This is a genomic window from Actinacidiphila acididurans, assembly GCF_016918855.1.
GTDB classification, from domain to species: domain Bacteria; phylum Actinomycetota; class Actinomycetes; order Streptomycetales; family Streptomycetaceae; genus Actinacidiphila; species Actinacidiphila acididurans.
The window spans coordinates 1-57671 of record NZ_JADKYB010000007.1; the positions used below are offsets into that span (position 1 = coordinate 1).

Genomic DNA, 57671 nt, shown 5'->3' on the forward strand with positions numbered 1-57671 from the left:
ATTGCCCACGTGTTACTCACCCGTTCGCCACTGATCCACCCCGAAAGGCTTCACCGTTCGACTTGCATGTGTTAAGCACGCCGCCAGCGTTCGTCCTGAGCCAGGATCAAACTCTCCGTGAATGCTTTACCCGAGCAACGCTCGGCACATCACGAGAGCGGCACGGCATCCGGAGGAATAGTCCGGACCCGCGCACAGCATCCTCGCTGTGTATTTCTTCAAAGGAACCACATCCCACGCAATATTGCGGGGGACGGGGTATCAACATATCTGGCGTTGACTTTTGGCACGCTGTTGAGTTCTCAAAGAACGGAAGCTGCCTTCGGTTGCTGTCCCCAGCACCCCTCCGGGCTTTCCCTTCGTCGTGTCTCCAACTCTATCAGACCCTTTTCAGTGCCTGACCCCCAGTCAGCGGGGCTTGTCTTTCCGGCCCTTCGGCCGTTCCGACGAGTGAGACTTTAGCCGACCTCCAGCGTCCGAACCAAATCGACCGCTTTCCGATCCGCCACACCCAATCCCAAAAACAACACACGAAGAGACGACAACACGACCCCGCATACGGAGTCGTTTGAGCCGTTCGAGTGGTGTTCCGGGATGGTCGTCCGGGGACCGACCGAAGTCGGCGCTCACGTCGGACAACCCGGGATACGTTACGTACTCGTCCGCCGCGTGTCAAACATGGCCGGCGCGTGCCGGCCCCTGGCCTGGGGCGGCGGGGTGCCCGGGGCGGGTCAGTCCAGGTCCTCCAGGCGGCCGCCGGCGTCGGGTTGGGAGGACTCGACGCGGCGCAGGAGGCGGATCAGGATCTCGCCGAGGATGGTGCGCTCCAGCGGCGTGAGGTCCTGGAGGAGGTCGTCCTCGAAGGCGGAGGCGAGCCGCATGGTCGCCAGCCACTTCTCGCGGCCCTCGTCGGTGAGTTCGACGATGACCCGGACCCGGTTGGTCTCGTCTCGTTCGCGGGTGACCAGTCCCTCGGCGACCATGCGGTCGATGCGGTGGGTCATGGCGGCCGGGGTGAGGCCGAGCCGCTTGGCCAACTCTCCGGGGCCCAGGCGGTAGGGCTGGCCGACGACGACCAGTGCCTTGAGCACTTCCCACTCGGAGTTGCTTATGCCGAGGTCGACGAGCTGGCGGCCGTAGGCCACGTTCATCCGGCGGTTGAGCCGGCCCAGGGCGGTCACCACCTTCTCGACCTGGGGGTCGACCTCGGGGTACTCGCGCTGGTACGCGGCGATCTGCGCGTCGAGATCCAGCTCCTCGGGGGCTCCCGTGGAGCCCGCGGCTGCGGTCATGGAATGAGTATGACACGAAAGAGCGTTGCTCTAAAGCCCTTCTGCATGTAGCCTTTAGGCATCAAACTTTAGCGTTGAAGTCTTGACCTCGAAGACTACCTGGTCAAGGCCCTGATCAAGGAGGTGAGCGTGACCACCGCGATGGGCGCGGCGCTGCGCCGGATCCAGCTGGGGAACGCGCTGAGCGCGTTCGGCAACGGCTTCACCGTGCCGTTCACGTTTGTCTACGTGGCGCAGGTACGCGGGCTGGGCGCGGGCACCGCGGGCGCGGTGCTGGCGGTCTTCGCCGTGGCCGCGCTCCTCGTGCTGCCCTTCACCGGCCGGATGATCGACCGGCGCGGCCCGGTGCCGGTGACGGTCGCGGGTTCGGTGCTGGCGGCGGCCGGTTCGCTGGGACTGGGTCTGTCGGGCAGTGAGCCGGTGGTCATGGCGGCGGCGGGCGCGCTCGGCGCAGGCATAGCCGTGGTGCAGCCGGCGCTGGCCACCATGATCGTGTGGTGCTCGACCACCGCCACGCGCTCGCGGGCGTTCGCCACCCAGTTCTTCCTCAACAACCTGGGACTGGGCCTGGGCGGGCTGCTCGGCGGACTGATCGTGGACACCTCGCACCCGGCGTCGTTCCTGCGGCTGTTCGCCACCGAGGCCGCGATGTTCCTGGTGCTGGGCGCGGTCGTCGCCACCGTACGGCTGCCGGGGGCACCGCACCTGGAGAAGGCGGTGCGCACCGAGTGCGAGGAGCCCGCGCCGGCCGGGGGCTGGCGGTTGCTGGCCCGGGACCGGGCGATGGTCACGATGTCCGCGCTGGGATTCGTGATGTTCTTCGCCTGCTACGGGCAGTTCGAGTCGGGGCTGTCGGCGTTCGCGGTGCAGGTCACCCGGATCTCGCCGGCCACGCTGGGCGCGGCTCTGGCGGCGAACACGGCGATGATCGTGCTGGCCCAGTTCGCGGTGCTGCGACTGGTGGAGCACCGGCGCAGGACCCGGGTGATCGCACTGGTCGGCGTGGTGTGGACGGTGGCCTGGCTGGTGGCCGCGGTCTCCGGGCTGGTGCACGGCCGGCACGCGGCGGCGGTCGCCGCGATCATCTCGACGTACGCGCTGTTCGGGCTGGGCGAGGCGATGCTGGCGCCCACGGTGTCGCCGCTGGTGGCTGACTTGGCGCCGGCCCGGTTGGTGGGGCAGTACAACTCGGCGTTCGCGCTGGTGAAGCAGCTCGCCCTGGCCCTGGGGCCGGTCGTCGGCGGCGTGCTGGTGGGCGCGGGCGCGTACACCGCGTACATCGCCATGCTGGTGGTGTGCTCGCTGGGCATCTCGGCCATGGCGCTGCGGGTGGCCCGCCACATCACTGCGGCGCAGGACAGTCCGCTGCACGCGCGGGTGGTGGCCCGGTCCACCGCGCGCAGCCGCGCGGCCGACCGTACGCCGGCCTGACCCGTTCCCGGCTCGCTCCCGGCGTGCGCCGGGAGTCCAACCGGTCCAGAGGGTTCAGACGTTGACCGGGTCCGGGAGGGCGAACTCGCACCAGACGGCCTTGCCGCCGCCGGGGGTGCGGCGGGAGCCCCAGCCGGAGGCGATCGTGGCGATGATCGAGATGCCGCGGCCGGCTTCGTCCCCGGGCTCGGCGCGGCGGCGGCGCGGCAGGTGTTCGTCGCCGTCGGTGACCTCGATGATCAGGCGGCGGTCGGTGCGGCGCAGCCGCAGCCGCATCGGCGGGGTGCCGTGCTTGAGGGAGTTGGCGACGAGTTCGCTGGCGGCCAGGACACCGAGGTCCCGCAGTTCGAGGGGGAAGCGCCAGGAGGCGAGCACTCCGGAGGCGAAGGCGCGGGCGCGGGGCGCGGCTTCGACGCCGCCGAGGAGGTCCAGGGAGGCGTTACGGAAGAGTTCGGCGTCGGTGCCGGTGTGGTCGGGGTACTGCAGGACCAGGACCGCCACGTCGTCGTCGTGTTCCGAGGTGACGCCGAGGGCGCGCAGCAAGCGGTCGCAGATCACCTGGGGCGCACCGGTGGCGCCGGCCAGGGCGCCGGTGAGGGCGTCCACGCCTTCGTCGATGTCCTGGTGGCGGCGTTCGACAAGGCCGTCGGTGTAGAGGACCGCGGTGCAGCCCGGGCCGAGCGGGATGCTGCCGGAGGAGTGGATCCAGCCGCCGGTGCCCAGGGGCGGGCCGGTGGGTTCGTCGGCGCGATGGACGGTGCCGTCGGGGTCGCGAATCAGGATGGGGAGGTGACCGGCGCTGGCGTAGGAAAGGCGGCCCTCGCTGGGGTCGTGGACGGCGTAGACGCAGGTGGCGATCTGGGTGGGGTCGATCTCGGAGGCGAGGCCGTCCAGGAGCTGGATCACCTCGTGCGGCGGCAGGTCGAGTCGGGCGTAGGCGCGTACGGCGGTGCGCAACTGGCCCATGACGGCGGCGGCGCGGACACCGCGGCCCATGACGTCGCCGATGACCAGGGCGGTGCGGCCGGCGCCGAGGGTGATCACGTCGTACCAGTCGCCGCCGACCGCGGCGTCGGTGCCGCCGGGCTGGTAGGTGGCGGCGACGCGGAGGTCGTCGGGCTGTTCGAGTTCCTGAGGCAGCAGGCTGCGCTGGAGGGTGACGGCGGTTTCGTGGAGGCGGCGTTCGCTCTCCCGCAGCCGTTGCGCCGACTGGACCTGGTCGGTGACGTCGGCGGCGAAGACCAGGACGCCGCGGCGTTCGGGGTCGGGGTCGTCCTCGTCGACTGGGGTGCAGGTGAAGGTGAAGTAGCCCTGGCGGGTGGGTGAGGTGCCGTCCGACCAGGTGACCTTGCGGGCCTTGACGGTGCGGGGCCGGCCGCTGCGGTGCACCTGGTCCATCAGCGGCAGCAGGCCGAGCTCGGCGAGTTCGGGCAGCGCGTCGCGGGCCGGACGGCCGGTGCCGCGGGGGCCGAAGAGGTCGGTGTAGGCGTCGTTGACGAAGCCGACGCGGTGGGCGGGCCCGTGGGTGACCGCGATGAGGGCCGGCAGCCGGCTGAGGACGCCGGGGACGGCGGGATCGCCGGCGTCGGCCGCCGGGTCCCCGCTCTCGCCGCCCCGGGTGCGGCCGGTGCCGCGGGCCGGGGTGGCGGAGTCGGCGGCGGCCTCACCGGCCTTGCCGCGTGCTGCCGGTACGGCACCGCGTCGCTGTGTTCCGGGGAGCCGGGCGCTCCAACGCGTAAGGTTCAAACGTCCGATTCCTCGTATTTGTCACTCTTTGCCAGTGCTGGTGCACGCGTGGTCACCCGACCAGTGTGGCCGAACCGCGGCCCCGGGGGGAATCGCGCCGGCGCGCCCGGACCGGCGGGGCGCGGGCGCCGGGCCGCGTCAGGGCTTGTCGGGAGCCCGGTCCGCACCGGCGGCGAGTCCGTGGTCCCCGCGCGGATGTTCCAGCGAGCCGAGCGAGACGATCTCGCGGGAGAACAGCCCGGAGAGCACCCATTCGGCCAGTACGCGCGCCTTGCGGTTGACGGTCGGCACCCGGCTGAGGTGATAGGCGCGGTGGATCAGCCAGGCGAAATAGCCCTTGAAGGTGCGGCCGTAGACGTGGGCGACACCCTGGTGCAGGCCGAGGGAGGCCACCGACCCGGCGTGCCGGTGCCGGTATTCGGCCATCGGGCGGCCGCGCAGGTCCGCCAGGAGGTTGTCGGCGAGTACCCGGGCCTGGCGGACGGCGTGCTGGGCATTGGGCGCGCAGAACACGCCGAGTTCGCCGGCGGTCAGGTCCGGCACGGCCGCCGCGTCGCCGGCCGCCCAGGCCGCCTCGGTACCCGCGATCCGCAGCGTCGGCTCGGTGCGCAGCCGCCCGCCGTCGCCCAATGGCAGCCCTGTGGCGGCCAGCAGTGGCGCGGGCCGCATCCCGGCCGTCCACACCACGGTGCGGGTGGGCAGCCGGTCGCCGTCGGACAGGGTGGCGATGCGCTGCTCGCAGGACTCCAGCCGGGTCTGCAGCCGGATGTCGATGTTGCGGCCGCGCAGTTCGCGCACGGCGTAGCGGCCGAGGTCGTCGCCGACCTCGGGCAGGATCCGGTCAGCGGCCTCGACCAGCACCCAGCGCATGTCCTCCGGGCGGATGCCGTCGTAGTAGCGCAGGGCGTAGCGGGCCATGTTCTCCAGTTCGGCGAGGGCTTCCGTGCCCGCGTACCCGCCGCCGACGAAGACGAAGGTCAGCGCGGCCTCGCGGACCTCGGCGTCCCGGGTGGAGGAGGCGATGTCGAGCTGTTCCAGCACGTGGTTGCGCAGCCCGATGGCCTCCTCGACGGTCCGGAAGCCGATGCCGTGCTCGGCCAGTCCCGGCACGGGCAGGGCGCGCGAGACCGAACCGGGCGCCAGCACCAGGTGGTCGTACCGGATCTCCAGGCCGAGGCCGCCCTCCTCGTCGGTGGCCGGGGTGTTGACGGTGGCGACCCGCTTGTCGTGATCGACGGCCTGGACCTCGCCCACCAGGATCCGGCACTTGTGCAGCACCCGCCGCAAGGGCACGACCACGTGCCGGGGGGAGATCGAGCCGGCCGCGGCTTCGGGGAGAAACGGCTGGTAGGTCATGTACGGCTGGGGTTCGACGATCACGATCTCGGCCTCGCCGCGCCGCAGCCGGCGTTGCAGCCGCAGCGCTGCGTACAACCCGACATAACCACCGCCGACGACGAGAATACGCGGGGTGCTTGCGCTGGCCAGGGCTGCCGACTCCGTCATTGCTCCATGACGCAATGGACCTGAGCCGTTTGTCCACAGGGCTGACGCCACCATTCTTGGAAAGCGGCTATCGTCCAGGAGAGTGGTTCGCACATCACCGGGCAAAGGCCGCGCCCCGCCCGGTGGTGGCCGAGCCGCGGCATACGGGGACACGGAGGAGAAGCCGCCCCCTTACTTCTTGACGCAGGCTCAACTATGTTCGTATCTCGTAGAACTGCGTGAGAACCGCGCAGCTGATCTTCACAAGGGTGGGGAGTCTCCGGGGGGAGACATTGAATTTCCGGGGGAAGCCAATGCACATTCAGGACTCTCAGCGCACGACCGGTCCATCCGGAACTGCGGGAACGACCTCCGCGACGACCGCCGCCGCGGGCCTGGAAGGGCGGGGTGAAGGCGCTGTCCGGCCGGCCCCGCTGCGGGTCGACGCACAGCGCAATCTCGAGCACGTACTGCGGGCGGCCCGTGAGGTGTTCGGCGAGCTGGGATACGGCGCGCCGATGGAGGACATCGCCCGCCGCGCCCGGGTCGGCGTCGGCACCGTCTACCGGCGTTTTCCCAGCAAGGACGTGCTGGTCCGGCGGATCGCCGAGGAGGAGACCGCACGGCTGACCGAGCAGGCCCGCACCGCCCTCGGCCAGGAGGACGAGGCCTGGTCGGCGCTGGCCCGCTTCCTGCGCACCTCCGCGGCGTCCGGCGCCGGCCGGCTGCTGCCGCCGCAGGTGCTGCGGGTGCAGGGCTCGCCCGGCGCCGAGTACGACCGGCCGGCCGGCGAGGAGCCGGCCCGCGTGCCGCAGCAGCGCAGCCGTACGGCCCCGGTCGGCGGCCCCGTGGCCGCCGAGCACCTGGCGCGCGACACCAGGGACATCCGGGACGACCAGGAGGGGATACGCATCCTGCTGGACGTCGTCGGTCAGCTCGTGGAGCGTGCCCGCGCGGCCGGCGAGCTGCGCCGCGACGTGTCGGTGGCCGATGTGCTGCTGGTCATCGCCACCGCCGCGCCCGCCCTGCCGGACGCCGAGCAGCAGGCCGCCGCCTCGGCGCGGCTGCTGGACATCCTGCTCGACGGCCTGCGCTCCCGCCCCGAGCTGCCCGCCGCCGGTGCGGAACTCGGAGGTGAACCGGCCGTCGAACAGCGCGGCTGATCAGGGCACTTCGGCGGACCCACGCCCGGTACCACCGGCAACGGGACGGGCACGGGTCCGCCGACGCCCGGTCAGGCGTGCCTGGTGAGCCGGCCACAACGTCCCGCCGCGGGGTCCGGGCGCGGGCGGCCTGGTGTCGTGGGCGAGACCGTACGGCGGTCGGTACGGCGGTGCGGCGCGCCCGCGGTTCGGGCTGGTTCGGGGCGCGCGGTGCGCCGGTTCGGTGCGGAAAGCGTCGCTGGGGAGGTCTCGATCGGGTGAACCTCGAAGGATGTGTGAACGGTGCTGCCACGGATGAGTGGTTCGGTCGGATGTCATGACCGTGCCGCTGCCCGGTGTGCCAGGCTTGCCCCGTGAATGAGCCGAACGGGGACTCCGGCACGCCTTCGCCGGGATCGCCCGAGACGGGTGACGGGCAGCGCTCGCGCAGAGTGCCCGGGCAGCGGGACCCGGTCGGGCGCAACGAGCCCGCCGCCGGCGCCTCGGCACCTGCGGAGCGGCAGTCCGGGCAGTCCTCCGCGCCCGCGGCCGGACCCACGGCCGGGACCGCCCGCGTACCCGCGCCGGCCGACGGGGAAGAGGCGGAGATACGCGCCGCCGGGCGCCCGCTGCCGCACCCCGCGCCCGGTCCGGACGTCCATGAGGCGCTGTCCGACACCGAGTTGGTGGCCCAGGTGCGCGGCGGGCGGGACGGCGCGTACGAGGAGCTGTACCGGCGGCACGCGCAGGCGGTGCGGCGGTACGCCCGTACCTGCTGCCGGGACGCGTACACCGCGGAGGACCTGACCGGCGAGGTGTTCGCCCGTACGCTCCAGGCGATCCGCGGCGGCAGCGGCCCGGAGTCGGCGGTGCGTGCCTATCTGCTCACCACCGTGCGGCGGGTCGCCGCCACCTGGGGCAGCACCGCCAAGCGGGAGCAGTTGGTCGAGGACTTCGCGCTGTTCGCGGTCTCCGCGGCCGGGGCGGGCACCGCCGAGGCCACCGCGGAGCTCGGCGCGGACGTGCGCGCCATGCGCGAGGCCGACCGGTCGCTGGCCGTGCAGGCGTTCCGCACGCTGCCCGAGCGCTGGCAGACCGTGCTCTGGCACACCGCCGTCGAGGAGGAATCGCCCAGCGAGGTCGCCCCGCTGCTGGGCCTGACGCCCAACGCCACCGCGGTGCTGGCCCACCGGGCCCGCGAAGGGCTGCGCCAGGCGTATCTCCAGGCCCACGTCAGTACCACGCTCACGACCGACGGCGATTGCGCGCGATTCGCCGACCGGCTCGGCGCGCACACCCGTGGTGCGCTGCGGACCCGGGCCGACCGCGAACTGAACCAGCACCTGAAGGGCTGCGCCCGCTGCACGGCCGCCTCCGCGGAGCTGGCCGATCTCAACACCGCGCTCAAGGGCCTGCTGCCGGTTGCCTACATCGGATGGTTCGCCGCCGCTGCCGCCGCCAAGGTGGCCGGTGCCGCGGTCGTGGCCGGCGGGGCCGCCGCGGCAGGTGCCGCCGGGGGCGTTGCGGCGGCTTCGGGTTCGGGCGGCAGCGGCGCCGCGGCGGGCGGAGCGGCGGCCGAAGGGCTGGGCGCGCCCATGAAGGTGGGCATCGCCACGGCCGTGGTGGTGGCCGCGGCGGCGACCGCGGTCGCGGTGGCCCTCACCGGCGGCCACGCCAAACCGCGGCCCGAGGCCAAGGCCCAACCGTCGGCGGCCGCGCCGGTCGCCCCACTGCCGCCGTCAGGCGCTCAGGCGCCGTCCCCGGCCAGGCCCTCGCAGCGGCCCGCCGTCGTACCGCCCACGCCCACGCCCACGCCGACCGCCACACCGACGGTCACGCCGACGCCCACCCGGCAGCCGTTCCCCGTGGTGCCCGCGCCGGCCGGCGCGCCGCAGCCGTCGCCGACCGTGCCGCCGCCCGCGTCTTCGCCGAATCCCGGCCCGACCTCGGCTCCGACCCCGACGCCCACACCCACATCCGGCCCCACTTCCAGCCCGACTCCGACGCCGCCCCCCACTCCGACGCCGACGCCGAGCCCGACCGTCGCGCCGCCGCCGCCCCCGAAGGAGTACCCGGTCAACACGCTCGGCGTGTCCGGTGTCGGGGACGGTTCGACGCCGACCATCCGGGCCGCCCATGGCGCGCAGAGCTGGCGATGGGACCGGTGGGGGCTGTCGGTGGGCGGCACCGAGTACGTCCGCGGGGTCACCGTGCACGCGCCGTCCCGGCTGACCATCGACCTGAACCGGCCGTGCCTGAGCTACGACGCCAGGGTCGGGGTGGACGACCTGACCCACCTGCCGCGGCCCGCCCGGGACCGGGCGGGGCTGCGCTTCTCCGTCGAGGGCGACGGCGTCACCCTGTGGACCTCCGGCGTCCTGCACGGCGGGGACCCCGCGGCCCCCGCCCACGTGGCCCTCGCCGGCTACCGGACCCTGACCCTGCGGGTCACCCCGGTCGGCGGCGCGTACGGCCTGACGAACCTGGCGGACTGGGCCGACGCGGTGATCACCTGCGGCTGAGACCGCGGTCATCGCCGAGGAGATGGTCACCACGCCGGCCCAAGAGGGCGGTCGCCGTCGTATCGGGAGCGCCCGCGCGGCGGCGGCCGCGTACCAAGACCGGCCTCGCGCCTCCGGGAAGCGGACCGTGCCGATCCGCGCCCCGGATCAGTGCACCTCGCAGGCTCCGTCCGCGCAGCCGTCCGCGTCCGGCGCGGCGCTCGTGGCGGCGCCCTTGGCCGGGTCCGCCGCGGCGGTCTCCTTGGCTATCTGTTCCAGGACGGCGAGGAAGGTGGAGGTCTCCTGGCCGCCCTGGACCGCCCACTTGCCCTCGAAGACGTAGGTGGGGACGGCGGTGATGCCCAGGCGCTGCGCGTCTTCGAGCTCGGCGAGGACTTCTTCGCGCAGTTCGTCGCCGGCCAGGAAGGCGGTGACCCGGTCGCGGTCGAGGCCCGCCGCGGCTGCGGCCTCGGTGAGCTGGGCCGGGTCGCCCACGTCCTTGCCCGCCGAGAAGTGGTCGGCCATCAGCCGGCCCTTGAGGCGGACCTGCGTCTGCGGCCCGTACTCGTCGAGGGCGAGCCGCAGCAGGCGGTGGGCGAGCAGCGTGTTGTTCTCCAGCGCGGCGTCGAAGTCGAAGACCAGACCCTCCGCGGCGCCGAGCCCGACGATGCGCTCGTCCATGGCCACCGCCTGCGGGCCGAACTTCGCCGCCAGCACCTCGCGGTGCGGCCGGGGCGCGGTGGGCGCCGCCGGATCGAGCTGGAACGGCCGGTAGACCACCTCCACGCCTTCTGCCTGCGGGAATGCGGACAGCGCGCGCTCGAAGCGGGCCTTGCCGACGTAGCACCAGGGGCACACGACGTCGGAGTAGATCTCGACCTTCACTGCGTTCTCTTTCCGTGCTCAGGGGACGTGGGGGCTGTGCATCGTCGGTCCCCCGCCGCCATCGCCAACCCGGCCGGAGCCGCACGCTATTCCCGCCGCGCCGCCCTGGCTGTGCTGCCTGTCGCCTGCTCTGCCTGTCCTGCGGGCCCTGCCTGCCCGGTTCGGCCGTCTGTCCGGCCGGACCTCACCGTCCGGTCCGGCCGGCCTGCTCGGCCAGCTCCTCCAGCAGCGCCACCACCCCGCCGTGTCCAGCCGATCCCCCGCCGCAATGGCCGCCGCGTGCTCGTCGGCGCCGAGCCGGGCCGCCGCCAGGGCGCGTACCGCGTCGTCGGCCTCCTGCTCCGGCACCGTGCGGGGCAGGTGGCCGTGTACGACGTCCCGTACGGTGTCCGCCGCGCGGGCCACGGTCAGGGCCGGGCCCGCGGCACCCGAGTGGGCCAGGACAGAGGCGGCGGCGTCGAACTGGGCGGCGACCACTTGTTCGGTGCAATTGGTGTCCAGGGCCATGCGGGCGGCCCGGGCGAGTCCGGCCAGGGCGGTCGCCGGATCACCCTCGGCTGCGGTGATGCGGGCGTCCAGGGTCAGCAGCAGGACGTAGAACATCGGCGGTGGGGTGCCGTCGGAGGCGTGCCCGGCGGCCAGATCGCACAGGTCCCGGGCCGCGGCGACCCCGCCGTGCCGCAGCTCCAGCTCCGCGCGCAGGTAGCGGAGGTACGTACGGGCGTCGTGCACGCCGTAGCGCTCGGCCTCCGCCTCGGCCCGGTCCAGCAGTTCCGCGGCCTGCTCGTCGTCGCCGGTCCGGTGTGCCAGGTCGGCCAGGCGGCCCAGCAGCAACGCGCCCTCGCCGTACGCGGCCAGCTCGCGGCCCAGCCGGTACGCCGCCTCGAAGTCGGCGCGCGCCTGCGCGTACCTGCCGCGTACCACCGCGATCTCCCCGCCGGCGCCGTGTATCTGGGCGCGGATCCAGCGGTCGCCGATCCGGTCGTCCAGGGCGCGCACTTCTTCCCATTGGGCCTCCGCGTCGGCCAGGCCGCCCGGGGTGTCGACGGTCGCATGGGTACGGAACATCATGGCGGCGGCCACCTCCCAGTCGCCGCCATGGGCGCGGCAATTGGCGACCACCTCGTCCATGCGGCCGCGGATGCCGGCGGTGTCACCGAGCACGTAGAGGGTGAACGGCCAGAGCAGGCCCGGGAAACGGGCGGCCGGCGGACCGCCCGCGCGGTAGGCCGCGGCAAGGGCGGTGGCCGTCGCGCGCGACTCCTCGGAGGACCACTGCTCGTCCGAGGCGTGGTCGCTGTTGACGAAGAAGCGCAGCAGGCTCAGGTCGGTACGGGGCCAGTGGAGGGGGTGGGCGGGGCCGAAGAGGGCGCCCTCGGCGCCCGCCCCGGTTTCCCTTGCCTCCCCGGGCTCTCCGGGCTCTCCGCGCTCTCCGGCGTGCGAGGAATCCGGAGCGCCTGACGACGGCTGCGAGGGATACGGCGGCCGCGCGGGCTCACCGGCGAGCGCGGCCACCCGTTCCAGCCAGCCGTCCGCCTCGTCGCGGTAGTTGCGCAGCCACCAGAACCAGCCCATGCGCAGGGCGATGGCGAGCGCGTCCGGCTCCGCGCCCGCCTCCACGGTGCGGTGCAGGGCGGCGCGGACGTTGTCCAGCTCGGTCTCCAGGACGGCGAGCCAGTGCATCTGGTCCGCGCCGCGCAGCTTCGGGTCGGCTTCGGTGACCAGGGCACGCACCCAGGCGGTGTGCCGGGCCTCGGCGGCGGCCAGGTCGCCGGGGCGCTCGCCGGCGCGTTCCGCGGCGTATTCGTGGATGGTCTCCAGCAGCCGGTAGCGGGTGCCGGCCGGCAGCCCGTGGTCGGCGACCACCAGGGACTTGTCGACCAGTCCGGAAACCGCGTCCATTGCGTCGGGTCCGCACACCGCCTCGGCCGCCGCAAGGGTGCAGCCGCCGGCGAAGACGCTCAGCCGACGCAAGGTGTCGCGTTCGGGTTCGGTCAGCAGGTCCCAGGACCAGTCCACGACCGCGCGCAGGGTCTGCTGACGCGGCAGCAGGGTGCGGCTGCCGCCGGTCAGCAGCCGGAACCGGTCGTCCAGGCGGTCGGCGATCTGGCGCGGCGACAGGGCGCGCAGCCGGGCCGCGGCCAGTTCGATGGCCAGCGGCAGGCCGTCGAGGCGGCGGCAGATCTCCGCCACCGCGGCGGCGTCCAAGTCGTCGGCGGCGCCCGGCCGTACCGCGGCGGCCCGCTCGGCGAACAGCCGGAACGCCGTAGGCGGCGGCAACGGCTCCACCGGACGCATCACCTCGCCCGGCACACCCAGCGGCTCGCGGCTGGTCGCCAGCACCGTCACGCCCGGGCAGCGCGCCAGCACCTCGGCGGCCAGGTGAGCGGCGGCGGCCACCAGGTGCTCGCAGTTGTCCAGCACCAGCAGCAATCGGCGCGGGCCGCAGTGCTCCACGATCCGGGCCAGCGGGTCCTCGCCGTCCGTCTTCGTCTTGGCCGCGCCGTCCCCCAACTGGTCGCGGGCGTACGTGCGCAGGGTGGTGTCGCGGCGGCCCAGGGCGCTGAGCACGGCGTGCGGCACGGCCGCCGGGTCGTCCAGCGGCGCCAGTTCGGCCAGCCACACCCCGTCGGGAAACGCCTCCTGGACGGCCTCCGCCGCTTCGACGGACAGCCGGGTCTTGCCGGAGCCGCCGGGGCCGGTGAGGGTGAGCAGGCGGGCGGGGGCGGGTTGGTCCGCGCCGGGGCGACGGCCCCCCGGATGGGCGGCGTCCGCAGCCGGGGCGGTGGTCAGCGCCGCGGTGAGGGCACGCAGGTCGTCCTCGCGGCCGACGAAGCTGGTCAGACGGGCGCGGAGGTTGCCGGGGCGGGCCGGGGGCGGGGGGCGGTCGGGGGCGCCCGGCTGCGCGGGAGAGGGCGGTACGCGCGTGCGGGCGGCCGTCGGACCGTCGTGCGCCGGCGTACGGTCCGGCGCCTCGATACGCGGACGGCCGTCGTCGGGCGCCCAGTCCTGGTCGTGCACCCGTTGCGGCTGCGGCGTCCGGGGCCGCCCGTTCACGGGCCGGTCCGACGCCCGCTCGCCGGTGGTCAGGTCCTCCGGCGACTGGAGCAGCTGCGCGCGCAGCGCCCGCAGCTCCGGCCCCGGGTCGGCGCCGAGGGTGTCGGCCAGTACGGTCCTGGCCTCGTCGTACGCCGCCAGGGCGTCGGCGGTGCGGCCGGTCGCGCGCAGCGCACGCAGCAGCTGGGCCCGGAACGCCTCGTCCAGCGGGTGGTCGGCGACCGCTTGTTCCAGGACGGGCAGTGCGGTCGCCGCCCGGCCGCGCGCGAGATCGGCCTCGGCGCGCAGCCGCAGGGCGGTACGCCGCAGTGCCTCGGGGCGGGTGGCGGCGGCGCGGTCGGGCAGGTCGGCCAGGGCGGGGCCGCGCCACAGCGCGAGTGCCCGGCCGAGGGTGACGGCGGCGGCCTCGGGGTCCCCGTCGGTCAGGGCCGCCTCGCCCTCGTGCAGCAGTCGCTCGAAGCGGTGCAGGTCAACGGCGTCCGACGCGGCGGTCAGCCGGTAACCGCCCGGCTCGAAGGCGATCGCGTCCCGGCCGAGCGCGCGTCGCAGCCGTCCCACCAGTGCCTGGAGCGCGCCGGGCGCGTCGGCCGGCGGATCTCCCGCCCACACCTCGTCGATCAGCTCTTCGGGTGTGACGGTCCGCCCGGCGTTGACGGCCAGCACCGTCAGCAGTGCCCGCAGCCGGCCACCGCCGAGCGGCACGGGACGCCCGTCGTCGTCCCGTACTTCCGTGACCCCGAGCACCGCGTAACGCACGCACCCATTGTGCTCAATCCGGTGCGCCCGATCCGGTCCCACGGCCGTCCGTGCCGCCGCCGAAGCACGGCAGGGCGGGTTTTTCGGACGGTCGGATGACGGGAGCCGTTCGGCCAGGGAGTCGGCCGGTCACGCGCCCGGCAGCAGCACGATCTTGCCGTGGGTGTGCCGCAGCTCCAGCTCGGCATAGGCGTCGCGGACCCGGTCCATGGGGTACGTGGCCGCGATCGGCAGCTCGAGCCGGCCGTCGGCGACCATCGCGGCCAGCTCGGTCAGCACCTCCGGGGTGGAGGCGGCCATGCTGCCCTCGGTCTTGGCGCCGACCTCCGCGGCCTTGGCCCAGGCGGTGATGGTGTCGATGCGCTCCGGCGCCACCCCCAGGTCCACGGCGAGCTGCACGTACTGCGGGCCGAACAGGTCGATGAACGCGTCGATCCCGTCCGGCGCCGCCGCGGCCAGTTCCTCGGCGAGCCGGTCGCCGTACGGGATGCGGCGCACGCCGTGGGCGGTCAGCCACGCGTCGTTGGCCTCGGACGCGATGCCGAGGACGCGGGCTCCGCGCAGCGCCAGGAGCTGAACGGTGACCGTACCGACCCCGCCCGCGGCCGCCGACACCGCGACGGTCTCGCCCGGCTTGGCGTCCACCGCGCGGACCGCCGCCCAGGCGGTGGTCCCGACGATGCACAGCGACCCGGCGGCCTCCCAGCTCAGCTCCGCGGGCTTGTGGACGAGCTGATCGGCGGGCACCACGGTGTGCGTGGCGTGGCTGGACCGCCTGAAGGAGTAGCCCAGGACCTCGTCGCCCACCGCGAACCGGGTGACGCCGGCGCCGAGCGCGGTGACGATCCCGGCCAGGTCGCTGCCCTGGCCGGATGGGAAGGTGGCCGGGTAGCGCTCGTGCATCTCGCCCCTGCGGATCGCGGCCTCCCCCGGGTTGATGCCGGCCGCCTTCACCTCGACCAGCACCTCGCCGTCGCCGGGGCTGGGCATGGGCACGTCGGTGACGTAGAGGACGTCCCGATCGCCGTAGTCGTCGAACCGGACCGCGCGTGCTGTGGACATGGGGTCTCCCTCAGTTTCTGGCTGGTGGCTTTTGTGGGGGCAGCTCGGACACTCAGCTCGGGGTCGCGTCCGGCTGACCGGCGGCGTCGGTGGACGGGGGCCGGTGCGGGGCGGCGGCGCGCAGGGCGGAAAGCGCGCCGGCCAGATGGTCGAGCGCCGCCGCGGTCAAGGGCCCCGAGAGCCGCGCCCGAAGCTCCTCGTCGAGGACCGGCCCGGCCGCGCGCAGCAACTCCCGGCCTTCCGGGGTCAGCTCGATCACCGAGGACCGCCGGTCGTCCGGGTTCGGCAGCCGTATGCAGCGCCCGGCCCGCTCCAGCCGGTCCACGGCCTGGCTCACGCCGCCCACCGTGATCGACAGCGCCGCGGCGACGTCCTGCACCCGGCACGGGCGGACCCGCTCCACCACCATCATCACGTTGAGACTCCCCAACGGCATCCCGCACTCCTGGCGCAGTCGCGCGTCGATCTCGTTCCACAGGTCGGTCTCGAAGCGCACCAGGTCGTCGAACACCTGCCGCAGGTCCATGGGCGGCCACCTCCATTCACGCTAACTATATTAGCGCTAATTATGATGCCACTATACGACTACTGCGTGGCGTGGGGAGGGATCGCCGGCCCGGGCGGGCCAGGAGGAGCGGGCGCGGGGCGGGGCAGCGCAGGTCAGGAGCGGGGACCTGCACAGAGCAGGGGCCGAGGCAGAGCAGGGGCCGAGGCAGAGCAGGGGCCGAGGCAGAGCAGGGGCCGAGGCAGAGCAGGATCGGGCGCACGGGTAGCTGGGTGCGGCGCAAGCGGCGTACCGATTGCACCTCACCCGGCCGAAGACCCCGGTCGAAGAATCCGACGAGCGGCTAACCGCCCGGATCAGCCCCGAGGGGCGGCAGCCCTACCTCCGGCGTCCGGGCGGTTCCGTGTCGTCGTGCGGGCCGAGGAGCTCGTCGGCCAGGCTGGGGAGGTCGTCCAGCGGGGTTTCCTCGGCCCAGTGCGGGCGGGGGCGGCGGGCGCGCTCGGACTCGGCCCGGGGCAGTTCGCGGGTGCGTTCGTTCTCGGTCTGCTCGGGCCGGAAGAGCCACGGCGGCACCCGGTCCGCGGGGTCGTCCGAACGGGAGCGCGAGCCGGGCGACGGCGGCGGCAGCGTATCGGCGGAGTCCGCCGCGCCGTCCGTCCCGTCCGCGTCGGCGTCCCGCGAAGGCTCGGGCCGCCGCACCTCCGCCGTCTCGTCCTGGCCCCGGCCGTCCGTCCGCCCCACCGGCGGCAGCACGGCCGTCTCGTCGGCGGCACCCCGGTCCCGGTCGTCCTCACCCGCGGCGGGCGGTACCGCCGTCTCGTCGCCCGACCCCGGCTCCCGCGTGCCCTCGCCGACCGACGGCAGTACAGCCGTCTCGTCACCCGAACCGGACTGCCGCGACATCTCCCGCACCGGCGGCAACACCGCGGTCTCGTCCCCGGAGCCGTCCTCCGGCATGCTGACCGGCTCCTCGCGGACCGGGCGGAGCCTGGCGGTCCGTTCGGAGCTGTCCTCGGAGCCCTCCTCCGCCGGGCTGCCCTCGGCGGGCACAGGGGTCATGACGGTCGTCGCCTCGCCGGAGGAGACGTCAGGCGCCGGGGGCGGCAGTTCGGCCGTCTTCTCGGCGTCGGACGCGCTCTGCTCGGCTGCCGCCGCAGCGGCGGCGGCAGCGGCCGCGGTACGGGCCTGCTCGGCCCGCAGCAGCGCCTCCTCGGCCTTGCGCTGCTTCTCCTGGCGGCGTTCCTCGGCCTCGGCGCGCAGCCGGGTCTGCTCGGCCGCGAGGCGCCGCAGACGTTCCTGCTCGGCGGCGTGGGCGGCCTCCTCCGCCTCGCGGCGGGCGGCCTCCTCGGCGGCTTTGCGGGCCGCCTCCTCCTCGCGCAGCCGCTTTTCCTCGGCCTCCTGCGCGGCCTTGCGTTCGGCGATCTCCCGCCGGGCGGCTTCCTCGGCGGCGAGCCGCCGCTCCTCTTCCTCCCGGCGCAGCTTCTCCAGTTGGGCCTGCCGCTCGCGCTCGAGGCGCTCCTCCTCCGCCTTGCGCGCGGCCTCTTCCGCCGCCTTGCGGGCCGCTTCCTCGGCGGCCTTGCGCTCGGCCTCGGCCCGGGCCTCGATCTCCTGCTCGGACAGCGGCAGCATCCGGTCCAGCCGGTGCCGTACGACCGTGGTGACCTCCTCCGGCGGCTGGGCGCCGTCGACCACCAGATACCGCGAGGGATCGGCGGCGGCCAGGGTCAGGAAGCCGGCCCGCACCCGCTGGTGGAACTCGGCGGGCTCGGACTCCAGGCGGTCGGGGGCGTCGGTGAACCGCTCCCGGGCTGCCTCGGGCGAGATGTCGAGCAGCACCGTCAGGTGGGGGACGAGGCCGCCGGTCGCCCAGCGGGAGATGCGGGCGATCTCGGTGGGCGCCAGGTCGCGGCCGGCGCCCTGGTAGGCGACGGAGGAGTCGATGTAGCGGTCGGAGATGACGACGGCGCCGCGGGCGAGCGCGGGCCGCACGACGGTGTCGATGTGCTCGGCGCGGTCGGCGGCGTACAGCAGCGCCTCGGCGCGCGGCGAAATACCCGCGGAGGACACGTCGAGCAGGATGGAGCGCAGTCGCTTGCCGATCGCGGTGGCGCCCGGCTCGCGGGTGACCACGACCTCGTGGCCCTTGCCGCGGATCCACTCGGCGAGCGCTTCGACCTGCGTGGACTTGCCGGACCCGTCGCCGCCCTCGATGGCCAGGAAGAAGCCGTCGGCGGCGGGCGCGGCGGCCGGTTCGCCGCCGCGGACGGCCTCGCGCAGGTCGCGGCGCAGCGGCACACCGGCGCGGTCGTCGGTGCGGCCCAGGACGAGCGCGGCCACCGGCAGCAGCAGCGCGCCGACCAGCATCAGCGTGTACGCGGCGCCGCCGTGCGCGAAGGTGAAGTGGCCGTTGTGGACGCGGTGCGGGCCGATCGCGCCGGCCACCAGGGGCGCGGCAACCGCCGCGACACCGACCACAGCGAAGGACACGGCCCGCAGGTGCTCCACGGCGCGGTCCCCGTGCGGCTCCTCGGCCTCCTGCTCGACCAGGACGTGCCCGGCGTGCGCGGTGACGCCCGCGGCGATGCCCGCCAGCAGGGCCAGCAGCAGCACGGTGGTCTGGTCCGGCACCAGGCCGGTCAGCAGCAGGGCGACGCCGGTGACGCCGATGGCCAGCGACAGCAGTCGCCGCCGGGACAGGCCGGGCAGGGTGTGCGGGGCGACCCGGATGCCGATCACGGTGCCGGCGGTCAACGCCAGGACGAGCAGGCCGAATCCGGTCGGGCCGAAGCCCAGGTCGCCGGCGAGCAGCACGGCGACCGCCACCGCGGCGCCGATCCCGCCCGCGACCGCTGCGGTGGCGACCACCAGCAGCGGCAGCACGCCGGTCCGGCCCTTCTCCTGTCCGGCCGTGCCCTTGGGGCGGCGCAGCGCGTCCAGGGGCGAGTGCGGACGCGCGGCGCTGTCCGAGGGCAGTTCCAGCAGGTAGAGCACGGCCATGGAGGCGGAGAACAGCCCGGCGGTGACGTACGACGACAGGGCGGCCTGGTGCAGGTCGAACCAGTCGACGCCCACTGCGATCAGCGTGTTGACCAGGGTGACGAGCACCAGGGCCGCCGCGGCGGCCGGCAGCGCCACGAAGTTGGTGCGCAGGTCCAGCCGGCGCAGGGTGGCCAGGTGGTCGGGCGCGGGCCGGACCGATGTGTCGCCCGGCGCGGGCAGCAGCGCGGGCGCGGCGCCGTCCTTGGCGACGGTCCACACCCGTTCGGCCGCTCCGGTGACGAAGACGGTGACGAGCAGCCAGATGTACGCCGAATCGGGCACCCAGGTGATCCACAGCGGGGCCACGATGAACAGCGCCAGTCGCAGGCCGTCGGCGCCGATCATGGTCCAGCGCCGGTCCAGCGGGCCCTTGCCTGAGGTGAGCGCGGAGAGCGGGCCGACCAGCGCGGCCCCGAACACTCCGGCCACGACGATGCGCGCGGCGAACACCAGCGCAGCGGCGATCGCGATGCCCCGGTAGTGGCCGCCGAACGCGCCCGCGCCGGAAGCGGCCTGCACGGTCAGTACGAGCAGCACCAGCAGGCCGAGGCGGTCGGCCACGGCCCCGGTGAGCTGCGCACCCCACAGTTTGCGCAGGGCGGGAATCTTGAGCAGCGCCCCCACGGCACGCTCACGGGAGTCCGCCGCCAATTCAGCGGCGAACGCCTCGCTGACCTCAGCGGGCTGCCCTGGCTGCTCGGATCGCGTCATCCTGACAGCCTATCCGGCCAGCCCAAACCCACGCCCCCCGCCTGTGGAAAACCCCCCGACCCCGCGGTGACCTCCGGGTACGGCCCGCCCCGGCGCGTACGGGGCGCTCCGTACCGCGTCCGCGTCCCCGGTCCGGAACCACCCGCGGACCGGCCGGAAGGCTCCCGCCGGCCCCGGATACGCCCGCCCTGGATCCGCTCGCGCGGTGTCCCGGGCCGGCGTGCTCCGTCACTCCGGCGAGGAGGACGCCTTGGCCGAGGACGCCTTCTTGGTGGCGGCCGTCTTCTTCGCGGCGGAGGTGCTCGTACTTGTCTTCTTCGCCGCGGTCTTGGCGGCCGCCTTCTTCGCCGGTGCCTTCTTGGCCGCGGTCTTCGTGGCGGCGGCCTTGGCGGGGGCCTTCTTCGCCGTCTTCTTCACCGGGCCCTTCGCCCGCTTCTCCGCCAGCAGTTCGTAGCCGCGCTCGGGCGTGATGGTCTCCACGTCGTCCTCGCGCCGCAGCGTCGCGTTGGTCTCCCCGTCGGTGACGTACGGGCCGAAGCGGCCGTCCTTGACCACCACGGGACGCTCGCTGACCGGGTCGGTGCCCAGCTCCTTCAGCGGCGGCTTGGCGGCGGCGCGGCCCCGCGCCTTCGGCTGGGCGTAGATCGCCAGCGCCTGGTCGAGGGTGATCGTGAAGAGCTGGTCCTCGCTCTCCAGCGACCGCGAGTCGGTGCCGCGCTTGAGGTACGGCCCGTAGCGGCCGTTCTGCGCGGTGATCTCCACGCCCTCCGGGTCGGTGCCGACCACGCGGGGCAGTGACATCAGCCGGAGCGCGTCCTCCAGGGTGACGGTGTCCAGGGACATCGACTTGAACAGCGACGCGGTACGCGGCTTGACCGCGTTCTTGCCGGTCTTGGGGGTGTCCTCGGGCAGCACCTCGGTGACGTACGGCCCGTAACGGCCGTCCTTGGCGACGATGGGGCGGCCGGTCTCCGGGTCGGTGCCCAGTTCGAAGTCGCCGGTGGGCCGGGCGAACAGCTCCTCGGCGTACTCCACGCCGAGCTCGTCCGGCGGCAGGTCGGCGGGCACGTCGGCGCGCTGGTGCCCCTCCTCGCCCTTGTCGCCGCGCTCGATGTACGGCCCGAACCGGCCGACGCGCAGCACGATTCCGTTGCCGACCGGGAAGGAGGAGATCTCGCGCGCGTCAATGGCGCCGAGGTCCTCGACCAGCTCCTTGAGGCCGCCGAGGTGGTCGCGGTGGCCGTTGCGGGCAGCGGCGGACGGCACGGCGTCGGTCATGCCCTCGTCGGAACCGAAGTAGAAGCGGCGCAGCCACGGCACGGACTGGGCCTCGCCGCGGGCGATCCGGTCGAGGTCGTCCTCCATGGAGGCGGTGAAGTCGTAGTCGACGAGCCGGCCGAAGTGCTTCTCCAGCAGGTTGACCACCGCGAAGGACAGGAAGGTGGGCACCAGGGCGGTGCCCTTCTTGAACACGTACCCGCGGTCCAGGATCGTGCCCAGGATGGTGGCGTACGTGGACGGGCGGCCGATCTCCCGCTCCTCCAGCTCCTTGACCAGCGACGCCTCGGTGTAGCGGGCGGGCGGCTTGGTGGAGTGGCCATCGGCGGTGATCTGCTCGACGGTCAGCGGGTCGCCCTGGGTGACCTGCGGCAGCCGGCGCTCGCGGTCGTCGAGCTCTGCGTTGGGGTCGTCGGCGCCCTCGACGTACGCCTTCAGGAAGCCGTGGAAGGTGATGATCTTGCCGGAGGCGGCGAACTCGGCGTCCCGGCCGTCGGCGGAGGTGCCGCCGACCCGCACGGTGACGGACTGGCCGACCGCGTCCTTCATCTGGGAGGCCACGGTCCGCATCCAGATCAGCTCGTAGAGCCGGAACTGGTCGCCGGTCAGGCCGGTCTCGGCGGGGGTGCGGAAGCGGTCGCCGGAGGGGCGGATCGCCTCGTGGGCCTCCTGCGCGTTCTTCACCTTGCCGGCGTACACCCGCGGCTTGTCCGGCAGGTAGCCGGCGCCGTAGAGCTGCGCCACCTGGGCGCGGGCCGCGGTGACCGCGGTCTCCGACAGCGTGGTGGAGTCGGTACGCATGTAGGTGATGAAGCCGTTCTCGTACAGCTTCTGGGCGACCTGCATGGTGGCCTTGGCGCCGAATCCGAGCTTGCGCGACGCCTCCTGCTGGAGGGTGGTGGTGCGGAAGGGCGCGTACGGGGAGCGGCGGTACGGCTTGGACTCCACGCCGCGCACCTCGAACCGGCTGTCCGCCAGTGCGGCGGCCAGGGCGCGGGCGGCGGCCTCGTCCAGGTGCAGCACCTGGGCGCCCTGCTTGAGGGCGCCGGTGGCCGGGTCGAAGTCGCGGCCCTGGGCGACACGGCGGCCGTCCACGGCGGTGAGCCGCGCGGTGAGGGTGGACGGGTCGGAGGAATCGCCGCCCCGGCCGGTGCCGAAGGTGCCGACCAGGTCCCAGTACTCGGCCGTGTGGAAGGCCATCCGCTCGCGCTCGCGCTCGACGACCAGACGCGTGGCGACGGACTGCACGCGGCCCGCCGACAGCCGCGGCATGACCTTCTTCCACAGCACCGGGGAGACCTCGTAGCCGTACAGCCGGTCGAGGATGCGGCGGGTCTCCTGGGCGTCGACCAGACGCTTGTTGAGTTCCCGCGGATTGCGGACGGCCTCCTGGATGGCGTCCTTGGTGATCTCGTGGAACACCATCCGGTGCACCGGAACCTTGGGCTTGAGGATTTCCTGCAAATGCCAGGCGATGGCCTCGCCCTCACGGTCCTCGTCAGTGGCCAGGAATAGCTCGTCCGACTCCTTGAGAAGATCCTTGAGCTTCTTGACCTGTGCCTTCTTGTCGGCGTTGACGACGTAGATCGGCTGGAAATCGCTGTCCACATTGACGCCGAGGCGCGCCCAGGGCTGGCCCTTGTACTCCGCCGGCACTTCGGCGGCCCCGTTGGGGAGGTCGCGGATGTGCCCGACGCTGGCCTCGACGACATAGCCGGGGCCCAGGTAGCCCTTGATCGTCTTCGCCTTGGCGGGCGACTCGACGATCACGAGTCGGCGTCCGCCTGGTGCGGTCTCGCGGGTCGGGGACAACTTCGCTCTTCTCTCCGGGTCGAAGGGGTGTCGCTGCGGAGTGTGACCGTACCTCCCGGCCCCGTGTCAAACGGGGAAAGTCCACAACGCCACTCGAACGGTAACCCGATGTATGTTCTAACCATTACAGTACACACCGTCGGGGTCCCCATGAAGGCTACGTCGACATGGCAGATCGCGCGTGAATTCACCCACGCCGACCGCCACAGCGACCACCGCTGCGCACCGGACACCGCACCGCTCGGTGCCGCGCCTGCCGACAATGCCACACCGCCGGGGAGTGCCGCCGAGGGGGTCCGCGAGCGGGCCGCCGCCGGGCGGCAGAGCGGCGGTCACCGCCGCTTCGGGTGGCTGGCCGGGGACCTCACGGGCGGCCGTCCGCACAATCACCTGCTCGATCCCGCCGAGTCGCCCTACCTGCGCGGCGCAATTGAAATGATCATGGCAGGCAAGTCGGAGCAGACGGTCAGCCGGTGGCTCGCCGAGCAGGGGGTGCCGACCGTCAGGGGCGGCATCTGGACCGGTACGACCGTCCGGAACATGGTCAGCAATCCGGCGGTGTGCGGTTACCGCATCCTTGGCGGCGAACTCGTCCGCGACCCCGCCACGGGAGAGCCGGTGGTGGGCGGCTGGGAGACGATCGCCACACCGCAGGAGTGGCTGCGGGTGATGCGCCGGTACGAGCGGGGGCGCACGCCGGGCGCGGCAAAGCGCGCCGCGAATGCTTCCGATGCCTCAGGTGGCCCAGATGCCCCAGGCACATCGGGCGTCTCCGGTGCCTCGGGCCCTTCCGGCCCCTCCGGCGCCCGCGGGAAGGGCCCGCAGGGCCGCAAGTACGTCCTGTCGGGCTTCCTGCGCTGCGGCCGCCCCGGCGCCGACGGGCGGGAGTGCGGCGCCACCCTGGTGGGCAACCCCGTCACCCGGGGCACCCCGCACGGCTCGTACGCCTGCGCCTCGGGCAGCTGCCGCGGGCTCGCCCGCCGGATGGACCTGGTGGACGCGACGATCACCGCAATGGTGCTGGACGAGCTGGAGCGGCGGTACGGCAGCGGCCCCGGCGAGCCCGGCACCTGGCCGGATCCGCTGCTCGGCGGCTTCACCCGGCAGCGGTGGACGGAGTTCGACCTGCGGCAGAAGCGGATCGCGATCTCCGCGGTGATCGAGCGCGTGGTCGTACGCCCGCTTCCCGAGGGGCGCTCGACACGCGCCCCTTTCGATCCCGCGCTTCTGGACGTCCGCTGGACGCCTCGGCCGGCCCCGGAAGAGTGACCGGACCCGGCACCCAGACGGCCCGGTGGTGACCGGAACGACCGCGCCCCTTGGGACGCAGCCGGCCGTACGGTCGTACAGTCGCCCTGACGGGAGCAGGGGTCGCGGGGCACACCCCCGGGCGGGGCCGAATGGGGGGACGGATGTCCGGATCCGCGCAGGCGCGGCGCGGGCCCGCCGTACTGCGGCACCCGGCCGTGGCGCCGCTGGCCACCCTGGCCGCCGGCGCCGCCGCGGCGTACGGGCTCTACGGCACCGACCCCCACCAGGGCGGCCACTGGCTGCCGCGGTGCCCGTTCAACTGGGCGACCGGGCTGCTGTGCCCGGTGTGCGGCGGCACCCGGCTCGCGTACGACCTGCTGCACCGCGAGCCGGTGCGCGCCTTCCACGAGAACGCGCTGCTGTTCGTGCTGCTCCCGGTGATCGCCTGGGCAGGTGGCCGCTGGCTCGCCGAGGGGCTGCGCGGGCGCCATTGGCGGCTGGTGCTCGGCGTCAGGGCGCAGCAGGCGCTGCTGGTCGCCGCCGTGGCGTGGACGGTGGTACGGAACCTGTACTGACCCGCCGGCCGTTGCGCGCCCGGCGACTGAGCCGGCCGGCTCAGTCGCCGACCGGCTCCAGGAAGCCCTGCTCGACCAGCAGCCGGATCGACTCGGGCGTACGGTCGCGCAGCACCACCGGGTCCTCGCCGAGAAGCTGGGCGATGGCGTCCACGATCCGCCCGGCGGGCAGGCTGCCGTCGCACACCCCGGCGAAACCCGCGCCCACTGTGTCGACTTTCGTCGCCCGCCGCATTCCGTGCGCCGAACGCAGCACCACGTGCTCGGGGTCCTCGGCGCCGGGCAGCCCCACCTGCTCCTGCACGACGTCGGGAGCGAGCACGAACCGTGCGCCGAGCAACGCCGCGTCGTCATGGGCGCGCAGGAAGTCCTGCCGGGCGAACCAGCCCGCGATGTGCGGGCCGAGCGGCTGCTCGACCGCGTGCGGCCACTCCTCGACAGTGACCGACGGCTGGTCAGCGCCGGACTTGCGCACCGTGATCCAGCCGAAGCCGATACCGCTCACCTTGCCGCGCTCGAAAGCGTCCAGCCAGGCGTCGTAACGCGCCGCGTACGCCGCCGGGTCGCCGCGGTGGTCGCCGCTGTCGCGCAGCCACAATTCGGCGTATTCGGCGACGTCCTGCACCTCGCGCTGCACGATCCAGGCGTCGCAGCCGGCCGGCACCCAGGAGGCGAGCCGGTCACGCCAGTCCTGGCCCTCGACGTGCTGCCAGTTGGCCAGGAGCTGGCAGAAACCGCCGTCATTGAGGTGGTCGGCGCTGCGCCGCACCAAGGTGCGGCACAACTCGTCGCCGGCCATTCCGCCGTCCCGGTACGTGAGCCGCTCACCGGCCCCCTCGGGGGAGATCACGAAAGGCGGGTTGGAGACGATCAGGTCGTACCGGTCCTCGCCGACCGGCTCGAACAGGCTGCCCTGGCGCAGATCGGGCTCGCGGGCGCCGGACAAAGCGAGCGTCAAGGCGGCGAATCGCAGGGCGCGGGGGTTGAGGTCGGTGGCCGTGACCTGGGTGGCGTGCCGGGAGGCGTGCAGCGCCTGGACGCCGGATCCGGTGCCGAGGTCGAGCGCGGAGGTCACCGGGGTGCGCACGGTGATCCCGGCCAGCGTCGTGGAGGCGCCCCCGACACCGAGCACCAGGTCGGCGCGCGCCGCGGCCGGGGCGGTCCCGGCCCCGCCCCCGATGCCGGCCGCGCCGCCCACCGAGCAGCCCAGGTCGGAGACGATCCACCAGTCCTCGCCGCCGTCGCCGGCGTAGGGGCGTACGTCCACGGTGGCGCGTACCTCGTCGCCGTCGCGCTGCAGCCAGCCGTCGGCCTCGTACCGGTCGAGGTGCTTCAGTGCGGCGGCGGCCCGGTCGCGGCGGACCGGGCGCTGGAGCAGGAAGAGCCGGACCAGCGTCTCCAGCGGGCTGCCGCCCCTGGTGGCGCGCAGGGCGGGCACGGTCTCGGCACGGGAGAGCGCGGCATAGGCGACGGCGCCCAGCAGGTCCAGGCAGCCGTCGGCGGTGAAGGCGGCGGCCCGCAGGTCGTCACGCAGCAGGGCGGCACCGGCGGGGGTGGGGAGGGGCGTACTCACGGCGCCATTGTCGCGGACGCGGGTCCGGGCGGCGGCGCGGGACGACGCCAGAGGTGCGGGCCGGCCTCCGGAAGGGTCAGGAAGCGGGGGAACGTCCATTGCGACGGCGGCTGTGTTCCGAGGCTGATGGCGTCTCGGGGCGGAGGCGTCCTGAGCCGACGCGTCCCGAGCCGGAGGGCGTCCTAGGAGGCGGAGGCTGTCGCGGAAGCCGTGGATGAGGGAGCCGAGGGGGCGGACGGGCCGGATATCTTCTGGCAGCCGGGCTGCTTGGCCAGGGCCTTGCCCATGTCGCCGACATTGAGCGTCTTGAGCTGCTGCTGCCCCTGGGCGATGGTCCCGTTGAGGCCGGCGGACAACGAGGAGAGGCCGTCGGCGAACTTCTGGCGGTCCGAGGTGTCCAGGGCGTCGGCCTGCTTCTTCAGGTCCGCGTACTTGCCGGACAGGGCGGTGAAGGCGGCGACGGCGTTCTTCTGGTATTGGGGGCCGTCGCTGCCCGGCGCCGGGTCGGCCGCGTTGAATATGCCCGCGAGCGAGGTGAAGGCCGCCGAGACCGCCTGGAAGTTCTGCGAATCGGCTGCCTTGACGGTCTTCGGGTCGGCGTTGCCCGGCACCTTGCTGAGCACCGTACCCGCCTCATTGATGCGCGAGAACTGGGTGGCGGCCTGGTCGCACACGCCCTTCGACCAGGTGTCGCGTTTCTTGCCGGTGCTGTCGCCGCCGCATCCCGTGAGCGCCAGCAGCAGCGCCGTACCGCCGCACAGCGCTGCCGAGAGCTTGGTGGTCGCCTTCACCGGTCCGTCCCTTCGCCGCCCTTGCCCGTGACGTGCGCACCGGGCGCACGTCCGGCCCCGGAACATACACGGAGGTCGGGGGGCGACCACGAATCCCCGGGGCGGATGAGACCGTATTGATACGATTTTCCGTCGTTCTTCACAGTGGCCCGCCGCGGGACCGCACCCTCCAGGGAGTGGGCCGGGCGGCGGGCCGGGCAGGTGATCGGACGCGCGATCGGGCGGCGATCGGACGAGTCGGCGGGGCGGCGGTCAGGCCGGCACCGTGTGGCCCTTCTCCGAGGGCGCGGGACTGCCTCCCTCGCCGTTGTCGCCGCCGCTCTGGTCGCCCATGGCGATCCCGCGGCGCTTGGAGACGAACACCGCGGCGATGATCACCGCGATCGCCAGGACGGCGACGGTGACGCGGACGGCCAGGTTGGAGTCCACGCCGTAACTGAACTTCACGATGGCCGGCGCGATCAGCAGCGCCACCAGGTTCATCACCTTCAGCAGCGGGTTGATGGCCGGGCCGGCGGTGTCCTTGAAGGGGTCGCCCACGGTGTCGCCGATGACGGTGGCGGCATGGGCGTCGCTTCCTTTGCCGCCGTGATGACCGTCCTCGACCAGCTTCTTGGCGTTGTCCCAGGCGCCACCGGAGTTGGCCAGGAACACCGCCATCAAGGTGCCCGCGCCGATTGCTCCCGCCAGGTAGGAGGCGAGCGAACCGATGCCGAAGGTGAAGCCGACCGCGACCGGCGCCAGGACCGCGAGCAGCCCGGGAGTGGCCAGTTCGCGCAGCGCGTCCTTGGTGCAGATGTCGACCACCCGGCCGTACTCCGGTGTCTCGCTGCCGTCCATGATCCCCGGATGGTCACGGAACTGGCGGCGCACCTCGTAGACCACCGAACCGGCGGAGCGGGAGACGGCGCTGATGGCCAGGCCCGAGAAGAGGAAGACGACGGACGCGCCGAGGAGCAGGCCCACCAGGTTGTTGGGCTGGGAGATGTCGAAGGAGAGCCAGCGGGCGTCGGACGCGGCCGGATGGGCCTTGGCCACGGCGGTGTCGATGGCCTCCTTGAAGGAGCCGAACAGGGCGGTGGCGGCCAGCACCGCGGTGGCGATGGCGATGCCCTTGGTGATGGCCTTGGTGGTGTTGCCGACCGCGTCGAGGTCGGTGAGCACCTGCGCGCCCTCGCCGTGCACGTCGCCCGACATCTCGGCGATGCCCTGGGCGTTGTCGGAGACCGGGCCGAAGGTGTCCATGGCGACGATGACGCCGACGGTGGTGAGCAGTCCGGTGCCGGCCAGCGCCACCGCGAACAGCGCGAGCCAGATCGAGGTGCCGCCGAGCAGGAAGGCGCCGTAGACGGACAGGCCGATCAGCACCGCCGAGTACACCGCCGACTCCAGGCCGAGCGAGACGCCGGACAGGATCACGGTGGCCGGGCCGGTCAGGGAGGTCTTGCCGACGTCCCGGACCGGGCGCCGGGCGGTCTCGGTGAAGTAGCCGGTGAGCTGCTGGATCAGGGCGGCCAGCACGATGCCGATGGCCACCGCCACGATCGCCAGGGTGCGCGGGTCGCCGGGGTGGCTTGAGATGTCGCTGCCGACGCCTTTGAGGCGGGCGTAGGAGGACGGCAGGTACGAGTACACGGCGATCGCCACGCCGGCCAGCGAGATCACCGCCGAGATGAAGAAGCCGCGGTTGATGGCGCTCATCCCGCCACGATCGGAGCGGCGCGGGGCCACCGCGAAAATCCCCACCATGGCGGTGAGGACGCCGATGGCCGGGATGAGCAGCGGAAACGCGAGGCCGGCGTTGCCGAAGGCGACCTTGCCCAGGATGAGCGCGGCCACCAGGGTCACCGCGTACGACTCGAACAGGTCGGCGGCCATGCCGGCGCAGTCGCCGACGTTGTCGCCCACGTTGTCCGCGATGGTGGCGGCGTTGCGGGGGTCGTCCTCGGGGATGCCCTTCTCGACCTTGCCGACCAGGTCGGCCCCGACGTCCGCCGCCTTGGTGAAGATGCCGCCGCCGACCCTCATGAACATCGCCAGCAGCGCGGCGCCGAAGCCGAACCCTTCGAGGACTTTGGGGGCGTTGGCCGCGTAGATCAGGACGACCACGGACGCGCCGAGCAGGCCGAGCCCGACGGTGAACATGCCGACCACCCCGCCGGTCCTGAATGCGATCTTCATGGCCCGGTGGGAAACGAGGGTGAGATCTTTGGCGGGTTCACCGGGTTCCGGTGTTGCCGCACGCGCGGCGGCGGCGACCCGCACATTGCTGCGGACCGCGAGCCGCATTCCGGTATATCCGGTGACCGCGGAGAAGATCGCGCCCACCAGAAAGAAGATCGATCGGCCGATTCGCTGCGATGTATTGTCCGAAGGCAGCAGCATGAGCAGGAAGAACGCGACGACTGCGAAGATCCCCAGAGTGCGGAACTGCCGTGCGAGATAGGCATTGGCGCCTTCCTGCACGGCAGCGGCGATCTTCTTCATGCGATCGGAACCCTCGTCCGCCGCGAGCACCTGACGGACCAGCACCGCGGCGACCGCGAGCGCGGCCAGCGCAACGGCCGCGATGATCCATATCAGCGCCCGGTTGCCGCTGGTCAAAACCGGCGCCGCGGCAAGCGTGGAGTGAGGGGTGAGTGGCCCCGCCATTCGTCCTCCTTGACGTTTGGCGCATGGGCGTGCGGCTCTCCTGGCGGCCTCCTACGGCTGTTTCAAGCCGCGCGGGCTGATCAAGCCGCGCGCTCAGGCGAGCTGAGCAAGATGGACGGATTGTAGGGAGCACCCGATGATCAAAAAAGAGTGCCCGTAAGGAATTCCCACGGTAAAGGAAGAGAGGGGATTTTGCGCGGCAGCAAATTGGGGGAGAGCCGCTCGGCGCGGGCCACGGGTGCGGGCGTACGGATGTCACGGGCGGCCGGGCGCAGAAGGGCGCGAGCCGCCGGCCCGCTCAGAGGGGCCGCGGCAGTGGCCGCAGTGGCCGGAGGCCCCAGTCGCAGTGGCCGGAGGGCTGCGTAAGGGCTACGGAGCGACCGTGGGCCAGCTCATGCGGATGACGCCGCCCTTGTCGCCGTCGAGGACCTCGAAGTCGTCGACGAGGCCGCTGATCACGGCCAGGCCCATCTCGCCCTCGTCGTCGGCGGCGTCGTCGGGACCGTCGGGTGCGGAGCCGGAGGCAGTGCCGGGCACCTCGTCGGCCACCTCGATGGAGAACTTCTTCTCGTCCTCGGTGAGGCGCACCTGTACGGGCGCCTCCACCCCGTTGCTTCGGTGCAGGCCGACGGCCCGGCTGCAGGCCTCGCCCACCGCCAGCCGCACCTCGTCGAGAGCCGCCTCGTCCACCCCCGCCCTGCGCGCCACGGCCGCTGCCACGAGCCGTGCGGTGCGCACGTGCTCCGGCTGGGCGCTGAAGAGCAGTTCTACGGTGGGCATGGTCCCCCTCCGGTCCTGTGGGTGGGCACAACAGGGGCCCGGACGGGCGGTCCGCCCGGTGCCCCTCTCGGGCGACGTGGTCCGAGTCGTCGGCCGGTCGTCAGTCGGTCGCCGCGACAGCCTCGTCGACCGAGGTGTGGATGGGGAACACCTTGGTCAGACCGGTGATACGGAAAATCTTCAGGATGCGCTCCTGGTTGCACACCAGACGCAGCGATCCCTCGTGCGCACGCACCCGCTTCAGCCCGCCGACGAGCACGCCCAGGCCGGTGGAGTCGAGGAAGTCAACGCCCTCCATGTCCACGACCAAGTGGTAACTCCCGTCGTTAACGAGCTCCACCAGCTGCTCCCGCAGCTTGGGTGCGGTGTACACATCAATCTCGCCACCGACCTCGACGATCGTGCGATCGCCGACGGTTCGGGTCGACAGGGACAGGTCCACGGATCCTCCAGCACCTTGCATCGACGCGGCGCCCCCAGGGGCCTCCCCACCGACGGTAGCGGGGGCACCTCCCCAACCGGCGGCAGGGGAAGCAGCGGCAGCCGCGATGGCATTCAATCACTTCGCGGTGGGCCTGCACGACGCCTTACTGCGATTGTCCGTCACACCGGTGACACACTGAGTGCCGATGGCCCAGGATCATCTTCCGCAGTCGGCGCACGGCCGCCCGTCCCCCCGTACCGCTCTGGAGCGGCTCACGGCGGGGGCGGACCGCGCCGTACGCATCACCCATACGGAGCACCTGCCCCCGCGGGTCGGCCGTCATGCATCCTGGCCGGACTCCATCCGGCCCGAAGTCGTCGCCGCCATCGCCGCCGCCGGAATCGACCGGCCGTGGGAGCACCAGGCGCTCGCCGCAGGTCACGCGGCCCGCGGCGAATCCGTGGTGGTGGCCACGGGCACCGCGTCGGGCAAGTCGCTGGCGTATCTGGCGCCGGTGCTCAGCGCGCTGCTGGACGGCGCCGAGCAGGGGCGCGGGACCGCCGCCGGACGGGGCGCCACGGCCTTGTACCTGGCGCCCACCAAGGCGCTGGCCGCCGACCAGCGCCGCGCGGTCGGCGCCCTTGCCGCGCCCCTGGGCACGGCGGTCCGGCCGGCGGTCTACGACGGCGACACGCCCTTCGAGGAACGCGAGTGGGTGCGCCAGTACGCCAGCTATGTGCTCACCAACCCGGACATGCTGCACCGCGGCATCCTGCCCGCCCACGCCCGCTGGTCCTCCTTCCTGCGCAGCCTGCGCTACGTCGTGATCGACGAGTGCCACACCTACCGCGGGGTCTTCGGCTCGCACGTCGCCCAGGTGCTGCGCCGGCTGCGGCGGGTGTGCGCTCGTTACGGCGCCGAGCCCGTCTTCGTGCTCGCCTCCGCGACGGCCGCCGACCCCGGGCGCTCCGCGACCCTGCTCACCGGGGTGCCGGTCGCCGAGGTCACCGAGGACACCTCGCCGCGCGGCGAACTCGCCTTCGCACTGTGGGAGCCGCCGCTCACCGAACTGTCCGGCGAGCACGGCGCCCCCGTGCGGCGCACCGCCACCGCCGAGTCCGCCGAGCTCCTCACCGACCTGGTGCTCCAGGGCGTGCGCACCGTCGCCTTCGTCCGCTCCCGGCGGGGGGCGGAACTCGTCGCCCTGATCGCCCAGGAACGCCTCGCCGAGATCGACTCCGCCCTGCCCGGCCGGGTCGCCGCCTATCGCGGCGGCTACCTCCCGGAGGAACGGCGCACCCTCGAACGCGACCTGCACTCCGGCCGCCTCCTCGGTCTCGCCTCCACCTCCGCGCTGGAACTGGGCGTGGACGTCTCCGGCCTCGACGCGGTCCTGCTGGCCGGCTACCCGGGCACCCGCGCCTCGCTGTGGCAGCAGGCGGGCCGGGCCGGCCGTACCGGACAAGGCGCCCTGGCAGTCATGGTCGGCCGCGACGACCCCCTGGACACGTATCTCGTCCACCACCCCGAGGCGATCTTCGAACGGCCCGTCGAGTCCACCGTGCTCGACCCCGACAACCCGTACGTCCTCGCCCCGCACCTGTGCGCGGCCGCCGCCGAGCTGCCGCTCACCGACGACGACCTCGCCCTCTTCGGCCCCGAGGCCGCCTCTCTGGTGCCGCAACTCGAGCAGCGCGGCCTGCTGCGGCGACGGGCCGGCGGCTGGTACTGGACCCGGCGCGAGCGCGCCGCCGACCTCACCGACATCCGCGGCGAGGGCGGCCGGCCCGTCCAGGTCGTCGAGGCCGCCACCGGGCGCCTGCTGGGCACGGTGGACGCCTCCTCCGCCCACACCACGGTCCACGACGGCGCGGTCCACCTCCACCAGGGCCGTACGTACCTGGTCCGGCGCCTGGACCTGGACGACGGCGTCGCCCTGGTCGAACGCGCCGACCCGCCGTACTCCACCATGGCCCGCGACACCACCGATGTGCGCGTCCTGTCCGACGAGCTGGAGGAACCCTGGGGCGAGGCCCGGATCCACTTCGGCTCGGTGGAGGTGACCCATCAGGTGGTCTCCTACCTGCGTCGCCGGCTGCTGACCAACGAGGTGCTCGGCGAGACCAGGCTCGACCTGCCGCCGCGCACGCTGCGCACCCGCGCGGTGTGGTGGACGGTCACCGACTCCCAACTCGACGCCGCCCGCATCCACCCGGAGGAGCTGCCCGGCGCCCTGCACGCCGCCGAGCACGCCTCCATCGGCCTCCTCCCGCTCTTCGCCACCTGTGACCGCTGGGACATCGGCGGCGTGTCCATACCCCTGCACACCGACACCGGGCTGCCCACCGTCTTCGTCTACGACGGCCACCCCGGCGGCGCCGGCTTCGCCGAACGCGCCTTCCGCACCGCCCGCTCCTGGCTCGCCGCCACCCGGGAGGCCATCGCCTCCTGCGAATGCGAATTCGGCTGCCCCTCCTGCGTCCAGTCCCCCAAGTGCGGCAACGGCAACGACCCCCTCGACAAGGCCGCCGCGGTCCGCCTCCTCGACTGCCTCCTGGCGGCCGGAGCGAGCTCCGACGGCGCGGACGACGGCGGGGCCAACGCGGAGGCCGCGGACGCGGGTGACGCCCCGGGAGAGACGGGTACGGACGCCGGGGGCGAGCGCCGGGCGGACGACGGTCGGGGCCCCGCCCGCGGCCCGGGCCCCGGGGAGGGCGGGACGGGACCGGACCCGCAGGCGGCCGACACCGAGACCTCCGGAAACGGCCCAGGGCCGGGCGACTCCGTACCCGGCTCCCGGACGCCGGGCGGGCGCGGCTCGAAACGCGGCGGGAACGGGGCTGGGCGCCCCTCCCGCGGGGACAACTGAGCCGACCTGCGGCGGACCGGCCCGAGACCTCACCCGGGCCCTCCCGACGCCCACCACGACATCGGAGACCTCCCCCTGCACTTGGCAACTCGTGAGGACTGCGCCCTGGGCCCGGGCCACGCGTGCGGCAAGCTCGCACGCCGTGGCCCGGCCGTCTAGGGCGTGGTCGGCCGCGGCGAGGGCGGCCAGGTCCGCGGCGGCGCCCGCCCGGTGCCGGGCGATCACGGCGCGGTCCAGGTGCAGCACCGCCAGGAAGACCGCGATGAGCACGGCCATCAACCCCAGCGACCACACCGTGGCCGAGCCCCGGTCGTCATGGCGCGCCCTCATGGCCCCGCCCCTTGCGACGGCACCGCGTCCTCGGCGAGGGCCGCGGCCTCGGCGGCGAGCGGAACCGGATAACGCGGCACCGGCACCGTGACCCGCACCCGGACCAAGTCCCCGTCCCGCACCACCGTCACCCGCGCGCCGGCCGGGGCCGCCTCCTGGGCCATCCGCCGCACCACGTCCGGGGTCTCCGACCGGGCCGCCGCGCGGGCCCCGGCCCGCGCGGCGTCGATGCACCGGACCTGCGCGGCGGCTGCCATCAGGCCCCAGATCAGCAGCCCGGTGAGCGCCACCAGCACCGGGATCACCATCGCCGTCTCGGCCGTCACATAACCGCCGTCCCGCCCGCGTGGCCCGGAACGGCACCGCTCAGAACGGAACATGGAGCGCCTTCACGATCACCCCGGTGAGCGCCGACCGTACCGGCCCACTCGTCACGATCTTGTAGAGCACCGCCGCGAACCCGCACGCCGCGATCGTCCCCACCGCGTACTCAGCCGTACTCATCCCGGCGTCCGCCGCCGCACGGCACTGCCGCACCCGCCGGCCCAGCCATTCCACGAGCTTCTTCTTCATGATCATTTCCTCCTGTTGTGGTGTTTCTTCGGATGTGTTGGATCGATGTGATCTGTGTCCGTTGGTCTGTTCCATTGCGCAGGCCATGGGGGCGAAGTGACCGTGCGCTGTACCGGCCGGGGGCAACCGACCGCCACCCGGCGGCCGTTGAGCCGGGCCGGGATTCGGAAGCCGTGCGTACGGGCGTTCAGCCGGCCCGGCCGCCCAGCACCGTCCCGGCCAGGCCCATCACCACCGGTGCGACACCGACCAGCAGAAAGGCGGGCAGGAAGCACACCCCCAGGGGCGCGGTGGCCAGCACCGCGGCCTTCCGGGCCCGGCCGAGCGCCGAACGCGCCTGCGCCGCCCGGTAGTCGGCCGCCAACCGCGCCATCTCCGCGACGGGTGCCGTCCCGGTCGTGGAGGCCCGGGCCAGGCAGCGGCCCATCTCGTGGGCGCCGGGCACCCGGCCCAACCGCTCCCAGCACTCACCCGGGTCGGCTCCGAGCCGCAACTCGGCCCGCGCCCGTATCAGCGCCGCCCCGAGCGGCCCACCGAGGCACCGCCCCACGGCCCCGGCCGCCTCCCCGGGAGTCGCCCCGGCCGCGAGGCAGGCGGCCATCAGGTCGGCGCAGAGCGGCAGTTCGGCCGGATCGGGCCCGCCGCTCTCGACCTGCTCCGGCGTCGCCTGCTCGCGTCGTCCGAGCCACATCCTCAGCCCGATCCCGGCCACGACACCGCCCAGCAGGCCCGCCAACCCGCCGACCAGGACGGCAACTCCCGTACCCGCCCCGATCGCCGGCCCCCACTGCCGCAGCACGCGGCGCCCGCGACCCCGCTCCGCCCGTTCCGCGCCCGTCACTTCGGAGCCGCCGCGTTCGAAGGCCGCCCGGTCCGGGCTCGGGGTCGAACGTCCGTACTCGGAAGCCTCTCCCCCGGCCTGTGCCGCCCCCATCCGCACGGCGGCCGGCCCCGCGGAACCGGCCCGGACCCGGCGTACGGGACGCGCCGTCCCGACGCCACCACTTCGCCGAACACGCGGCCCGCTCCGCTGCCGCGCCCGCTTCGACGGCTCGCCGCTCGCCGTGCCGCCCGCGAGCCGCAAACCCGGCGCTCGCCCGTCCCTTGCCGACCCCGGCCAGGCGTCCTGGCCTTCCGGCGTCTCCTCGCGCGCAGCCCCGACTCCGGGCCACCGACCGGGCTGGCCGACACCACCGGTCCCGGACGAGCGGCCAGGAACTCGCTCGTCCCGCGCGTCCTCCCCGAGAGCCCCTCGGCCTCCCGCCATTCGGCGCAGGATCCCTCCGCCCGGCCGGCCCTTCTCCGCTGCCCGTTCGGCTCCGGCCCCCATCACCCCGCGGGCCCTCCACCGGGCCCTTGCGTCCCGCCACCTGGCGGCTGCGGCCAGGAGCGCCGCGAGGGTGCCGAGCAGAATCGCCGCCGTCATCCCCAGGCTGTGGACAAGCGCGCCGCTCATGACGGCCGCCGCTCCGGCGCCTCGACGGCGACCGTCCGCTTGGCCGTTCCGCCCTCGGCGCCCCGGATGATGCGGGTGGTCCAGGCCAGCCCGGCCCACTCCAGCAGCCCACCCGTGACGAGGCAGGCCATGCCCACGGGGGTGTGCAGCAGGATCTTCGGCGGGTCGGCGCCGAGCCCGGCTCCCAGTACCAGCCCGAACGCCGGCAGCAGCGAGAGCAGCACGGCGGTGGACCGGGGCCCAGCCAACTGTGCGCGCAGGTCGTCGCGTTGGTCGGCCTCGGCGCGCAGCGCGGCGGCCACGCGGTCCAGGGCCGCTGCAAGGCCCGCGCCGCCGTCCACGGCCACCTGCCAGCAGGCGGCGGCCGCCAGGAGCCCGTGGGCGCCCTCGTGGAGCCGTGACGCCTCACGCAGCGCCTCCGGCACGTCGCCGCTGAAGCGCGCCGCCGACAACAGCAGCCGTCCGGTCTCCGCGAGGTCGGGTGAGGCGGGCCAGCCCGCGGCCTCGACGGCGTCGCCCAGGGCCGTGTGCGGTGGCCGCCCGGCCCGCAGGTCCGCCGCCACCGCCCCGCACAGCGCGGCCACGGCCGTCACCCGGCGCTCCGCAGCGGCCCGCTCGGACCGCCGCCGCAACGCCCGCCCGGTCAGCGGAACCGCCACCGCGCCGGCCACCAGCGGCAACGGCGAACGGGTCACCAGCGCCAGCACCGCCCCGACCGGCAGGCACAACGCCTCCGGCCCGACCCCCGGCACCGGCCACCACGCCGGGCGCGCCCATGTTCGTGCCTCGGAGGCCTCGGAGCGTCCGCTGCCCGACCGCTCGGCCCTCGACCGCCGGTCACCATGAGGCCGCAGCAGGCCCGTACCGCCGGACCGGGAGGCGTCAACGCCCTCGGCACGCGGGCTTCCGGCGAGCGCGCCCGATGCGCCGCCTGCGCTGCCCGGGCCGTCATCGCTTCCCGCTCCGCCGGTCGGGTCCCCGTGCCCGTCCATGTCGGGCCGCCCCCGAGTCCGCAGCCATTGCCCGAGCCGAGCGGTCAACCGCGCCCAGGAGACACGCGCCTGCTGTCCCCTTGGTCGCGCCCCACCCGTCAGCCACCGCGCCCGGCGTACCGTGTCGTCACGGCCCCGCGCCAGGCCCAGGGCGAGTCCGGCGCACAGCACCGCGGCCCACAGCAGCGCCTGCGGGTCGGCCCCGGCCCTCATGACGCACCCGCCGTGCACAGGGCGGTCAGCCGCTGCCAGCCGGGGCCGCGCTCCACTCGGCCGCGGGCATCGCGCAGCAGGGCCGGTACGGTGACCACCAGGCCGTCCGCAGTCCGTTGCAGGACGTGGATCTCGGCGACCCGGCGCCGACCGCAACTGTCCCTGGCCAGGTGGACGACCACCGACAGGGCCGCGGCCAACTGGCTGTGCAGGGCCGCCCGGTCCAGCCCGGCCGTCGAGCCGAGGGCTTCGAGGCGGGCCGGTACGTCCGCGGCCGTGTTGGCGTGCACAGTGCCGCAGCCGCCCTCGTGCCCGGTGTTCAAGGCGGCCAGGAGATCCGTCACCTCGGAACCCCGAACCTCACCGACGACGAGACGGTCGGGCCGCATCCGCAGGGCTTGGCGCACCAGGTCCCGCAGGGTGACCCGGCCGGCGCCCTCCTGGTTGGCCGGGCGGGTCTCCAGGCGCACCACGTGGGGGTGGTCCGGGCGCAGTTCAGCGGAGTCCTCGGCGAGCACGATGCGCGCCGCCGGGTCCACCAGCCCCAGGAGCGTGCTGAGCAACGTCGTCTTCCCTGAGCCGGTGCCGCCGCTGATCATGAAGGACAGGCGGGCGTCGAGAAGTGCGCGCAGCAGCGCCACGGTGTCCGGGTCCAGCGTGCCGGCCGTGACGAGTTCGGCCAGGGTGAAGGCCCGGGCGCGCACCACGCGCAGCGACAGGCAGGGTGAGCCGACGACGACCGGGGGCAGCACGGCGTGCAGCCGGGTGCCGTCGGGGAGGCGGGCGTCGACCCATGGGCGGGCGTCGTCCAGCCGGCGGCCCGCCGTGGTCGCCAGGCGCTGCGCGAGGCGGCGCACGGCGGCGGTGTCGGGGAAGGACACGTCGCTGCGCTCCAGTCCGTGGCCGCGGTCGATCCACACCTGATCCGGGGCGTTGACCAGGATGTCGGTGACGTCCGGGTCGGCGAGCAGCGGCTCCAGCGGGCCGACGCCGACCAGTTCGGAGCGCAGAGCGGCGACCACGCCGAGCACCTCGGCGTCGCCCAGCAGCCGGCCCTGCGCGCGCAGGGCCGCGGCGACCCTGGCGGGTGTGGGTTCGCCGCCGTCCTCGGCCAGGCGCAGCCGTACGGCGTCCAGGAGTCCGGCGGTCATACGGTCACGCTCCCGCCGGTGGGCAGCGCCTGCGCAAGGAAGGCGCCGCAGAAGCGGGCCAGGGGTCCGCGGGGAGTCGAGCCGGGCGGGTGGACCGCGGTGACGGCGTCGGCGAGCGCGGGCTCGTCGGGCAGTTCGCCTGCCAGGGGCAGGCCGATCATGCGGGCGATCTCGCTGTCGTCCAAGCCCGCGTCGGACGGTCCGCGGGCCACGACCCGCAGGTCCTTGAGCACCATGGTCACCGCACCGGCGACGCGGGCGGCGGCGGCCACCGCGCGCAGCTCGCACGGGACCACGAGCAGCCCGATGTCGATCTGGGCCAGGGTCTCGGCGATCGTGTCGTCCACCCGGCGGGGCAGGTCGACCACGACCAGGCCGCCGCGGCGGCGGGCGGCGCCGAGCACGGACCGCATCGCCTGCGGGGGCACCACCACGGTGTCACCGCGATCCCAGCTCAGGACGCTGAGCGAGTCCAGCCGGGGCAGCGATTCCTCCAGAGCTCCGCTGCTGACCCGGCCGCGGGAGTCGGCGAAATCGGGCCAGCGCAGGCCGGCCGTGCGTTCGGCACCGAGCAGGATGTCCAGGCCGCCACCGAGCGGATCGCCGTCGATGAGCATGGTGCGCCGCCCGGCGCGAGCCGCGGTGACGGCCAGTGCACAGGCGAGGGTGCTGGCCCCGGCACCGCCCCGGCCGCCGACGACACCGACGGTCAGCGCCGGTTCGCCGGCCCCCTCCGCCACGTCGGCGATCCGGCCGGCCAGCCAGGTCTCGCCGTCGGGCAGCATGACCACCTGATCGGCGCCGATGTTCAACGCCTGGCGCCAGACCTTGTGGTCGTCGAGGTTGCGTCCGACCAGCACCACACCGGCGCGCCGGGCAATACCGCGGACTCTTCCGGAGGCTTCCGCTCCGACAAGGACAAGCGGTGCGTTGTCCCAAGTTGTCGCGCCTGGAGTCCGCTCGAAGACGACTTCCGGTTCCGTACCGGCCGCGGCACACAGCCGGAGCAGATCGTCGAGAAGTGATTCGTCTTGCGTAACAATCAGCGGTCGGCGGTTCCGTTCCGCCACGGCCGGCAGCCGACCTGGCGGTGTCATGTGTCCTGTCATTTATCCGGTCCCCCGTCGTACGAGATGCGAGCGCGGTGTGCACCGCGTGCGATCAGGTTGGGACAGCGACGGGGAATTGGGATGATCTTGGTTGGAAATCTGTGGACAACTCGGCGATTGTGGATAACTCCACCACCCGGAAGGGTGAGTTCGCCCGGACCCCGTAACGATTACGGACTGTCACTCGTCGTACACGGCGGAACGCACACACGTACGAAGGGGAGCGTCATGATCGGCTCGGTGACAAACGGAGCGAATCCCGCCCGAGGACGTCCACATGTATCCGGACATGCGACGACCCCCGCCGGGGGGGAGAGCGGGGGTCGTCCCCACGGTCCGACTCGGGGGGGGAGGAGCCAGACCGGGTTAGCACGGTCGCGAACGATCCGTGACTTCCATGGTGTACCCGATGGCCTTCTCAGGCAAACCCACGCGCCTGAGCTTACGCCGAATGGTGGTTGCCTATGCTCGTCCCGTGGAAAACCACCTGCCACCGCGCACCGCGGCGTTCTTCGATCTCGACAAGACCGTGATCGCCAAGTCCAGCACCCTGGCCTTCGGACGCTCCTTCTACCAGGGCGGCCTCATCAACAGGCGGGCGGTATTGCGCACTGCATACGCCCAGTTCGTGTACCTGGTCGGAGGTGCCGATCACGACCAGATGGAAGGCATGCGCAAATACCTCTCCGATCTGTGCCGCGGCTGGAATGTCCAGCAGGTACGGGAGATCGTCGCGGAGACCCTGCACGACCTCATCGATCCCATCATCTACGACGAGGCGGCCTCGCTCATCGAGGAGCATCACGCGGCCGGCCGTGACGTGGTGATCGTCAGTGCCTCGGGGTCCGAGGTCGTGGAGCCGATCGGGGAGATGCTGGGCGCCGACCATGTCGTGGCCACCCGGATGGTGGTGGAGAACGGCGCGTACAACGGGGAGATCGAACATTACGTCTATGGTCCGGCGAAAGCCGAGGCCATCACACTGCTGGCGCAGTCGCAGGGCTACGACTTGGAGCGGTCCTACGCGTACAGCGATTCGGTGACCGACATCCCCATGTTGGAGTCGGTGGGCCATCCCTGCGCGGTCAACCCGGACCGGGCGCTGCGCAGGGAGGCCGTCGCCCGGGACTGGCCGGTACTCACCTTCAACCGGCCGGTGCGGCTCAATCAGCGCATCCCCGCGCTGCCGATGCCGTCGGCCCCGGTGCTCGCCGTCGCCGCGGTCGGAGCGGCGGCCGCCACCGCCGGGCTGGTGTGGCTGGCGTCGCGCCGTCGTCGGCCGATGATTGTGTCCTGAATGACACGTCTGAAATGAAAAGTAAAAAGTGCAGCCAAGGGTTCCGCTTATCGCACACCAGCGGTAGAAAGGACGTAGCGGCCCGCGAGACCACGGAGTTCCGAGAGGAAGACCGAGTTCACAGCAGATGGCCCCACGGACCGAGGCATGAAAATCGGGCACCCACGCGTAGCCGACCCGCCAACCGGGCCAGCCGCACCAGGTGACGGGCAAAGCACCCGACCTGATGGGCACATATCGAGCACGCACTGGTAACCCGACGGACGTGCAGGCGGCGGCATCCCCAAGGTGCCGCCGCAGTCCTTTCCGAGGCCCGCCGCCACCGGCTCCCGGGAGGACCGTGGTCCTCGACCGAGCGACAGCGACGGGTTGTCACGTGCTCGCGCCCGCGGCCGGCCGCGGGCGTCCTTCCCGGCCCATCGCTCAGGCCGCGCCGCGCTGCAGGGCCTCGCAGACAGCGACGCTCTCCCGTACGCCCAGTTCCAGCGCCCGGCCGCAGTGGGTGATCCACTCGGCCATTCCGTCGGGGGTGCCGGAGGCGTAACCCTCCAGGGCCTTGAGATAGCCGGCCCGGCCGAGTTCGGCGTGCCCGACCTCGGCGGGACAGATCGACTTGGGGTCGAGGCCGCTGCCGACCAGGACGACGCGTTCGGCGGCCCGGGCGACGGGGCCGTTGAAGGAGCCGAAGGGCCGCAGGCACAGCAGTTCGCCGTGCACAACCGCGCTCACCACCAGCGCGGGCGCCGCGGAGCCGGCCCGCAGCAGTTCGGCGAGCCCGTCGAGCCGAGCGGCGACCTCGTCCGGGCCGGGCAGGGGTATCTCGGCGATGTCCAGCACCGGTTCGGCGACTTTCTCCCCCGCGAGCCGGGGCCGGCCGATCGTCGGCTCGTCCACCGACCCGCCGGCGGCCAGCAGGTGCAGCCGGGCCAGCACCTGGACCGGTGACTGCCGCCAGATCCCCAGGAGTTGTCCCGCCTCGGCGGTCAGCCGCAGCGCCGCGCCGACGGTGCGGGCCTCGTCGTCGGCGGAGAAGTCGCTGCGCCGGCGTACCTCCTCCAGCGGCCAGTCGGCGCCCGCCAGCGCCGCGGACGCCCGGGCGCCGCGCAGGGCCGCCTCGGACGCCACCTCCTGGGACCGGCGGCGCATCACGCGGTGCCCGTAGACCTGGTCCACCGCCCGCCGTACGGAGTCCACCGCTTCCGGCACGCCCGGCAGAGCACCGAGAACGGCCAGCGGATCGGCCTGTCCGGAGCCTGACGAGGGAGCTGCGTTGGTAGCCATGGCACGACCCTACGCACCACCCGCACCCGGGCACGACCACGAACGAGTGGCCTTGCCCACTCCAATCCCGTGCCGTCCGATCACGCGCCGCTACGCTCACCGAACATGAAGATCGCTTTCGTTGGTAAGGGCGGCAGCGGCAAGACCACGCTGTCCTCCCTCTTCATCCGCCACCTGGCCGCCGAGGGAATCCCGGTGACCGCCGTCGACGCGGACATCAACCAGCACCTCGGCCCGGCGCTGGGCCTGGACGAGGACGAGGCCGCCGCGCTGCCCGCGCTCGGCGCGCACCTGCCGGAGATCAAGGAGTATCTGCGCGGCGCCAACCCGCGGATCGCCTCCGCCGAGGCAATGATCAAGACGACCCCGCCGGGCCGCGGCTCGCGGCTGCTGCGGCTGTCCGAGGACAACCCGGTCTACACCGCGTGCGCCCGCCGCGTGCCGTTGGACGAGGGCGAGGCGCGACTGATGGTGACCGGTCCGTTCGCCGAGTCCGACCTGGGCGTCGCCTGCTACCACTCCAAGGTCGGCGCGGTGGAGCTGTGCCTGAACCATCTGGTGGACGGCCGCGGCGAATACCTGGTGGTGGACATGACGGCCGGCAGCGACTCCTTCGCCTCGGGCCTGTTCACCCGCTTCGACATGACCTTCCTGGTGGTGGAGCCGACCCGCAAGGGGGTCGGGGTCTACCGGCAGTACACCGAGTACGCCCGCGACTTCGGGGTGGCCCTGGCGGTGGTCGGCAACAAGGTGCAGGGCGTGGACGACATCGCGTTCCTGCGCGCCGAGGTGGGCGACGACCTACTGGTCACTGTCGGCCATTCGGAGTGGGTTCGGGCCATGGAGAAGGGCCGCCCGCCCCGGTTCGGGCTGCTGGAGGAGGCCAACCGCGAGGCGCTGCGGACGCTGCACGCCCGTGCCGACACCGGGTACGCCGCCAGGGACTGGGGGCGCTACACCGAGCAGATGGTCCACTTCCACCGCCGCAACGCCGAGAGCTGGGGCAACGAGCGGACCGGCCTGGATCTCGCGGCCCAGATCGACCCCGGGTTCGTACTCAGCGAATCCTTGCTGAGCCAGTCGAGTGCCCACTGAACCGGGCCTACGGAGCCGGGCCCACAGAGCCGGGCCCACTGGACGGGGCGCGCCGACCCGAGGGCGCCGGCCCGAGGGCGCCGACCGGGCGTGATCAACGCGTCCATCACTCATGGTCACCAGGAAGCCCATAGCCTCACCTGATAATTCACTCGATCGCGGTAAATCACCCACTGATTCGACCTCTGGACTTCACTCTCCGCAATCGATCCATTACTCTCCATTTACGCGCACTTGTGCAGCGGAGGGGAATGGAGGGGAAAAGCATGAGAGTCCACCGGTCCGACCTGGCGGCGTCGATCACGGTCTTCCTGATCGCCGTGCCGCTGTCGCTCGGTATCGCGCTGGTCACCGGGGCGCCCCTGCACGCGGGTCTGATCGCTGCGGCCGTCGGCGGCCTGGTCGCCGGATCGCTCGGCGGCGCCCCGCTCCAGGTCAGCGGTGCGGCGACCGGCCTGGTCGTGGTCACCGCCGATCTGGTGCACCGTTACGGCTGGCCCGCCACCTGCGCGGTCACCGTGCTCGCGGGGCTCGCCCAGATACTGCTGGGCACGCTCCGGGTGGCGCGGGCTGCCCTCGCTCTCAGTCCCGCCGTCGTGCACGGCATGCTCGCCGGGATCGGTACGGTCATCGCGCTCGGCCAGCTCCATGTGGTGCTCGGTGGCAGCCCGCAGAGTTCCGCGCTCGAGAACATCCGGGCGCTGCCCGAACAGTTGATGGTCGCTCACCCCACCACACCCGTCATCGGCGCCCTGACCGTGGCCGTCGTCCTGGGCTGGCCCGGGCTGCGCGGCTCCTTCACCCGGCTGCGGGCGATCCCCGCCCCGCTCGCGGCGGTCGCGTTGGCCACCGCGGCGAGCGCGGGCCAGTCCATGCCGCGGGTCCAGCTGCCCACCTGGCAGGCACCGGCGCTGCCCGAGTTGCCCGCCGCGCCGGTGCCGGTCCTGGCGGCCGCCGTGCTGACCGTCACCCTGGTCGCAGGCATGGAGTCCCTGCTGTCGGCCGTCGCGGTGGACACCCTGCGCGCCAAGCGCCCGGCCCCGCATGCGCCCCCGCCGGCGGACCTGGACCGCGAGCTGCTCGGCCAGGGCGTGGCCAACACGGTGTCGGGCCTGCTCGGCGGCCTGCCCGTGGCGGGCGGCGCGATCCGCGGTTCCGCCAATGTCGAAGCGGGCGCCCGTACCCGGGCCGCCACCGTGCTGCACGGCGTGTGGATGGTGTTGTGCGCCGCGCTGGCCGCGAGGGCTCTCGACGCCATCCCGCTGGCGGCCCTGGCCGCGCTGGTGATGCTGGTCGGGGTGCGCATGGTGAACTTCGCCCACATCCGGCACGTCCAGCGGCACCGCGAGTTCCCGGTGTACGCGGCCACGGTCGGTGCGGTGGTGCTGTTCGGAGTGCTCCAGGGACTGGTGGCGGGCGTCGCGGTCGCCGTCTTCCTTGCCCTGCGCCGGCTGACCCGGACCCGGATCACGATCGTGCGCGAGCCCGGGTGCCACCGGGTGCGGGTGACGGGGCAGTTGACGTTCCTGGCGGTCCCGCGGCTGACCCGGGCCTTCGCCCAGCTGCCCGAGGGCGCCAACGTGATCGTGGAGCTGGACGGCTCCTTCATGGACCACGCGGCGTACGAGGCGCTGAACGGGTGGAGCACGCGGCACCGGTTGCGCGGCGGCCGGGCGGTCCTGGGTGACGGGGCCGGACGGATCGTCAGCGAGCCGGTGAGCGCGCACGCCTGCCGGCCCTGGACCCCGTGGCGCAACCACCACTGCACCCGCCCCGCGAGCACCCCGGCCACCAGCGGCGGCCAGCTTCTCGGCGGTGTCACCGCATTCCAGCGCAACACCGCGCCGCTGGTCCGCGAGGAGTTGGCGCGGCTGGCCCGGGAAGGCCAGTCACCCGGCCAGCTGTTCCTGACCTGCGCCGACTCCCGCCTGGTGACCAGCATGATCACCTCCAGCGGTCCCGGCGACCTGTTCACCGTGCGCAATGTCGGCAACCTGATGCCGCCGCCCGGCTCGGAGGCGTCCTGCGACTCGGTGGCGGCGGCGGTGGAGTACGCGGTGGACGTGCTGCGGGTCTCCAGCATCACCGTGTGCGGCCACTCCGGCTGCGGCGCGATGCAGGCCCTGCTCGGCTCGGACCACGATCCCGGCGCCCAGACCCCGCTGGCCAGGTGGCTGCGGCACGGCAGGCCCAGCCTGGCCAGGATGGGCCGGATCGGCAGGCTGGGCCGCGGCGAGGTGGCGCTCGCCGACCGCCCCGTGGCCGACGACCTGGAACGCCTCGCGCTCGTCAACGTGATGACGCAGCTCGACCACCTGATGGCCCACCCCTGCGTCGCCCGCCGGGTGTCGGAGGGGACGTTGCACCTGCACGGGATGTACTTCCACGTGGCCGAGGCGCAGGCGTACATCCTGGACCGGTCGACGAGCGTGTTCACCGCCGTACGCCCGGACAACCCGCTGGTCGGCCACCTGATGTACGACTCGGACCCCTGTGGCGGGCGGGGCCGCCGCCCGGGTGACGACCCGTGGCCCGATCCCCGTGACCTGACCACAAAGGTCTAAACCATTTTTGCAGTGAGCCCTTGTCACCGTGGGCAAGGACTGGTGAGGTAGTGCCGGGACATCCGGGACACCCTGACAAGGAGCTGGCGTGAGCAGCAACGAGAGCCTGGCCAACCTGCTGAAGGAGGAGCGGAGGTTCGCTCCTCCGGCTGAGCTGGCCGCTACCGCCAACGTCACGGCGCGCGCGTACGAACAGGCCTCGGCCGACCGGCTGGGCTTCTGGGCGGACCAGGCCCGTCGGCTGACCTGGACGACCGAGCCCACGCAGACGCTGGACTGGTCGAACCCGCCGTTCGCCAAGTGGTTCGCCGACGGCGAGCTGAACGTGGCGTACAACTGCGTCGACCGCCATGTCGAGGCCGGCCACGGCGACCGGGTCGCGCTGTACTTCGAGGGCGAGCCCGGTGACAGCCGCGCCATCACCTACGCCGAACTCAAGGACGAGGTGTCCAAGGCCGCCAACGCGCTCACCGAGTTGGGCGTCGCCGCCGGTGACCGGGTCGCGGTCTACCTGCCGATGATCCCCGAGGCGGTCGTGGCGATGCTGGCCTGTGCCCGGATCGGCGCCGCCCACTCCGTGGTCTTTGGCGGCTTCTCCGCCGAGGCCGTCGCCTCCCGCATCGAGGACGCCGACGCCAAGCTGGTCATCACCGCCGACGGCGGCTACCGACGCGGCAAGCCCTCCGCGCTCAAGCCGGCCATAGACGAGGCGCTGACCCGCACCCCGCAGGTGGAGCACGTCGTCGTGGTCCGCCGCACCGGGCAGGAGGTCGCGTGGACCGAGGGCCGGGACATCTGGTGGCACGAGATCACCGGGCGCCAGTCGGCGGAGCACACCCCGCAGCCGTTCAACGCCGAGCACCCGCTGTTCATCCTCTACACCTCGGGCACCACCGGCAGGCCCAAGGGCATCCTGCACACCTCCGGCGGCTACCTGACCCAGACCAGCTACACCCACCACGCCGTCTTCGACCTCAAGCCGGACACCGACGTGTACTGGTGCACCGCCGACATCGGCTGGGTGACCGGCCACTCTTACATCGTCTACGGGCCGCTGTCGAACGGCGCCACGCAGGTGATCTACGAGGGCACGCCGGACACCCCGCACCAGGGCCGGTTCTGGGAGATCGTCCAGAAGTACAAGGTCACGATCCTGTACACCGCGCCGACCGCGATCCGTACGTTCATGAAGTGGGGCGACGACATCCCGGCCAAGTTCGACCTGAGCAGCCTGCGGGTGCTGGGCAGCGTCGGCGAGCCGATCAACCCCGAGGCGTGGGTCTGGTACCGCGAGCACATCGGGGCCGGCGCCACCCCGGTCGTGGACACCTGGTGGCAGACCGAGACCGGCGCCATGATGATCTCCCCGCTGCCCGGCGTCACCGAGGCCAAGCCCGGCTCGGCACAGGTCCCGCTGCCCGGCATCGCCGCCACCGTCGTGGACGACGAGGGGAACGAGGTGCCCAACGGCTCCGGCGGCTACCTGGTGCTCACCGAGCCGTGGCCGTCGATGCTGCGCACCATCTGGGGCGACGACCAGCGGTACATCGACACGTACTGGTCGCGCTTCGAGAGCCGGTACTTCGCCGGTGACGGCGCCAAGAAGGACGAGGACGGCGACATCTGGCTACTGGGCCGGGTCGACGACGTGATGCTGGTCTCCGGCCACAACATCTCCACCACCGAGGTGGAGTCCGCCCTGGTCTCCCACCCCAAGGTCGCCGAGGCCGCGGTGGTGGGCGCCACCGACCCGACCACCGGGCAGGCCATCGTCGCCTTCGTCATCCTGCGCGGCAGCGCCGAGGACAGCGCCGACCTGGCCGCCGCCCTGCGCGACCATGTCGCCAAGACGCTGGGCCCGATCGCCAAGCCCAAGCGGATCCTGGTCGTCACCGAGCTGCCGAAGACGCGTTCGGGCAAGATCATGCGCCGCCTGCTGCGGGACGTGGCGGAGAACCGTGAGCTGGGCGACGTCACGACCCTCACCGACGCCACAGTGATGGACCTCATCCAGAGCAAGCTGCCGAGCGCGCCCAGCGAGGACTGACCGGCGGTCCGGGCGGACGGTCCGGGCCGACGGTTCCGGGCAGACAGCCGGCACCGGACACGTACGTCTCCGAAGGCCCTGGGTAAGGGGCGTCCGCAATGACGGGCGCCCCTTACCCGTCCCCGGGCTCTCCCGCATTGCCGCATCCGACCCAAGCTGCGCGCCGACACCATGGCGTAGGGCATGATCGGGGTGACCGTTTCGAGTGAGGTGACCGATTCGGCGCGCGGACGTCCCGGCCGCGCCGCCGCAGTCGTCGCACCGTCACCCGGCCCACGGCGACCGACACCTTCACGCGACGCGACGACGACGGAGGACCGATGAGCCAAGACCACAATGGCGACAACCGCAGCCTCGGGCAGCTTTTCGCCTCCGCCACGGCGGATCTCTCCGCCCTGGTGCACGACGAGATCGCCCTCGCCAAAGCGGAGCTGCGGCAGGACGCCAAGCGTGCCGCGCTCGGCAGCGGTGCGCTGGTCGCGGCCATCGGCCTCGCGATTTTCGCCGTACCGATGCTCAGCTTCGCATGCGCGTACGGCATCCACGCCCTGGGTGTGACGCTGGGCTGGTCGTTCCTGATCGTCTTCGGCGCCTACATGTTCCTCGCCGGGGTCGCCGGCCTCGTCGGCTACTCCCGGTTCAAGAAGGTCAAGAAGCCCGAACGCTCCATCACCTCGGCCAAGCAGACCGCCGCCGTCCTGCAGAAGGCCAAGCCCCACCCGCGCCCTCTGGAGCCGAAGGACGCCCGCCCCTCGGTCACGGGCTCAGCCGCGAACCCGGCGATCGAGGCGAAGATGTGACACGCTCTGGGACATGAACCTCCCCGCCGGGTCGCGCAACCCCGCCGGCAAAGGCACGTCCGTCGCACGGCTCGAAGGGCCCTGGACGCACCGGGACGTGGCCGCCAACGGTGCCCGTTTCCACATCGCCGAGGCGGGCGACGGCCCGCTGGTGCTGCTGCTGCACGGCTTCCCGCAGTTCTGGTGGACCTGGCGGCACCAGCTCACCGCGCTCGCCGAGGCCGGCTTCCGCGCGGTGGCGATGGACCTGCGCGGGGTCGGCGGCAGCGACCGTACGCCCCGCGGCTACGACCCCGGCAACCTCGCGCTCGACGTCACCGGCGTCATCCGCTCGCTCGGCGAGCCGGACGCGGCGCTGGTCGGCCACGACCTGGGCGGCTACCTGGCGTGGACGGCGGCGGCGATGCGGCCCAAGCTGATCCGGCGGCTGGCGGTGTGCTCGATGCCGCACCCGCGCCGCTGGCGCACCGCGATGCTCACCGATCTGCGGCAGAGCAAGTCCGGCGGCTACATCTGGGGTTTCCAGCGGCCATGGCTGCCGGAGCGTCAGCTCGTCGCGGACGACGCGGAAATGGTCGGCAAGCTCATCCGGGAGTGGTCCGGGCCGCGGCTGCCGGACGAGCACGATGTGAGCGTCTACCGGCGGGCGATGCAGATCCCGTCCACCGCCCACTGCGCGGTCGAGCCGTACCGGTGGATGGTGCGGTCCATGGCCCGGCCGGACGGCATCCAGTTCAACCGGCGGATGAAGCGCCCGGTCCGGGTGCCCACGCTCCAGCTGCACGGCTCGCTGGACCCGGCCGTCGGCTCCCGCAGCGTGGCCGGCAGCGGGGAGTTCGTGGAGGCGCCGTACCGCTGGCGGCTCTTCGACGGGCTCGGTCACTTCCCGCACGAGGAGGACCCGGCGGCCTTCTCCACCGAGCTGATCAACTGGCTGAAGGACCCGGAACCGGACCGCTGACAGTGCCCGCTCGCACATGCGCTCGTACCACGATCGCACGATCGGCAAATTGCCGGGCGCATAGGCCAAACGGGCGACCTCGGGGCGATTACTGACCAAGGGCCCCGGGCACGTAGGTCGGTATGGGTTGGACGCACGACTACCGTGACGTATCACGCAATCACCGCAGCGCCTCCGCCCCCGAGGGCTCGGCGCAACAGATCATCTCCCCGGACGCGGTGGACAGCCGGCTGGGAATCCCCCGCATCCTGGGCCGCAGGGCCCGGTGGATGGGCGCCCGGTTGCGCCACGCGAGGGACTGATCCCGCACCGCGGAATCCGGCACCGCGGGCTGTTCCCGCATCGCGGAACCGATCCCGTGCGAAGGAGCCGATCCCGCGCCGCGCATCACGCCACGCTCACAGCGCGCAGCCCTGGCTGTCCACCTGGTGGTCGGCACCGACGCCGGCCACCGCATCGGAGCGGACCTCGTCCGCGGTCAGCGCGTATCCGGTGTTCGCGTCGTCCAGCGACTTGGCGAAGACCACGCCGGCCACCCGGCCGTCGCGGGTGAGCAGCGGACCGCCGGAGTTGCCCTGGCGGACGGTCGCGTACAGCGAGTACACGTCCCGGTGCACGGTGCCGCGGTGGTAGATGTCGGGGCCGTTGGCCTCGATCTCACCGCGGATACGGGCGGCGCGCACGTCGAAGGAACCGTTCTCGGGGAAACCCGCGACAATTGCGTCGTCCCGGGAGTGCGCGGTGCCGGTGATGAAGTGCAGCGGGGGCGCATCAAGGCCGGGCACGTCCAGGATCGCGACGTCGCGCTGCCAGTCGTAGAGCACCACGCGCGCGTCGTGCAGCCGGCCCTTCCCGTCGACCTGCACGGTGGGCTCGGAGACACCGCCGACGACGTGCGCGTTCGTCATCACCTTGTCCTTGGCGAAGACGAAGCCGGAGCCCTCCAGCACCTTGCCGCAACTCGGCGCGGTGCCGACCACCTTGACGATGCTGCGGCTGGCGTCGACGACCACCTTGCTGCGCACGAGCGCCGGGTCCGGCGGCGGCACAGAGGTGATGGGTTCGGAGCCGAAAGTGCCGAAGACCTGCGGCAGGCCGTTCTGGGCGAGGGTGTTGCTGAAGTCGTTGAACCAGGTGTCGGCCTGCGAGGGCACCACCCGGGAGACGCCGAGCAGCACCTTCGACGAGCGGACCTCGCGGCCTATCGTCGGCAGGGTGGTCGTCGCCAGGGCGCTGCCGATCAGCCAGGCGACCAGCAGCATGGCCATCACGTTGACCAGCGCGCCGCCGCTCGCGTCCAGGGCGCGGGCCGGTGACCAGGTGATACGGGTACGCAGCTTGTTGCCCAAGTGCGTAGTGAACGCCTGCCCCACCGACGCGCACACGATCACGATCGCCACCGCTGTCACCACGGCCACCGAGCCGGGCGTGGCCGAGCCGGTCGCCTTGTCCCAGATCGGCGGGAGCACGAAGATCGCGACGAGCCCGCCGCCCAGGAAACCGATCACGGACATGATGCCGACGACGAAGCCCTGGCGGTAGCCGATCACGGCGAACCACACGGCGGCGAGGATGAGCAGGAAGTCCAGCGCGTTCACGAGGAACACCGTCTCATGACCGCTTATGGGAACGGCACCGTCCGGGTTGCGGGGAGCGCGGGTACGGAAAACGGTTACCGGCGCTACGGCGCTGGTGGGGGCGGTACGGCAGCGGTCGGACGCCGCGCTCCGGCACGCGGTGGTACGCGGGGTACGGGAGTACGGGGTACGGCGGTGCGGCGGTACGGGCGGGCGTTACGCGGTACGGACGCCCGCCCGCAGGCGTCAGGCGAGCGGCACCGTACGGTCCTGGTCCCAGGGCCGCTCCCAGCCCGCGTAGTGGACGATCTTGTCGATCAGGCCGGCCGTGAAACCCCACACCAGGGCGCCCTCGACCAGGAAGGCCGGGCCGCGGAAGCCGCTGGGATGGACCAGGGTGGCCCGGTTGGCCGGGTCGGTGAGGTCGGCGATCGGGACCCGGAAGACGCGGGCGGTCTCGGCGGGGTCGACCACGCCGACCGGGCTGGGCTCGCGCCACCAGCCGAGCACAGGGGTCACGACAAAGCTGCTCACCGGGATGTAGAGCCGGGGCAGCACGCCGAAGATCTGCACGCCGGAAGGGTCGAGGCCGGTCTCCTCCTGGGCCTCGCGCAGGGCGGCCCGCAGCGGTCCGGCGCCGTCCGGATCGCCGTCCTCCGGGTCGAGGGCGCCGCCCGGGAAGGACGGCTGGCCGGCGTGCGAGCGCAGGGCCGCAGAACGCTCGATGAGCAGCAGGTCGGGGCCGTAACCGTCACCATGGCCGGCGCCGCCACGACTGTCACGGCCGCCATGACCGTCGCCGCCGCGGCCCTCACCGTCGCCGAACAGGATGAGCACGGCCGACTGGCGGCCCTTGCCGCTGTCCGGCGGGAGGAAGCGGCTGAGCTGCTCCGGCCGTATCGCCCCGGGCAGCGCGACCACCGGGTCGAGCCATTGCGGCACGCCCTGGGCGGTCACCTCGATGTCCGCGTCGGCGCCGGCCGTCTCCCCCGCCTGCGCACCCGTCCCCCGCCCGCGGCTCATGAAACCGCCAGCCGGTTCACGTCCGCCGTCCCGCCGTACGTCGCCATGGCGTTCAGCTTAGATCCACCGACTGGGCGGACCGGGCCGATGGGCACAGCCGGACCGGACCGGGCACGGGCGGAGAAGGAGCGGAGAAGGAACGGCCGCCCGAGAAGGAATCCGCGGCAGGGATCCGCGGCAGGGGTCCGCGCGGGCCCCGCGATCAGGAGGAGGCCGCCAGCGGCGGGGCGGGCTGGCCCGGGTAGTCCGGCGGCGGCTTGAGCCGCTGGCCCGGGAAGCCGCCCTTCTCGTACTTCAGCAGCTTCGCGGCCTTGTCCGGGTCCATCTCGCCGATGCCGACGGACGGGCACAGATGGGCTATCGGGCAGGCGCCGCACGCCGGCTTGCGGGAGTGGCAGATACGGCGGCCGTGGAAGATGACGCGGTGCGAGAGCATCGTCCAGTCGGACTTGGGGAAGAGCCGGGAGACGTCCCGCTCGACCTTCTCCGGCTCCTCCGAGGTGGTCCAGCCGAAGCGGCGGGCCAGCCGGCCGAAGTGGGTGTCGACGGTGATACCGGGCACCCCGAAGGCGTTGCCGAGCACGACGAAGGCGGTCTTGCGGCCGACGCCGGGCAGCGTGACCAGGTCCTCCAGGCGGCCGGGCACCTCGCCGTCGAACCGGTCGCGCAGCGCCGCGGACAGCCCGAGCACCGCCTTGGCCTTGGCGCGGAAGAAGCCGGTCGGGCGGAGGATCTCCTCCAGGTCGGAGGGGTCGGCCGCGGCCATGTCCTCGGGCGTCGGGTACTTGGCGAACAGCGCCGGCGTGGTCTGGTTCACCCGCAGGTCGGTGGTCTGCGCGGACAGGACGGTGGCGATGAGGAGCTGGAAGGGGTTCTCGAAGTCCAGCTCCGGGTGGGCGTACGGGTACACCTCCGCGAGTGCGCGGTTGATGCGGCGAGCACGCCGTACCAGAGCCACCGGAGGGGCCTGTTCGCTCACAGCGGAATCGGGCTTGGCGGCCACCCGTTCGGCCGCCTGGGCCGCCTTTTTCTTGGGTACGCTCGGGCTGTTCGACACCCGACCAGCCTATGCCCCGGCACCGACATCCGCCCACGACCGGCGAAACCGGACGCCCGATCGGACCCCCGGGGCACGATCGGGACCTCTCATAAGACATCCTTGTGATTGATCGCACTGTTTGAGACGTCATGCATCATGGGGAAGACCCGGCGATGTCGACAAGGAGAGAGCTCGTGGACGACGTTCTGCGCCGTGCCCCGCTTTTCGCGGCGCTCGACGACGAGCAGGCCGCTGAACTGCGCGCCTCCATGGCGGAGGTCACGCTCGCGCGTGGCGACTCGCTGTTCCACGAGGGCGACCCCGGGGACCGGCTGTACGTCGTCACCGAGGGCAAGGTCAAACTGCACCGCACCTCGCCCGACGGCCGCGAGAACATGCTGGCCGTGGTCGGCCCCGGCGAGCTGATCGGCGAACTGTCGCTGTTCGACCCCGGCCCGCGCACCGCGACCGCCACCGCGCTGACCGAGGTCAAGCTGCTCGGACTGGGCCACGGCGACCTCCAGCCCTGGCTCAACGCCCGGCCCGAGGTGTCCACCGCGCTGCTGCGCGCCGTCGCGCGCCGCCTGCGCCGTACCAACGACGTGATGTCGGACCTGGTCTTCTCCGACGTGCCCGGCCGTGTCGCCAAGGCCCTGCTGGACCTGTCGCGCCGCTTCGGCGTGCAGTCCGAGGAGGGCATCCACGTGGTGCACGACCTCACCCAGGAGGAGCTGGCCCAGCTCGTCGGCGCGTCCCGCGAGACCGTCAACAAGGCCCTGGCCGACTTCGCCGGCCGCGGCTGGCTGCGGCTGGAGGCCCGCGCGGTGATCCTGCTGGACGTCGAGCGACTGGCCAAGCGCAGCCGCTGACCCCGTCCGCCGGGACACACGACCAGGGCGAGGACCGTACGGTCGTACGTGCCGTGCGCGCGCCGGTACGTCTCGGGCGCTGCGCCGCCCATCGGAGAAAAACTGGGCCCCCCGCATCATCCGCGGGGGGCCTTGTCGTGCTGCCGTGACGCCCGGTGGGCGAAGGCGGCGGTCACCAGGCCAGTTGGGCGATCTCGTCGGCGACGGCGGCGCAGGCCGGGGCGGCCGGATCGATCAGCGGGAAGTGGCCGGTGGCCGGCAGCCAGGCCACCGTCGGCTCCTCGCCCGCAGCCGCTGCGGCACGCGCAAAAGCGGCGCTGACCTGCGGCGGGACCTCGTTGTCAGTGGTGCCGTGCACGATGGTTGTGGCGATTCCGGTGGGCAGCAGCGCGGCCGGATCGGCGTAGGGAAGTCGTGCCTCCAGGCGGTCCGTGCCGCCGAGGAGGTCGAGCACCGCGCCGGAGCAGACGCGCAACCGGATCGACGAGGTGAAGTCGGCGATCGGGGCGAGGGCCACGACGCCGCGGTACGGAGGGGGTGATGCGCGGTGCCAGGGGGATTCGAGGGGCAGGACGTGACGTGCGGCCGCCCACAGGGCGAGGTGGCCGCCGGCGCTGTGGCCGGTGACCACGGTACGGCCGGGGTCGACCGCGTCCGCGCCGAGGGCGCGTACGGCCAGGTCGGGCAGGGCGTCGAGCGCGGTGGCTATGTCGTCGAAAGTGTCGGGCCAGCGCCCGGCCGCGGGGAGGTCCGGCTCGGGTGGTCCGGCGGCCTCAGCGGGCTGCTGCGGGGCGGAAGCACCCGCTCCGATCGTGGCGGGCCCCGCGGCGGTCGCCGGGGGCTCCTGGCCGGTGCCAGGGGCGCCACGGCGGTATTCCACCGACGCCACAGCGAAGCCGTGCGCGGCCAGATGGGCGGCCAGCGGCGAGATGTGCGTGCGGTCGTAGGCGGCGCGCCAGGCGCCGCCGTGGATGAGGGCCACCAACGGCACCGGGCGGTCGGGGGCCGCCGGGCGCGGCCGGTAGAAGTCCACGATCTGGTCGGGGTGGCTGCCGTACGCCTGCGTGGCGTCCGGCGGCACCGGGGCGTGGCTGAACGCGGACGCCTCCTCGGCCGCCGCCCGGTCGCCGGAATCCGCGAGGCCGGGCCCGGCCTCGGGCCCGGGCGTGGACGGACGGGCGTCGGCGGTTGGCATCGGTCAGGGGGTCCCTTCGGTCGGGCCTGGGGTCAGGTGTGGGGCCGGGTCCTCGGTCCGGTGTCCGGCCGGCCCTCCGGCAGCGGACCGCGTTCCGTCCTCGGTCCGGTGTCCGGCCGGGTGGTGAGGCCGGTGCTCGGTCGCGCCACCCGCGGCGACCAGTGGTTCCCCGCCGCCCTGTGCCCGCCGGTCCCCGTCGGCCGGGGATCGCCCGGCCTCGCCACGGGTCGCTGAGGATCCGGATGCCTTCTCCAGTACGGCGGCCAGGACGTGCGCCGCGCGCAGGGCGTCGGCGTACCGGGTGTACAGCGGGGTGAAGCCGAAGCGCAGGATGTCCGGGCGGCGGAAGTCGCCGACCACGCCGAGGGCGGTCAGTTCGCGCATCACGTCGCCCGCGTCCTGGCAGCGCAGCGACACCTGGCTGCCGCGGGCGGCGTGATCGGCGGGTGTCACGGACTCCACCCGGCCCGCGGGCACCAGCGCGGCCACGCATTCCAGGAAGAAGTCGCTCAGGCCGAGGCTCTTGGCGCGCACGTCGGCGACGGACACGCCGTCCCACACGTCGAGCGCCGCGTCCAGGGCGAGCAGCGACAGCATTTCCGGGGTGCCGACCCGGCCGCGCACGGCGCCTTCGCCGGCCGTGTAGCCGGGGGCCATGGCGAAGGGGTCGGCGTGCGAATTCCAGCCGGGCAGCGGCGAGTCGAAGCGCGGCTGGTGCGTGCGGCGCACGTAGAGGTACGCGGGCGCGCCCGGGCCACCGTTGAGGTACTTGTACGTGCAGCCGACCGCGAGGTCGACGCCGTGCGCGTCCAGGGCGACGGGCAGGGCGCCGGCGCTGTGGCACAGGTCCCAAACGGCCAGCGCGCCCGCGGCGTGCAGGGCGGCGGTGGTGCCGGGCAGGTCGTGCAGGCGACCGGTGCGGTAGTCCACGTGGTTGACCAGGGCCACGGCGGTGCGGGGCCCGGCGGCCGCGCCCATGTCGGCGGCCGGCACGGCCCGCAGGGTGCGGCCGGTCAGCCGGGCCGCGGACTGCGCGATGTAGCCGTCGGTGGGGAAGGTGGTGGCGTCGACCAGGATCTCGGTGCGGTCCTCGGGCACCATGCGCACGGCGGCGACCAGCGCCTTGAAGACGTTGACGCTGGTGGAGTCGCCGACCACGACCTGGCCCGGGGCGGCGCCGATCAGCGGGGCGATCCGGTCGCCGATCCGCTCCGGCGCCGTCCACCAGCCGCTCTCCTCCCAGGAGCGGATGCGCAGCCGGCCCCACTCGCGGGTGACGACGTCGGTGAGACGGGGCAGCACCGCTGTGGGCAGCGCGCCGAGCGAGTTGCCGTCGAGGTAGACGGTGTCGTCCAGCACGAAGCGGTCCCGGACGCCGGCGAGCGGATCCCCGGCGTCGAGGGCAGCGGCGCGGGCGGTGAGGTCCATGGCGGGGCCGCCCGTGAGGTCGGTGGCGGGCCCGGCCGTCGGCTGCGTCGGCTCAGACATGGCTGCGGGCCGTCCAGAGTTCGGGGAAGACGATCTTGGCGGCGCGCTTCTCCAGCCAGGCCACCCCCGCGGAGCCGCCGGTGCCGGGCTTGGAGCCCATCGCGCGCCGGGTGGCCACCAGGTGGTCGTTGCGCCAGCGCCAGACGAGTTCGGCGATGTCGGTCAGGACCTCGCCGAGCCGGACCAGGTCCGAGTCCTGGTCGGGATCGGCGTAGACGCGCTGCCAGGCGGCCTCGACCTCCGGGTGCGGCTCGTACTTCAGCGCGGGGTCGCGGTGCAGCACCTCGGCCGGGATGGCGTGTCCGCGGCGGGCCAGCAGCCCCAGCACCTCGTCGTACACGCTGGGCTCGGTGAGCGCCTTCTCCAGTTCGGCGTGCGACCTCGGGGAGCCCTTGTGGGGGACGAGCATCGAGGCGGACTTGTCGCCGAGCAGGAATTCCAGCCGCCGGTACATCGCGGACTGGAAGCCCGAGCCCTCACCGAGGGCGGACCGGTAGGCGTTGAACTGAGCGGGGGTGAGGTGGGCGATCGGTTTCCAGGAGTCGTTGAGCGACTCCAGCTCCGGCAGGCTGCGCCGCAGCGCGGTCATCGCGGTGGGCAGGTCGTCCCTGCGCAGGGCCGCGGCGGCGGTGGTCCACTCGTGCACGATCAGGGTGAACCACAGCTCCATCACCTGGGTCGTGACCAGGAAGGCCATCTCACCGGGATCGTCGGACAGCGGGTGCTGCAACTGGGTGAGGATGGACGCCTGCACGTAGTCCTCGTACGGTGTGGTGCCCTCGAACGCGAGGTTCGGGGTCGCCGCCTCGTCGGTCGGGTGGTCGGACATCGATTACCTCCAAGCGCGTACCCGGGATCGCCGGGCTTGCCGCGATCATCTGCCGACGCGGGCGCATCCGGCAAGAGCAGCTGGAGGGGACACGGGTACGGCCCTCGTCCGGGTGCGGCCGAGTGGCGGCGGTGGCCGGTCGTACGTATGTCGTCCCGGAGGCAC

General features: G+C 73.1%; 40 protein-coding genes, 1 rRNA gene and 2 pseudogenes. 14 read left to right on the plus strand and 29 right to left on the minus strand.

What is annotated here, in order from left to right; translation table 11 throughout:
• Positions 1-122 (minus strand): 16S ribosomal RNA (locus tag ITX44_RS14390); the annotation flags it as partial.
• A gap of 609 nt (positions 123-731) precedes the next feature.
• On the minus strand, positions 732-1292 hold the full coding sequence (locus tag ITX44_RS42160) for a MarR family winged helix-turn-helix transcriptional regulator (RefSeq protein ID WP_205357605.1): 561 nt from the start codon (positions 1290-1292) through the stop codon (positions 732-734).
• A 129-nt stretch (positions 1293-1421) separates the two neighbouring features.
• Between ITX44_RS42160 and ITX44_RS14400 the strand changes: the two genes are divergently transcribed.
• Positions 1422-2723 carry an MFS transporter gene (locus ITX44_RS14400; protein ID WP_205357606.1) on the plus strand — a complete coding sequence of 434 codons (1302 nt, stop codon included), beginning with the start codon at positions 1422-1424 and terminating at the stop codon, positions 2721-2723.
• Between the two features lie 54 nt (positions 2724-2777).
• Here the strand turns inward: ITX44_RS14400 and ITX44_RS14405 are convergent, their stop codons facing one another.
• Together ITX44_RS14405 and ITX44_RS14410 are read right to left on the minus strand one after the other, a co-directional pair.
• Entirely contained in the window at positions 2778-4469 is a 1692-nt protein-coding gene (locus tag ITX44_RS14405; RefSeq protein WP_205357607.1) for an ATP-binding SpoIIE family protein phosphatase, read from the minus strand.
• Positions 4470-4607: 138 nt separating this feature from the next.
• Positions 4608-5975, minus strand: coding sequence for an NAD(P)/FAD-dependent oxidoreductase (locus tag ITX44_RS14410; RefSeq protein ID WP_205357608.1), 1368 nt, complete (start codon positions 5973-5975; stop codon positions 4608-4610).
• A 293-nt stretch (positions 5976-6268) separates the two neighbouring features.
• On the opposite strand from ITX44_RS14410, the gene ITX44_RS14415 reads away from it, so the two are divergent.
• Both ITX44_RS14415 and ITX44_RS14420 read left to right on the plus strand, forming a co-directional pair.
• Positions 6269-7117 carry a TetR/AcrR family transcriptional regulator gene (locus ITX44_RS14415; RefSeq protein ID WP_205357609.1) on the plus strand — a complete coding sequence of 283 codons (849 nt, stop codon included), beginning with the start codon at positions 6269-6271 and terminating at the stop codon, positions 7115-7117.
• Positions 7118-7470: 353 nt separating this feature from the next.
• Complete coding sequence (locus ITX44_RS14420; protein ID WP_205357610.1) at positions 7471-9618, plus strand: sigma-70 family RNA polymerase sigma factor; 2148 nt, start codon at positions 7471-7473, stop codon at positions 9616-9618.
• Positions 9619-9765: 147 nt separating this feature from the next.
• Here ITX44_RS14420 and ITX44_RS14425 read toward each other — a convergent pair whose 3' ends face one another.
• From ITX44_RS14425 to topA, 6 genes are all read right to left on the minus strand, one after another.
• Positions 9766-10482, minus strand: coding sequence for a DsbA family oxidoreductase (locus ITX44_RS14425; protein WP_205357611.1), 717 nt, complete (start codon positions 10480-10482; stop codon positions 9766-9768).
• Positions 10483-10500: 18 nt separating this feature from the next.
• Complete coding sequence (locus tag ITX44_RS14430; RefSeq protein WP_205357612.1) at positions 10501-14295, minus strand: AfsR/SARP family transcriptional regulator; 3795 nt, start codon at positions 14293-14295, stop codon at positions 10501-10503.
• 129 nt (positions 14296-14424) lie between these two features.
• Entirely contained in the window at positions 14425-15357 is a 933-nt protein-coding gene (locus ITX44_RS14435) for an NADP-dependent oxidoreductase (RefSeq protein ID WP_205357613.1), read from the minus strand.
• A gap of 52 nt (positions 15358-15409) precedes the next feature.
• Entirely contained in the window at positions 15410-15883 is a 474-nt protein-coding gene (locus tag ITX44_RS14440) for a MarR family winged helix-turn-helix transcriptional regulator (RefSeq protein ID WP_236060609.1), read from the minus strand.
• Positions 15884-16240: 357 nt separating this feature from the next.
• Positions 16241-19612 carry a dTMP kinase gene (gene tmk / locus ITX44_RS14445; RefSeq protein ID WP_205357614.1) on the minus strand — a complete coding sequence of 1124 codons (3372 nt, stop codon included), beginning with the start codon at positions 19610-19612 and terminating at the stop codon, positions 16241-16243.
• A gap of 228 nt (positions 19613-19840) precedes the next feature.
• Entirely contained in the window at positions 19841-22702 is a 2862-nt protein-coding gene (gene topA, locus ITX44_RS14450; RefSeq protein ID WP_205357615.1) for a type I DNA topoisomerase, read from the minus strand.
• A 150-nt stretch (positions 22703-22852) separates the two neighbouring features.
• Here topA and ITX44_RS14455 point away from each other — a divergent pair, with 150 nt between their 5' ends.
• Together ITX44_RS14455 and ITX44_RS14460 are read left to right on the plus strand one after the other, a co-directional pair.
• The gene (locus ITX44_RS14455) at positions 22853-23971 is read left to right on the plus strand and encodes a recombinase family protein (protein WP_205357616.1); all 1119 of its coding nucleotides are present in this window, start codon (positions 22853-22855) and stop codon (positions 23969-23971) included.
• A gap of 143 nt (positions 23972-24114) precedes the next feature.
• Positions 24115-24528, plus strand: a complete 414-nt coding sequence (locus tag ITX44_RS14460) for a DUF2752 domain-containing protein (RefSeq protein WP_205357617.1) — start codon at positions 24115-24117, stop codon at positions 24526-24528.
• Positions 24529-24568: 40 nt separating this feature from the next.
• On the opposite strand, the gene ITX44_RS14465 is transcribed toward ITX44_RS14460, so the two are convergent.
• The 5 genes from ITX44_RS14465 to bldG all read right to left on the minus strand — a co-directional run bounded on the left by ITX44_RS14465 (position 24569) and on the right by bldG (position 30766).
• Positions 24569-26101, minus strand: coding sequence for a DUF7059 domain-containing protein (locus tag ITX44_RS14465; protein WP_307795273.1), 1533 nt, complete (start codon positions 26099-26101; stop codon positions 24569-24571).
• 182 nt (positions 26102-26283) lie between these two features.
• Positions 26284-26892, minus strand: a complete 609-nt coding sequence (locus tag ITX44_RS14470) for a small secreted protein (protein ID WP_205357619.1) — start codon at positions 26890-26892, stop codon at positions 26284-26286.
• 252 nt (positions 26893-27144) lie between these two features.
• On the minus strand, positions 27145-29544 hold the full coding sequence (locus ITX44_RS14475) for a sodium-translocating pyrophosphatase (protein ID WP_205357620.1): 2400 nt from the start codon (positions 29542-29544) through the stop codon (positions 27145-27147).
• A gap of 369 nt (positions 29545-29913) precedes the next feature.
• Positions 29914-30324, minus strand: coding sequence for an ATP-binding protein (locus ITX44_RS14480; protein ID WP_205357621.1), 411 nt, complete (start codon positions 30322-30324; stop codon positions 29914-29916).
• Positions 30325-30424: 100 nt separating this feature from the next.
• The gene (gene bldG / locus ITX44_RS14485) at positions 30425-30766 is read right to left on the minus strand and encodes an anti-sigma factor antagonist BldG (protein WP_031520166.1); all 342 of its coding nucleotides are present in this window, start codon (positions 30764-30766) and stop codon (positions 30425-30427) included.
• A 187-nt stretch (positions 30767-30953) separates the two neighbouring features.
• On the opposite strand from bldG, the gene sftH reads away from it, so the two are divergent.
• Complete coding sequence (gene sftH, locus ITX44_RS14490; RefSeq protein WP_205357622.1) at positions 30954-33617, plus strand: DEAD/DEAH box helicase; 2664 nt, start codon at positions 30954-30956, stop codon at positions 33615-33617.
• A 42-nt stretch (positions 33618-33659) separates the two neighbouring features.
• On the opposite strand, the pseudogene ITX44_RS14495 reads toward sftH, so the two are convergent.
• The 7 genes and pseudogenes from ITX44_RS14495 to ssd form a co-directional block, all read right to left on the minus strand.
• Positions 33660-33947: pseudogene (locus tag ITX44_RS14495) on the minus strand (Rv3654c family TadE-like protein); the annotation flags it as partial.
• The gene (locus ITX44_RS14500; RefSeq protein WP_307795274.1) at positions 33944-34273 is read right to left on the minus strand and encodes a TadE family type IV pilus minor pilin; all 330 of its coding nucleotides are present in this window, start codon (positions 34271-34273) and stop codon (positions 33944-33946) included. The pseudogene ITX44_RS14495 and the gene ITX44_RS14500, both read right to left, overlap by 4 nt.
• 40 nt (positions 34274-34313) lie before the next feature.
• Positions 34314-34520, minus strand: coding sequence for a DUF4244 domain-containing protein (locus tag ITX44_RS14505; protein WP_205357624.1), 207 nt, complete (start codon positions 34518-34520; stop codon positions 34314-34316).
• Between the two features lie 187 nt (positions 34521-34707).
• A complete protein-coding gene (locus ITX44_RS14510; RefSeq protein ID WP_307795275.1) occupies positions 34708-35319 on the minus strand; it encodes a type II secretion system F family protein in 612 nt (203 codons plus the stop codon).
• A 653-nt stretch (positions 35320-35972) separates the two neighbouring features.
• Positions 35973-36728: a type II secretion system F family protein gene (locus tag ITX44_RS14515; protein WP_205357626.1), complete on the minus strand. Its 756-nt coding sequence runs from the start codon at positions 36726-36728 to the stop codon at positions 35973-35975.
• A 449-nt stretch (positions 36729-37177) separates the two neighbouring features.
• Entirely contained in the window at positions 37178-38332 is a 1155-nt protein-coding gene (locus tag ITX44_RS14520) for a TadA family conjugal transfer-associated ATPase (protein WP_205357627.1), read from the minus strand.
• On the minus strand, positions 38329-39441 hold the full coding sequence (gene ssd / locus ITX44_RS14525; RefSeq protein WP_205357628.1) for a septum site-determining protein Ssd: 1113 nt from the start codon (positions 39439-39441) through the stop codon (positions 38329-38331). The genes ITX44_RS14520 and ssd overlap by 4 nt, the downstream gene beginning before the upstream one ends.
• A gap of 451 nt (positions 39442-39892) precedes the next feature.
• On the opposite strand from ssd, the gene ITX44_RS14530 reads away from it, so the two are divergent.
• A complete protein-coding gene (locus ITX44_RS14530; protein ID WP_205357897.1) occupies positions 39893-40738 on the plus strand; it encodes an HAD family hydrolase in 846 nt (281 codons plus the stop codon).
• A 423-nt stretch (positions 40739-41161) separates the two neighbouring features.
• On the opposite strand, the gene ITX44_RS14535 is transcribed toward ITX44_RS14530, so the two are convergent.
• A complete protein-coding gene (locus ITX44_RS14535) occupies positions 41162-42019 on the minus strand; it encodes a Fic family protein (protein ID WP_205357629.1) in 858 nt (285 codons plus the stop codon).
• Between the two features lie 105 nt (positions 42020-42124).
• On the opposite strand from ITX44_RS14535, the gene ITX44_RS14540 reads away from it, so the two are divergent.
• From ITX44_RS14540 to ITX44_RS40980, 6 genes are all read left to right on the plus strand, one after another.
• On the plus strand, positions 42125-43114 hold the full coding sequence (locus ITX44_RS14540) for an ATP-binding protein (RefSeq protein ID WP_205357630.1): 990 nt from the start codon (positions 42125-42127) through the stop codon (positions 43112-43114).
• 251 nt (positions 43115-43365) lie between these two features.
• The gene (locus tag ITX44_RS14545) at positions 43366-45678 is read left to right on the plus strand and encodes a bifunctional SulP family inorganic anion transporter/carbonic anhydrase (RefSeq protein ID WP_205357631.1); all 2313 of its coding nucleotides are present in this window, start codon (positions 43366-43368) and stop codon (positions 45676-45678) included.
• 88 nt (positions 45679-45766) lie between these two features.
• Entirely contained in the window at positions 45767-47725 is a 1959-nt protein-coding gene (gene acs / locus ITX44_RS14550; RefSeq protein ID WP_205357632.1) for an acetate--CoA ligase, read from the plus strand.
• Positions 47726-48045: 320 nt separating this feature from the next.
• A complete protein-coding gene (locus ITX44_RS14555; protein ID WP_205357633.1) occupies positions 48046-48525 on the plus strand; it encodes a phage holin family protein in 480 nt (159 codons plus the stop codon).
• A 13-nt stretch (positions 48526-48538) separates the two neighbouring features.
• Positions 48539-49486 carry an alpha/beta fold hydrolase gene (locus ITX44_RS14560; protein ID WP_205357634.1) on the plus strand — a complete coding sequence of 316 codons (948 nt, stop codon included), beginning with the start codon at positions 48539-48541 and terminating at the stop codon, positions 49484-49486.
• Between the two features lie 122 nt (positions 49487-49608).
• The gene (locus tag ITX44_RS40980; protein ID WP_236060610.1) at positions 49609-49788 is read left to right on the plus strand and encodes a hypothetical protein; all 180 of its coding nucleotides are present in this window, start codon (positions 49609-49611) and stop codon (positions 49786-49788) included.
• 96 nt (positions 49789-49884) lie between these two features.
• On the opposite strand, the gene ITX44_RS14565 is transcribed toward ITX44_RS40980, so the two are convergent.
• The 3 genes from ITX44_RS14565 to nth all read right to left on the minus strand — a co-directional run bounded on the left by ITX44_RS14565 (position 49885) and on the right by nth (position 53089).
• Positions 49885-51084, minus strand: coding sequence for a MarP family serine protease (locus ITX44_RS14565; RefSeq protein WP_205357635.1), 1200 nt, complete (start codon positions 51082-51084; stop codon positions 49885-49887).
• Between the two features lie 225 nt (positions 51085-51309).
• Positions 51310-52086, minus strand: a complete 777-nt coding sequence (locus tag ITX44_RS14570; RefSeq protein WP_205357636.1) for an NUDIX hydrolase — start codon at positions 52084-52086, stop codon at positions 51310-51312.
• A gap of 202 nt (positions 52087-52288) precedes the next feature.
• A complete protein-coding gene (gene nth, locus ITX44_RS14575; protein ID WP_205357898.1) occupies positions 52289-53089 on the minus strand; it encodes an endonuclease III in 801 nt (266 codons plus the stop codon).
• Positions 53090-53319: 230 nt separating this feature from the next.
• Here nth and ITX44_RS14580 point away from each other — a divergent pair, with 230 nt between their 5' ends.
• Positions 53320-53994 carry a Crp/Fnr family transcriptional regulator gene (locus tag ITX44_RS14580; protein WP_205357637.1) on the plus strand — a complete coding sequence of 225 codons (675 nt, stop codon included), beginning with the start codon at positions 53320-53322 and terminating at the stop codon, positions 53992-53994.
• 172 nt (positions 53995-54166) lie between these two features.
• Here the strand turns inward: ITX44_RS14580 and ITX44_RS14585 are convergent, their stop codons facing one another.
• The 3 genes and pseudogenes from ITX44_RS14585 to ITX44_RS14595 form a co-directional block, all read right to left on the minus strand.
• Positions 54167-55189, minus strand: coding sequence for an alpha/beta hydrolase family protein (locus ITX44_RS14585; protein WP_205357638.1), 1023 nt, complete (start codon positions 55187-55189; stop codon positions 54167-54169).
• Between the two features lie 252 nt (positions 55190-55441).
• A pseudogene (gene kynU, locus ITX44_RS14590) lies at positions 55442-56677 on the minus strand (kynureninase); the annotation flags it as partial.
• Positions 56670-57506 carry a tryptophan 2,3-dioxygenase gene (locus ITX44_RS14595; protein WP_205357639.1) on the minus strand — a complete coding sequence of 279 codons (837 nt, stop codon included), beginning with the start codon at positions 57504-57506 and terminating at the stop codon, positions 56670-56672. The gene ITX44_RS14595 and the pseudogene kynU, both read right to left, overlap by 8 nt.
• Between the last annotated feature and the right edge of the window lie 165 nt (positions 57507-57671).

Coding starts and splice junctions, on each gene's coding strand:
- ITX44_RS42160 (WP_205357605.1), bottom strand. CDS start 1,292: ATGACCGCAGCCGCGGGCTCCACGGGAGCCCCCGAGGAGCTGGATCTC.
- ITX44_RS14410 (WP_205357608.1), bottom strand. CDS start 5,975: ATGACGGAGTCGGCAGCCCTGGCCAGCGCAAGCACCCCGCGTATTCTC.
- ITX44_RS14415 (WP_205357609.1), top strand. CDS start 6,269: ATGCACATTCAGGACTCTCAGCGCACGACCGGTCCATCCGGAACTGCG.
- ITX44_RS14435 (WP_205357613.1), bottom strand. CDS start 15,357: ATGTCCACAGCACGCGCGGTCCGGTTCGACGACTACGGCGATCGGGAC.
- ITX44_RS14440 (WP_236060609.1), bottom strand. CDS start 15,883: ATGGACCTGCGGCAGGTGTTCGACGACCTGGTGCGCTTCGAGACCGAC.
- tmk (WP_205357614.1), bottom strand. CDS start 19,612: ATGACGCGATCCGAGCAGCCAGGGCAGCCCGCTGAGGTCAGCGAGGCG.
- ITX44_RS14455 (WP_205357616.1), top strand. CDS start 22,853: ATGAAGGCTACGTCGACATGGCAGATCGCGCGTGAATTCACCCACGCC.
- ITX44_RS14460 (WP_205357617.1), top strand. CDS start 24,115: ATGTCCGGATCCGCGCAGGCGCGGCGCGGGCCCGCCGTACTGCGGCAC.
- ITX44_RS14475 (WP_205357620.1), bottom strand. CDS start 29,544: ATGGCGGGGCCACTCACCCCTCACTCCACGCTTGCCGCGGCGCCGGTT.
- ITX44_RS14480 (WP_205357621.1), bottom strand. CDS start 30,324: ATGCCCACCGTAGAACTGCTCTTCAGCGCCCAGCCGGAGCACGTGCGC.
- sftH (WP_205357622.1), top strand. CDS start 30,954: ATGGCCCAGGATCATCTTCCGCAGTCGGCGCACGGCCGCCCGTCCCCC.
- ITX44_RS14505 (WP_205357624.1), bottom strand. CDS start 34,520: ATGAAGAAGAAGCTCGTGGAATGGCTGGGCCGGCGGGTGCGGCAGTGC.
- ITX44_RS14520 (WP_205357627.1), bottom strand. CDS start 38,332: ATGACCGCCGGACTCCTGGACGCCGTACGGCTGCGCCTGGCCGAGGAC.
- ssd (WP_205357628.1), bottom strand. CDS start 39,441: ATGACAGGACACATGACACCGCCAGGTCGGCTGCCGGCCGTGGCGGAA.
- ITX44_RS14530 (WP_205357897.1), top strand. CDS start 39,893: ATGGTGGTTGCCTATGCTCGTCCCGTGGAAAACCACCTGCCACCGCGC.
- ITX44_RS14535 (WP_205357629.1), bottom strand. CDS start 42,019: ATGGCTACCAACGCAGCTCCCTCGTCAGGCTCCGGACAGGCCGATCCG.
- ITX44_RS14540 (WP_205357630.1), top strand. CDS start 42,125: ATGAAGATCGCTTTCGTTGGTAAGGGCGGCAGCGGCAAGACCACGCTG.
- ITX44_RS14545 (WP_205357631.1), top strand. CDS start 43,366: ATGGAGGGGAAAAGCATGAGAGTCCACCGGTCCGACCTGGCGGCGTCG.
- ITX44_RS14555 (WP_205357633.1), top strand. CDS start 48,046: ATGAGCCAAGACCACAATGGCGACAACCGCAGCCTCGGGCAGCTTTTC.
- ITX44_RS14560 (WP_205357634.1), top strand. CDS start 48,539: ATGAACCTCCCCGCCGGGTCGCGCAACCCCGCCGGCAAAGGCACGTCC.
- ITX44_RS40980 (WP_236060610.1), top strand. CDS start 49,609: ATGGGTTGGACGCACGACTACCGTGACGTATCACGCAATCACCGCAGC.
- ITX44_RS14570 (WP_205357636.1), bottom strand. CDS start 52,086: ATGAGCCGCGGGCGGGGGACGGGTGCGCAGGCGGGGGAGACGGCCGGC.
- ITX44_RS14585 (WP_205357638.1), bottom strand. CDS start 55,189: ATGCCAACCGCCGACGCCCGTCCGTCCACGCCCGGGCCCGAGGCCGGG.
- ITX44_RS14595 (WP_205357639.1), bottom strand. CDS start 57,506: ATGTCCGACCACCCGACCGACGAGGCGGCGACCCCGAACCTCGCGTTC.